Genomic DNA, 57,671 nt, shown 5'->3' on the forward strand with positions numbered 1-57,671 from the left:
TTTTCAAGATTATCGCTCCATACGAGTTTTTTTCCTTCTGATAAAGGAATGGTCGGTTGCCCGTCACGGACTATCTGGGCTAATTCAACAAACGTTTTAGGTTTTTTCTTACCGCTTATTTTTACTTGGGTTCCCTTGGGTAACATAGACAGTATGTTTTTTTTACTTTCATCCCTGACTCTCAGTCCTTTTGATTTGGCAAAATTTTTATTTTTATCTTTATCTTTATTTTTTATATCAAATTCGGATTCCGTGAGCTGCTTTTGAGTTCCATTGAAAACCCAACCGATAATCTGCTTTCCTTCATGCTCATAAGGCGTTAATACCGGAATTGAACAATAACCTTCCTTTAATGAGGTCACCGCATACCATTTATAATCTTCGGTATGTAACTCAAGATTCAATTCCACTTTGGTGCCCGCTTGTAAGACTGCAAGAATCTCACCTTTTTTTAAGTCAGGCTTCTTTCGAATATTTAATCCTTCAACAAAATCTAAACCTTTTTCAGTGACCCGATAAATATCTTGCTCCCAAAATGCCGGCGCAGGCTCTTTGGGGTTATCCTCATAGTACTTTGTATCTGCCAAATGCATATATAAACTATAAAAATACAGCTGATGACCGGGCTGTTTAGGTTTAGCCGTTTCAGCAGCAGGCGGTGTACTTGCTGTTGATGCGTCACCGGTTGTCGTTGGGGGAGTTGGCGTATTAGTATTCGTGCCCGTTGGTGATGTTTTTACCGGCGTTGTAGTCGTAGGCTGTGTATTTGACGACGGTAATGCATTGGCTGCTGGCGCTGTTGAATTTTCAGTTGAGCTGGTGGTAGCTGCCTCAGGGGATGACTGACTTTCGGTTGTTGGAGTTGGTGTCGCTGGCGGGGTCGCTTCTTCAATTCGTTCCATTTCAAGCAGATGACGAACTAAAACAAAACCCGTTGAGAAAAAACCAACCTTATCACCATAATCAACTTTTTGATAATTGTCGTTTACCCGATAAGCAATGACTTCACCATCAGCTATACAGCACACTTTGCTAGGTTTATCATATACAATGCCTAAATTCTTAAGCGCTTTTTCATCAAAATGAATGCCGCCATGTACCTGTTTATTAACGCTCACAGGATAGAAACCTTCTTCCACTAACATTAAGGCTTGATGATAATGGGCAGCGCTTGATTTTTTTGGGTCATTGGTAACGACCGGATATTTCCATTTTTTTAGGGGGGTTAATGCCATGGTTGATTCCTTTATCCTGAAAAATTGATAACATCACTATTGATTAAACGCATAAGTGCTACATCAATATCACTGGATGTAAATTTTAATTTGTCACTATCAATACTTGCCGGTCCCATTTTTTGCATCACATTACATTTCATGTACACATTATCCGGTGTGCCAAGCTCTATACTTTCACTGCTGATTTTGATATAAGAGCCACCACACATTAATGTTAGCTCATCGCTTGCTGTAATGGTCAGTTCGCCGTCCACACTGTCGATTTTGATATCTTGTTTAGCCGCCATATTGAGGTTGGCATTTTGGGCTTGTATGTCAATATCCCCTTGGTTGGCAAAGACCTTCATCCCCGATTTATGAGCAAATAACCCTATCGCATCGCCCGATGCCAGTGTGATGTTTTTTAATGCCGTGATGTCAGTCTGGTTTTCAGCGGTGACACTCACGCTGTTACCGGTTGATAGCTGGATGTTTTCAGGACTGGTTAACGCAATACCTTGCTGAGCGTAAGCTAATATGCCACTTTGCGCCAGCTCAGTTAAGTTTGCCTTCAGCTGGTCTTGGCTGTCGGTGTCAGCCCCGTGGGCTTCGGCTTGGTTGGCGGCATTTTGTAGTGATTTGGCAATCGATAAGGCGTTTTCTATCTGGCTAATTGCGCCTTGCATATCCAGTTGTTTGCCCTGCGCTTTCGGCTCGGTCTGGCTGGTCAGGTATAAGCCTTTTTCAGCCGCTATCGCCCCCCATTCATCAGTGCGCAGTTCAAACCCTTCACCCCGTAATTCTTTTTTTTGGTTGACTAAGTGACCCAGATTAAGTTGCGTTTTACCGTATTCAGTCGCCAGCTTGATATGCTCTTGTCCCCGTTTGTCATCCATGCGCAATTTGTTATTGGTGGGGGTGCGAATCACATTACGGTGTTTGTTTATTGTGGTGACATGGTCAGGGTGGGCACTGTCGTGCAGGGCATGGGCAATATACGGGCGGTCAGGATTGCCGTCCATAAATGCCATGGCGACTTCCGTGCCGTCTATTAGCGGAAAATGAAAGCCATAAGTGCCTCCGGCATACGGTTTTGCCAGTCTTACCCATAAACTTTCATTGCCTGCTTTCCACGCTTTCAGGTCATAGTTAAATTTCACCCGATACCGACCTTGAGTATCAATATAGCCGTAGGTGTCATTGTCCGGACTGGTCACCCGTGCCGGTAAGGTTCCCCCGATTTGCGGCCAGGCTATCGGTTTGGGGCGGTATGGTTTTAATACCTGATACGGAATAGCGGTAAAATGTAGCTCGTAAGCATCCGTGCGGTTACCTTGCCCTTCCACACTTAATATTATCACCCCGTCAGCAATATCAACTAACGGACTGCCTTTAATCTGTATCCGTTGCCCCGGTGTCAGGTGATAACGGTTGCTTTTGCCACTAATCACGATTTTTTCACTGATTGCCTGTTCATGCCGTATTCGGGCATACCATTGTCCGCTTTCCGTGACATTATTCGGGTCGCTCGGGTTAGAATGATTATCGTCGTTATCGTTATCTATATCATCTACATCACCGTTCAGCTTATCTTCTTGTCCGTTACTTCTCAGCCCTTTGTAGTGCTCGCCATAACGGTAATCCGTGCCATAGGTGGTGCTGTCTTTGGGCTGGCTGTTCACGTCACCGTGTAAATTCGCTTTCGCATCCCGATAGTTATAATCCTGCACTTTAACCGATGACTCCACCACCCGACTGCGTAACCGAATATCCCAGATACTTTCTGCGCCACCATCCAGCGTTCCGCTGGGTAACCGGTAATCAATATCGCTGACCTGCTCATAACCTTGTTCATAATCGCTTATCACCATCACATCGCAATTGTGCTCAGCATGCGTTTCAAATCGAAACCAGACACCGATATCTGCCAACAGACGCTGAATAAAGCTTAAGTCACTTTCCTGCCATTGAGTGATAAACTCACGTTCCGGGTAGCTGCTGTTTAATTCCAGACGGTAATCGATGCCGGTAAAACCATGACTGCGTAGCACTTCTTCAACCACACTAATCACACTTTGGTTTTGGTATATCGCATTATTGCGATTTAAAGCTAATCTGGCTAAACGGGGCGATAACACTATCTGATAATGTGCCTGCTCTTTACTGACCGATAACAAACTAAAACGGGTAATAACGCCATATATTTTTCGTAAGTCACTCTCGACAGGCAGGTCACTTAGGGAACGAATCGCCGTTGCCAGCACATTTTTAACCGCAGGATTAAAGGAAAATGATGCTTTTTGGTTGAGTATATCATCGGGCGATAAGCCTTTATCAGGGCTGGTAAAGTCAATGGTGTAATGCCATGGCTGGTTGAGCTGTTCATCACCTTGTACGTGTAAAACAGAAATTGGCGAAATCAGATTATCAACCGTTAAGGTGTAGCGGTTGTGGCTGACCTCGCCCGTTAGTTCATTCAGTAAACTTTCACCGACTTGATTGATAAGGGTAGTTATTTTGTTCGCCATGGGTTACTCCTTTGCTGATGTGTCGGACTGGTTAGTCAGCTTTCCAACGTTATTTAGGTGATAATGATTTTGGTTGCTTAAGTTGGAATAATTGAGGGCATCGATAATCAGAAAAGAATCAAGAAATTGATGAGATAATGATTGTGAATTGAAATACCAATCATCATGATAATGCCAAAAATGACTGTAAATAGGTAATCGGTTTTCTGATAGCACTAAACAACGAACCACAACTACTCCTTAATATCCATACTTATCCCTATTAATTAACTTTTATTTATTTTGTATTATCAATTACGATAATCTTATTTATAAAAAATTATATTACTTTGCAAAAATTTGCAATATAATTTTTGATAAGTTATGTAAAATTAACAATAAATTACAAAACGTGTAAATTCAAATATCGAAGTAAGCTTTTTATTAACGTTGTATTTTAATTATTTCAAAAATATTGAATAAAGATAATTTTTCAAAAGTGATAGTTGATTATAAAACGGTGTTGACTGTATGGAGGTTATGATGAAGATCGAGGAATTAATTATCTTACTTATACCCTAATATCAACCCAATAATCCTACGGTGATCTTCATTATAATAAAATTTTGACTTGCTTAAATACATCATTTAAATTGAACTAAATCATCATGTTGATGATTGACCTTTGCCAAAATTGACTGGATTTTTTTGTCATCATCAATAATTAAATAAAATGGGCGTAATTTTGGATAGTGATTTTTTAGTAAGTCACCTTTTGGAGTACCTTTAGGATAAAATTGAAAAGTAATAACGTTAGAACTGGCTATGATGTTTTTAAAGTCATTCCAATAAAATATTCCTTCTATATCATAAGATTTGACTAAAATTCCTTCTTCAAAAAAGGCATAATAACTGGTGACAGGCCATTTTAAGCTGTTGTAAAGTTTTTTTAGTCGCCTGATTTCAAATGAAACTGCAATATAATGTTGAAGGATCGAAAATACTATCATGATAGCACCTAGCAACATGACTAATAGAAGATTAAAAAATAGTTTATCTGTCGGATTATAATTTAGGTATAGCACAGTAAGCAGTACCCAAGACGCAATTAATGCGATAAAGGTTAGTATTCTTTTTTTAGGAATGTGAAATCGAAGAACTATATTGTGGATATTGGAAAGAATAATTTTTTTAGACTCTAATTTGACATCGTAATCACACAAAAATTCTGCCTCTTCAGGATCAAAGGCGATATAAGGTTGGTTAACGGCTCCATTCATTCTGCTATTCCTATTCATTTTAGTGATAATCACTTTGCCATTATAAAAGAGCCTAACACACATTGCAAAATAATTATTTGTTTATCATAGAGTTAATTTATAACCGTGGTGATAATGATTGTCCTTCAAGCATGATTGCAACTACGTTTATTGACTATTTTTCGTCCTGTATTTATTGATAATGGTTAACTCGGTTTCGGTAATTAATTGGTTGTCTGATTTAAATAATCTCATTACAATACCTTCCCTTATCCATTGACAGACTCTATTTTATGATCACGTATCGTCATGCCACACTCAGTGATTTGCCTTTTATTGTTGAGGTTTATAATTCGACCATTGCCAGCCGTATGGTCACAGCTGATACATCACCTGTTTCAATCGACAGTAAGCGTGATTGGTTTGAACAACATAATGAGAATAACCGCCCTCTTTGGTTAATTCAGCATCAAAATCAACCTTGTGGTTGGATTAGTTTATCTTCGTTTTATGGGCGACCTGCTTATTCTAAAACGGTCGAAGTGAGTTTATATCTTCATGAACAGTTTCGAGGTAAAAAAATTGGGCAATATATGCTTGCTCAAATTGAAGAATATGCCCGTAAAGTCGGTATCGATAGCATATTAAGTTATGTATTTGGTCATAATATTCCCAGTATGAGTCTTTTTAGTAAAATGCAGTATCAGCAATGGGGATTATGTCCAAAGATTGCCGAACTGGACGGTGTAAAGCGTGATTTAATTATTTTTGGAAAATCACTTATTTAAACGTTGTCAATATCAAATAACTTATGCACTTTATTTATAAGGATACAAGTTTACATGACTATTTTACAAAATTTAATTTATTTAGGACGCCAAGCCAAAATAACCAGTTCACTGATTGTGATTAATATTGCTTGGTTTGTAATATCCCGTCTTTGTGATAGCCGTAGTTTTGTTGATTCTTTAAAAAACTTGTTTTTGGTCGATTGGGGCGCCGATGTATCGCAATTGACTTTTTCGGGGCAATATTGGCGCATGTTCACTAGCTTATTTATGCATGTCAGCCTGTCACACTTGTTAATGAATATGATCGCCTTATGGAGTGTGGGCATCATTTTAGAAAAACGCCTTCCAAAATTTGCCTTTATTGGTATTTATTTTCTTTCTGGATTAATCAGTAATTTAGTCAGTGATATTGCTAATCTTGATCGTACCGTGATTAGTTGTGGGGCATCCGGTGCAATTTTAGGGATTATTACCGCATTATTGGCTTATAGTTTGGTTAATCGGGCCAATCTTAAAGAAATGCCCATCAATGCTATTATCATTAGCTTAGTGCTTACCGCTGGCTTAGGCTTGCTTCCTGGTATTAATAATATGGCGCATTTGGGGGGGGCTGTTGCCGGTTTTGGTTTGGGGTTGGTCGTGTCGCTATTGATAAAATGGTTTGGTTATTCAAGTAAATTTACAGTACTGTTTATTTGTTTATTATTTATCGTGACTATCTGGTGTATTTATATGGGGTATGTGCATTATGAATTACCGGATAATTTAAAATATCATTACTAATCACATTATGTTGCGCTGATAACTAGTGCTATCAGCGCCTGATTTATCATTTTAAAAACTGTTTAATATTTTTGCCGGATCAATTTTACATGCCCGTTTAGCCGGATAATAACTGGCAATTAAACTTAATAGCATGGCAGTAATAAACACAATTAGCACATCAGTTGCATGAATTTTTGAAGGTAAAAAGTCAATAAAATAGACATTTCCATTTAATACTTTATGCCCGATCAGCGATTCAATTACTTTCATGATATTTGACAGCTGCCAAGCGGATAGAACGCCTAAAACAACGCCGAGTAAACTGCCTATTAAGCCTGAAATAACCCCATACCAAATAAAGATATGTTTAATTAGGCGATTATTTGCGCCCAGTGTTTTAAGAATTGCAATATCTCGTTGTTTATCTTTTACAGCGATCACTAATGTCGAAACAATATTGAAACAGGCAACACCAATCACCACAATCATTGCTAAATACATGATTTGTCGTATCATTTGAATGTCTCGATACATAAAACCGTACGAGTTTTCCCAACTGGTGTATGTGACGTTTTCGTCAAGATTTAATATCGCCCTGCCTAATAGGCTTTTAGCTAAATAAACTTGGTTAACGTTGACCATTATTCCTGTGACACTGTCACCAATATTTAAAAGTTTTTGAGCGTCTGATAAGGGGATTAACGCAACATTGTTACTTAAGCTACCACTTAAATCTAAAATTCCCACCACTTGTAAACGCACACGTTTAGGTGGTTTGAGTTGGTTATTATCACTTGATACTGGAATTAACAATGTTATCCATGCACCCTGTTTTACCGACAGTTTTTTTGCCAGTCCCGATCCGATAATAATTTGCTGACTATCGTTTTTAAAATATTGCCAACGATCATCCAATACATATTTTGGCAACGCACTTATGGCTTTTTCGCGCTGTGGATCAACCCCTTGTACCTCAACGGCTCCAAGTTTGCTTCCATTTTCGATAAGCCCTGTAAAGCTGATAAATGGTGCCGCTGAAACGATATTTTTATCTTCTTCTAACTCTTGTTGGATATGCTGCCAGTCATTTAAATTGCCATATTGAGAATATATCTGTCCATGCGGAACAACCGATAACACTCGGTTTTTTAATTCATATTCAAAGCCATTCATGGCACTTAAGCCAATAATGAGTGCGGCAATTCCAATTGCAATGCTTAAAGTTGAGATAATCGAGATAAGTGATACCATGCCACTTTTACGGCGACCTTGACGAAATTTTATTGCCGTCATTAAGGATAGATTCATTTTGTTTTCCACTAAATCGTTTTTTTAATGTCCGCTTTCAGAAAGCTGCCCGTCACTCATAACCAATTGTTTATCCAATTTTTTAGCCAATTCTAGATCATGAGTGACAACTAAAAAGGCCGTTCCTTGTTCTTTATTGAGTTTGATAAGCAAATCAAAAATAGCGTCCGCTGTTGCTTTATCCAAGTTTCCGGTGGGTTCATCCGCCATGACTAAAGACGGGTTATTAATTAATGCCCGTCCTATTGCCACACGTTGACGTTCACCGCCCGATAGTTCGGATGGACGATGTTCGGCTCGGTTTGTTAAATTAACTGATGCTAACATGTCTTTCGCCCGTTTTTTGGCCTCATTGGGCGATACACCACCAATTAAGAGTGGCATAGCGATATTTTCAAGTGCAGTAAAATCGGGTAAAAGGTGATGAAACTGGTAGACAAAACCGATGTCTTGATTGCGTAATTTTGCTTTTGCTTGTTCTGATAATTGATTAAGCTGTTGTGATTTGAATATGATTTCACCTGATGTCGGTTTGTCCAATCCACCCAGTAGATGTAATAGTGTACTTTTACCCGAACCTGAACTTCCTATAATAGCGAGTAATGATTGAGGATGAAGATCAAATGAAACATTTTTTAAGACTTCAGTCACCATTTTCCCTTCTTTATAGGTTTTATAGAGATTTTTAGCAGTCAGTAATGGCTGAGTATTATTCATAACGTAGCGCCTCGGCAGGTTGAATGGTTGCAGCACGATAAGCAGGATATAAGGTTGATATTAGCGATAACATGAGTAATCCGATAATAATAAAAACAATTTGTGAAGGTTCGATTAATGTCGGTAATTCTATACCTGCAAGCGATAAATCTAAGGTTTCCATGATGTTATTTAAGTTACAAGCAAGTACAAGTCCTAATGTGCTTCCTAGTAGTGTACCTATTACCCCTGAACTTGCGCCTTGTATGATAAAAATTAGCATTATTTTAAAACGTGATAATCCTTGAGTTTTTAAAATGGCAACCTCACCTTGTTTTTCCATCACCAATAAACTTAAAGACGTAATAATATTAAATGCTGCAACAATCACGATAAGGCTAATCAGTAAACCCATGACGTTTTTTTCCATTTTTATTGCTTGAAATAATTCGCCCCGTTTTGCTCGCCAATCTTTAAATTCAAGTCCTTCCGGTAGCGGAGTATTCGTAATTTCAGCAATTTGTAAAGGGTGTTTCAAAAATAATCGCCAACCGGTAATTGTATTAGCTGGGTAACGGAGTAATTTTTGGGCATCGGTTTGGTTGACGTAAATTAAGGTTTGGTTAATGTCATGGTTAACCGAAAATAGTCCAACAACAGTAAATAAACGTTGTGATGGTATACGCCCCACAGGTGTGACCTGACTAGCATCGGTAACCATTAAACGTATTGTATTACCTACTGTCACGCCGAGTTGATTGGCTAATGTTTGTCCTAAGATTACATTATATTGCCCAGCCTGTAGATCGGATATCGATCCGGTATAAATATAATCTTGAATGGGATCATCATTTTCTGGATTGATGCCCATCAAGGTACTTACATTGATACTTTGTTCACTTTGCAATACCACGTCGCTAGTGACTAACGGCGTAATGCGACTTACGCCATTAATCTGTCCAAATTGTTCATATGCCGTGTTATCTATGACGATTTTGCCTTGTGGTGTGGTGATTTGTGCTTGCGGTAAGAACTTTAACACACTATTTTGCATCTGATCTTCTAGTCCATTCATGACCGATAACACCAGAATTAATCCCAATGATCCAAGCATGATCCCTATCATCGATAACCATGAAACAAAGCGACCAAAGCCATCAGTCTTTTGACCGTATACATAACGTAACCCAATATAAAGCACTAATGGACGAAATATTTTTGACATAAATGTTTATCATTTCCGAAACTTTTTGACAAAGTTTTGCAAGTTAAATAGAAGACGTTTATCATACAGGATTAAACAGTTATAGAAAACATCCAAGTAATTACGTTATAATGTATTAATACTTTTTGCACCAATATCAATTAAATTTATCATGTCTAAAAAACTCAATATTTCAACACTTATTCCACAAAAACCTGGTGAAGTAAAACAGTTTGGACAACTGGTGGGATCCTCATTATCGAAACTGTGTGCCGATGCAATTGCTGCGCATAACGGTTTAGTGGTGATTGTCACCGATGATATGCAGCAAACAACCCGCATTTATGAAGAGCTGAAGCAATTTAGCCATTTTCCGGCTATTTCGTTTCCTGATTGGGAAACCTTGCCTTATGATAGTTTTTCACCTCATCAAGATATTGTATCTGAACGCTTATCTTGCCTTTATCATCTTGCACATTTAACCAAAGGCGCGTTAATTTTACCGATCAATACGTTAATGCAAAAAGTTTGCCCAAAAAGTTATTTAGGTGGGCATGTGTTCATTATGAAGAAAGGCTTACAAATTAGCCGTGAACATTTGCGAATGCAATTAGAAAATGCCGGTTATCGCGCTGTTAGCCAAGTCATGGAACATGGCGAGTATGCCACACGAGGCGCACTTTTTGATATTTTTCCTATGGGTAGCGATAAACCTTATCGTATTGATTTTTTTGATGATGAAATTGATAGTATCCGAACGTTTGATGCTGAAACACAACGAACGCTTGAAGAAATTGTAGAAATTGAGTTATTACCAGCTCATGAGTTTCCTTTTGATAAAGCGGCTATTGAATTGTTTCGTAGCCAATGGCGTGCAAAATTTGAAGTCAGATTAGAGCCTGAAAGTATTTATCAGCAAGTCAGTAAAAATATCTTACCAACAGGGATTGAATACTGGCAAGCCTTGTTTTTTAGTGAGCCGCTAACGACACTTTTTTCTTATTTTTTAGATAATACGCTAATTATTAATACGGTCAATATCGAGCAGTTTGCCAATAAATATTGGCAAGATATTAATCAACGTTATGAAAGTCGTAAAGTTGATCCTATGCGTCCTTTACTTGAACCCGCAGTTATTTGGTCTAAAACGGATGAAATCTTTGCTAATTTTAAACATTATCCAAGGATGATTGTATCGAATAACACGGTGGATGAGTCATCGAAAAATATCAATTTACCTTTTATGAGTTTGCCTGATATTGGTTTTCAGATTCAATTGAAAGACCCTTATCATCAATTTAATCAATTCACTGAAAACTTTAATGGTAAGATTATTTTTTCGGTTGAATCAGAAGGTCGTAAAGAAGCATTACAAGAGATTTTAGGTCGAATTCGTATTTATCCAACCAGCATTAATCAGCTTGATCAGCAAGCAACGGTTGATAACCGCTTTTGTGTCATGGTCGGTGCGGGTGAACAAGGTTTCATTGATGAGCAACAGCACTTTGCTTTTATTACTGAAAATGAACTGTTAGGACGACGTGTTATCCGTCGTAAAAATGAGAACAGACAAGCTATTAATACCGATAGTTTAGTTCGTAGTTTAGCCGAATTAACCCCTGGTAAACCTGTCGTGCATTTAGAGCACGGTGTAGGACGTTATGCTGGGTTAACGACGTTAGAAACAGGCGGTATTACGGCTGAATATCTTATTTTGCTTTATGCAAATGATACCAAACTTTATGTACCTGTTTCATCGCTTAACTTGATCAGCCGTTATTCTGGCGGTGATGAAGAAAATGCGCCTTTAAATAAATTAGGGACAGATGCTTGGAGCAAAGCCAGACAAAAAGCAGCAGAAAAAGTCCGTGATGTTGCCGCCGAATTGTTAGATATTTATGCGGAGCGTGAAAGTAAACCAGGATTTGAATTTAAGCAAGATCGTGAACAATACGAACTATTTTGCCAAGCCTTTCCTTATCAAGAAACGGAAGATCAACAAAATGCCATTGGCGCCGTTATCGGGGATATGTGTTCTCCTTATGCTATGGATCGATTGGTTTGTGGGGATGTCGGCTTTGGCAAAACCGAAGTTGCAATTCGCGCTGCTTTTTTAGCTGTCGTCAATCAAAAGCAAGCCGCAGTTTTGGTGCCAACCACCTTACTTGCTCAACAACATTATGAAAGTTTTTGTAATCGTTTTGCTAATTGGCCAATACGTATTGAAAGTTTGTCTCGTTTTAAAACCGCAAAACAGCAACGAGCCGTCATTGATGCACTTGCAGAAGGTAAAGTCGATATTGTCATTGGCACGCATAAATTATTGCAGGAAGATGTAAAATGGAAGGATCTTGGTCTATTGATTGTTGATGAAGAGCATCGCTTTGGTGTTCGTCAAAAAGAACGTATCAAAGCTATGCGAGCCAATATCGATATATTGACCCTAACTGCTACCCCTATTCCTCGAACATTGAATATGGCGATGAGTGGTATGCGTGATCTTTCTATCATTGCCACGCCACCTGCTCGCCGATTAGCTGTGAAAACGTTTGTCAGAGAATACGATGATTTAGTGATTCGAGAAGCTATCCTGCGTGAAATTTTGCGTGGTGGTCAAATTTATTATTTACATAATGATGTCTCGGATATCAATAACGTGAGTGAAAAGCTAGCCGAATTAGTGCCAGAAGCACGTATTGGCGTTGGTCATGGTCAGATGCATGAACGCGATTTAGAGCGAGTGATGAATGATTTTCATCATCAACGTTTTAATATTTTGGTTTGTACTACCATCGTTGAAACCGGTATCGATATTCCTAACGCTAATACGATTATTATTGAGCGTGCCGATAAATTTGGTTTAGCGCAATTGCATCAGTTGCGTGGTCGGGTTGGTCGTTCGTATCATCAAGCTTATGCTTATTTATTAACACCACATCCTAAATTATTGAGTAAAGATGCCAAAAAACGTCTTGATGCTATCGCAACCCTAGAAGATTTGGGTGCAGGTTTTGCTTTAGCAACGCATGATCTGGAAATTCGAGGTGCAGGCGAGTTGTTAGGAAGCGATCAAAGTGGTCAAATTGAAACTATTGGGTTTAATTTATATATTGAACTACTAGAAGATGCCGTAAAATCCTTAAAAGAAGGAAAAGAACCTACGCTTGAATCACTGTTGACCAGTCAACAAACGGAAATTGAGTTACGTTTACCTACATTGATTCCAGACGATTTTATTCCGGATGTTAATACTCGTTTATCTTTGTATAAACGTATTGCGAGTATCAATAATTTAGATGAATTGACCGATATACAAGTTGAAATGCGTGATCGTTTTGGGCAATTACCTGATGCAGTTCTCTTTTTGTTAGAAACAACTAAAATTCGTTTTCATGCTAATCAATTAGGCATTACTAAAATTGAATTTGGTGAAAAAGGTGGGTTTATCGAATTTGGTAGTAATAATAAAATTTCAGTTGATTATTTAATTGAAATCATTCAAAAAGAACCTAAAAATTATCGTTTAGAAGGCAATAATAGATTAAGATTACAAAAAACTGATTTACAACGTATAGAGCGTATTGAGTATATCAGAAACTTGTTAACTGAATTTTCCACACATCAAGCATAACACACAACATTTTGAAAATTGTTTAATAAATAGCTCATTGCTCTGTATGGATGTCACCCACATAGCAATGAGCAGAGCTAAATTAATATTGCCGGTCAATTTGGAGTTAATATAAAACGTTATTTGTTAGATGAATAACTATCATGTTTTGATTCCTATCTACCAAACATTTTCTTTATCCTTCTTAATGAGTAAGGTCATACTCATTTTGACCATTAACTATGCTTTTTTATCTGTATCGCTAAGTATGCGATGAAATTAGAATCAATATTTTCTCTAATAAATTGTGATTTTATAAAATCACTTAAAAACTCGCTTATCGTTCTGAAATCCATTAGAATTGAAAGGTCAGAATCGCATAAAACTATTTATTCATAATAAGATAGTTTATTGATAATAATTTAGTTTTACTCGTCTCTGAATTATGAGCACATAATTTATGTAATAACAATGAATTAAAAGAGAAAACCAATGAAAAAAAGTAAATTAGCTATCGGCTTTGTAGCGCTATTAGCAATCGGATATGTAGGTAGTTCATGGTATGTTGGCAATAAAATTGAGAAAGAATTGGATAGTCAATTAATCAACATTAATGAAACGATTAATGGCTACCAAAATCAATATGATATATCAATCAAAACAAGCAATTATCAAAAAAATATTTTTACATCCAAATTTCACCTTACTATAACCGAAAAACCCCGTATTGAATATGTTGTCAATGAACCAAAAACCGTTTTTGATGACGATATAACTATCCATCATGGTCCATTCCCTATGGCCGCATTAATTAAAGGTAACTTTGTCCCCCAATTGGCATGGATTGAATATGAAATGACTGAAAAAGACAATCCAACTCTTTGGAAACTTGCAGGAGATAAACCTTTTATTACCGCCACTATGGGGATTAAATTTAGTGATTATGTCGTCACAAAAATTACCACAAAAGCCTTGAATACTATTGACATGCCTCAGTTTAAAGAAGGAATAGATATTTCAGAAGGCAACATCACCATCACCAGTGATTTAAATGAATTGACCTCATCGATGTCTATAAAGCTTGATAAATTAAGATATAAAATTGATCAGGTTAGTTCAATCTCATTGAGCAATCTTAAGGTTAACTTAGAAAATAAAGGAGATGATATCGTTGATCTAAACTCAAACGTTGATACTTTAACGATAAACGCTCGATCAAGTCTTCCAGTCCAAATAGATATTGATAATATAAGTAGTTCAGCTCAGTACACAATAACATTTGATCCGATCAATGGAGCTAATATACCTAATTATCAATCCAAGATGAACATAGAAAAATTGAAAACAACTGTCTTAAGTTTCAATCCACAAGCGCCATTTGTTTTTAATAATATATTCTTTAAGCAAGATGTTCGATCTAATCCAAATAATAGCACAGAGGGCAGTTATGAGGCTAATATTGAATCGTTCAATTTTGGCAAACAAAATTTAGGTCATGGTGAGTTTAAGTTTAATTTTGAAGGGGTTAACACACAGAATCCGTTTGAAAGTTTATTTATTGAACAAAATTCATCTGACTTTTCAAAAATTCAATGGGATGGTTTGTTAAATTGGCATAATGCTGCAGGCGATATTATTGCCAACACATCAGCGATAGTCGATAACAACTTATCAACGGATGACAATAATAATGATATTACCCCCGATCGCATGTTAAGTTATAACATTCAGATTCCATTTAAAGTATTAGCACGTATGTGGGCACAAACGGAAAATTACAATGAAACGGATGTGACTGATGATATGATTGCTGGAAAATTATATATGATTAATTTAATCGCGAAATCTAAGATTAAAGATCATCCTCTTATTTCTATTGATGAAGATAAGCAAGGTATCTATCTGGATTTGAAAACAAAACAGAGTGATTCTGACGTGATAATCAATGGACAAAAAATGAATAAAAATGATTTTAATCGTCTAATTCTTTCTCTTTAAGACTCTTTTTAGTTACGCCTAATTAGCTTGATAGGCTAACTAGGCGTTGCTTTAGGTTTATCAAAATCAAATTAATAATTATAAAAAATAACGGGAAAACAATGAAAAAAATTAAATTTACAATAGGAATAGTTGCAGTCTTAAGCATAGGATATTTAGGTTCAACTTGGTACATTGGCAATAAAATTGAAAATGAAATTGATAATACCCTGTCATTAATCAGTGAAAAAATTAATGGCAGCAAGGATATGAGTAAGATCAATATAACCAAAAGCCATTATGATAAAGGTCTATTCTCAACGAAATTACACCTGACTATCACCGAATCAGTAGATAATCAAACGGATCTTGAGAATGATAAAAATATCCTCTTTAGTGATGATATTACAATTTATCACGGCCCTTTTCCTATCGTCAATATCGCTAAAGGTGATTTTACACCTCAAGTCGCAATGATAGATTATCAAATGACTGAAAAAGCATTTCCAGAGCTTTGGAAATGGTCAAATAACCAATCATTCATCACTGGTCATGCCAATTTAAGTTTTCAAAAAGAGTTCAGTATTTATTTGAAAAATAACCCTATTAAGATAAATCTAGTCAATCATGTGTTTGGCGAAAACAATTTGTACTTAACTGAAGGTGAGTGCTTTTTCAATGTTTCTAAAGATTTTTCAACTGTCAGCGTAAATTCACACTGGGACAAATTAGAATTAACATCGGAATTCAGAAACCTATCCTTGAAACTTGATCAAGTTTCTATCAAAACCGAGCCCGAAAGCAGTCATAGCTCTTTAAATTATGTATTGGAGTTGAAAAATCTTTATTATTCAGAAGAAAATTATGATCTTATTGACAGAAATTATCAATATGTTACGACATTTAAAAAAGAGCTAAATTTTCAGGATGTAAAAGCTGTCAGAAATGGTGATGTCAAAAATGGAATATTACATAACAATTTAACCATTTATAAAGTTATATCCCAGAATTTTTTCAATGACAACGCATCCGCTATGTTAAACCAAATATTAATAAATCAATCAATAAATCAAACTGATGAGGATTATTATGATTCAATAGACATTAAGATAGGTTCATTAACGTATGGAAACCAAAACCTTGGTTCAATCTCATCGAATAATGAATTTATAAATATGGATGGAATCAGTATGCTGTCGTTTGTATTAGGCGAATTTGGATATGGATTCGAATCGAGCGATCCTCATTATGTTAATCCTGATAAACTTAATAGGAGCATGTCCTATAAATTTAATTGGCATACTAATGTCGGCGATATTAATGCTGATTTATTAATTGATTATGATAGTAATGAGAGTTTTCGTGGATTATCTAGTGACGATAATATTCATCTTTTCAAACTTAAACTTGATATGCCATTTGACGTTATAAATTATATTGCAGCTCAATTTGAAAATTATCAACAAAACATTGTTACACAAGAACAAATTGATAAAATAGTATTAGGAAATGATATAAAATCGTGGTTAGATGAATCAATTCTTTTCACTTTTGAAAAAAATGGAATGGAAGGGATATATTCAGATGCCAACTATTCAAGTGATACACATCAAGCAGAAGTGAATGGTAAATTTTATAGTGAAGACGATTTTTTCACTCATTTTTGATGTGAATTGAGACAATAAATAATTTTTTAATACGCTAGCGGACATACCATGTTATGAACAATCATCTATCTAAATCACCTGAGAATCAATTTAAACGTACTATGCAAACTCGGCATTTAATTATGTTATCGTTAGGTGGCGTGATTGGCACAGGATTATTTTTTAATACCGGTTATATTATTGCAACCGCAGGAGCCGTGGGAGCGATTATTGCCTATTTAATTGGTGCTTTGGTCGTTTTTTTAGTTATGTTGTGCCTTGGCGAACTTGCGGTTGCTATGCCCGAAACCGGTGCTTTTCATACGTATGCTTCACGTTTCATTAGCCCCGCTACTGGCTATACCGTTGCTTGGTTATATTGGCTAACCTGGACAGTTGCATTGGGTTCAAGTCTAACCGCTGCGGGTATGTGTATGCAGTATTGGTTTCCGGATATTTCTGTTTGGGTTTGGTGTTTAATTTTTTGTGCAGTTATATTTGTTTTGAATATTGTGACTGCACAATTTTTTGCGGAAAGTGAATTTTGGTTTTCAATAATTAAAGTCATTACGATTATAGTTTTTATTATTGCGGGCAGCGCAGCTATTTTTGGTTTTATACCGATGAAAAACGATATGCCAGCCCCATTTCTACACAATATTACAGATAATGGTTGGTTTCCACATGGATTGACACCTATCATCATGACAATGGTATCGGTTAATTTTGCCTTTTCTGGTACAGAACTAATTGGTATTGCTGCGGGTGAAACTAAGCAGCCTGAAAAAAGTATTCCTTTAGCCATAAAAACAACCATTTTACGGTTAATCATTTTTTTTGTTGGCACTATTTTTGTACTGGCGGCTTTATTGCCCATGGAACAAGCAGGCGTCATTAAAAGTCCTTTTGTGATGGTTTTTGAAAATATTGGTATCCCTTATGCTGCCGATATCTTTAATTTTGTAATTTTAACTGCCATTTTATCGGCGGCTAATTCAGGACTTTATGCATCAGGTCGAATGTTATGGTCGTTATCAAATCAAGGTACTTTGCCTAAATGCTTTTCAAGATTAACCACTAAAGGGATTCCAACCACCGCTATAACGGTGAGTATGTTAGGGGGATTACTGGCGTTGTTTTCTAGTGTGATTGCACCCGATACAGTCTTTGTTGCGTTAACAGCTATTTCAGGTTTTGCCGTGGTTGCTGTTTGGTTAAGTATTTGTGTATCACATTACTTTTTTAGGCAAAAGCTTTCTCAAGAACAAATTATTAATTTAAAATATAAAGCGCCCTACTACCCTTTAGTCCCGATTCTAGGCACAATTTTGTGCGTGATTGCCTGTATTGGACTGGCTTTTGATCCAGAACAACGAATAGCGCTATATTGTGGCATCCCTTTTGTCATTGTTTGTTTTATGGTTTACCATTTGACGCATAAGTACAAAACTCGAGTTACTCAAAATGATTAATAATAATCCGATTAAGAATTTATTAAACCAAAAAAACTTTATCATTGTTGACGGTGCACTTGCCAGCGAGTTACAACGTCGTGGAAGCGATTTAAATGATAGTTTATGGTCAGCAAAAGTATTATTTGAGCAACCTGAATTAATTCGGCAAGTTCATTATGACTATTTTAAAGCTGGCGCAGACTGTGCCATTACAGCAAGTTATCAAGCAACACCTTTAGGATTTGCTAAAAAAGGCATTAATCTCAACGATTCTATTGCGTTAATACAAAAAAGTGTTGAACTTGCACAACAAGCTAAACAACAGTATTTAAGCGAATTAGACCAACCTAAACCTTTACTTATTGCCGGGTCTGTTGGGCCTTATGGCGCCTATTTAGCTGACGGTTCCGAATATACAGGAGCCTATCAACTGACTGAAGAAGCCTTTATGGACTTTCATTATGTCCGCATAAAAGCACTTATCGATGCCAATGTGGATTTACTCGCTTGTGAAACCTTGCCTTCTTTTACAGAAATAAAAGCATTAACAAAGGTGATTAAACAATTTCCTAAAATAAGTTGCTGGTTTTCATTTACACTGAAAGATGATCAGCATCTGAGTGATGGAACACCGTTATCTTTAGTTGTCGAATATTTAAATAATATTGAGCAAATTGCCAGTGTAGGCATCAATTGCATTGCATTAGAAAAAGTGACAAGGTCACTAAATGTGTTAAACAAACTCACATCAAAACCATTAATCGTTTACCCAAATTCTGGCGAAGTATATGATCCTTTAATCAAACAATGGCACCCTAACCCGCAACATAATTGTACCTTTGCTAATCAGTTAACAAACTGGATAGAATCTGGTGCTAAATTAATTGGCGGTTGTTGTCAAACCACGCCTAACGATATTGCTAATATCGCTAAATTCCTGCAAGATAAATAAAACTTTTCGTTGAGTAAGTATACAAAATCAAATAATGTTGATTTTGTATACTTTTGGTTTGATTAGTTGATTTCGATATTATCAAACTTTTATATTCAATCACTAATAAAAGACTTCATATTGAAGAGTAACTTTCTCATCAACGACCGTAATTGAAGGTAATGGATGCTTTAGCGATTTGATGCGAATTGATGATAAAACCAACTAAAGCTGGCGTTGTTTTATCATCAACATTGATATTGTCTATATCAAGTGCATAGAGTGTAAATTGATAACGGTGATTAGAGTTTTCTGGTGGGCAAGGTCCGCCATAATTAGCCGTACCAAAATCATTACGAACTTGCTGACTTCCCTTAGGCAATAAATCAATATTATTACCAGCTGATTGCTTTAACGCTGTCGCATCGACCGGAATATTGATAACCGTCCAATGCCACCATCCTGATCCGGTTGGCGCATCTGGATCATACATGGTTAATGCCAAACTTTTTGCTTCTTTAGGTACATTATTCCATTCAATGCTAGGCGATAGGTTTTTACCCTGACAACCAAATTGATTATAAATAAATTGATCTGTAAAACCATTTTTATTTAAATCAGGACTGGATAGCTGCATTTCAGATGCATAACTGTAACTAGTGAATAACAATAATACTCCGTAAAACAAGGGTTTCAATTTGGTAGAATGACGCATGTTTACTCCTTATATTTTAAATGAATAAAATAAATAACTAACTTATTGACTAATCGGCAGTTTACATCACAATGTTCTATTTCAACCTCATTTAAACTTAGTTGCTAATACTCGCTCAACCGTATCAACTATCGCTTGAGTTTGTGAATCAATTTCTATATTGACTTTATCACCAACTTTTTTATTTTTAAACGTTGTTATCGCTAATGTTTCGGGAATAAGGTGAATTTTAAAACGATTTTCATCTACTTCGCCCACCGTTAAACTAGCCCCATCAATGCCGATAAAACCTTTATATAAAACATACTTTATAAACTGTTTGGGTAGTGTAAGTTGCATCTGGCAATTGGTTGCCGTTTTTTGAATATCAACAATCGTTGCTGTACAAGAGATGTGTCCAGACATGATATGTCCACCGACTTCATCGCCATATTTTGCACTGCGTTCAATATTAACGTAATCATTCAGTTTTTTATCGCCTAATGTGGTTAAAGCTAGCGTTTCTTGCATGATATCAAATGAGACCCAATCATCTGCAAAACCTGTTACCGTTAAACAACATCCATCATTCGCAATCGAAGCACCAATTTCAATATTTTGCGTTAGCTGACTTGGAAGTTTAACTTTATAAGTTCGTAATTTATCTTGATCGTTAATATCAATTATTTGACCAACACCCTGTACAATACCCGTAAACATATTATTTCCGTTTGAATCTTTTGAGATCTCCATTTTATCGTAATCTAATAATAAATTTCTATGTTTATCATTCATTCCTTAACAAATCAATTTAATCGGTTAAGATTGATTTGAATAACTTATGTTAAGTACTATTAGAGATACCCTAAGAACTCTATTTTTTTGATACCCTATTGAAACTCAGTGTTTAAGCAGCGTTATTAGAATTTGTTATACAAAAACTAGTCAATATTCATTAAGTCATTTTATAATGACATTCTCATTCACTGAGTAAAGATCATTTCTCAAATTTTATTAAGGATTGTTGATGCTAAAACTTATTTTAGCCATTTCATTCGGTTCTGTAGCGGGTGGTTTACTTCGCTGGTTTTTATCACTTAAATTCAATGTGGTTGCCTTTACTATTCCAATCGGAACACTATTATCTAATTTAATTGCTGGCTATATTATTGGTTTTGCCATCGCTTTTTTTAATCATTCTAATCTTTCCCCTGAATGGCGTTTATTAATCGTCACGGGTTTTTGTGGTGGTTTATCAACTTTTTCTACTTTTTCGGCTGAAATTGTTAATTTATTGCAGGAAGGCAGAGTAACATGGGCATTAGCGACAATAGGTATCCATGTTGTTGGCTCGGTATTGATGACTTTTTTAGGCATTTGGACTTATCAATATTTTCGTTCTTGATCGCTTTGTTAGCCTAATAATTGATTAGCCTAACATAACATAAAAAATATTTACAACCTTAAAATACTGTATTAATATACACTGTATATTAATACAGTTAGAGGTCATTATGCTTATTGAACAATCATCACAACAAATTATGGCGTTTGAGTTTGAATCTCCTTTTCAGCAAGTATTACAACAACAGCGACCGTTATTACGTTCATTTAATAAAGCAAAAAAATGGCAGCTTTGGTTATCCGATAGACCGATGTTAAAGCGATCTTGGGTTAACTTTGCCGGTTTAGATAAGCAAAAAGTAATCCATATCACCAATATAAAAAATGAAAATCTGGTATCAACGATTGAAAAAGCCTTACAAAATAAAACGTGTAGTTATGTCGTTGCTTGTATTAAGCAGCTTAATGAACAAGATAAAATACGTTTGCATAACGCGGTGTTAGCCAGTGATACAACGTTATTTTTGGTCAATGATGAATCCAAAGAGCAATATACTCAATACCATTAAACTGAAAAGATGATTATTTTTGGATAAGTTAAGTTAAAAGGAAAGTGATAACACCAATTAATTCGATGAAGAATCAATCATCATCAATGTACGTGTTCTTTTTTCGAGAATTTTATTGAAATTGATACTTTTTTAGACGAATTTCTAACTGATAATCATCAAGTAATAATTTGTGAAGTTAACAACTCATTTTTCATCGCTATCGTCATGTCAATACTGTTATGTTAACCGTTCTGAATCCGACTGATGCCATTAAATTACAGTTTTAATCGCTTTAAGCTTTTTGGTTCTTCACCTTTTAATAAACGCATAATATTACTACTATGGCGAACAATAATGAGGCAAGAAAGCATAGTTACCGGTAAGGTCAACTCAGGTTTAAACAACCAAACATAAAATGGCGCCATAAGAAACCCGATAATAGCTGCAACTGATGAGTAGCCCGTTATCAATAAGGTTATTAGCCAAGTCAGTATAAAACATCCTGTAAAATCAAGTCCAATCGGTGCCATCATCCCTAATGCTGTCGCAACCCCTTTACCGCCTTTAAAATGAAAAAAACAGGGGAAAATATGCCCAAGACAAGCAGAAATGCCAATAATACCTAAAAAGAAGGGCGATATTCCTATTCGATACGCCAGATACACAGGTAGCGTACCTTTGAACATATCAAAAATTAAGACAACAATAGCAGGTAGTTTACCATTAATTCGTAGGATATTGGTTGCCCCAGGATTGTGAGAGCCATGCGTTAAGGGGTTGGGCAATTTCATAGCATGACTAACTATCATAGCACCTGACAATGAACCACAAAGATAGGCGATGATGATCATCGCTAAGATTTCTAATGACAAAAGCCCCTCCCTAGATGTACCTATTTTCTGATTATTATATCGATAAAAAGTTAAACTAATTCAATTAATGAACTTTTTATCGATGTTTATTAATAGAGAAATAAATAAAAGTGGGGAGTTGCCTCCCGTCCTTTTTAATCCTTTAATCAAAATTGACTCTATTTTACTTTCTTTTTTGTTTATCTAATAGTGGTTTTAAATATTGACCCGTGTAAGATATTTTCGATTTTGCAACCTCTTCTGGTGTACCTTCGGCAATAATTTCACCGCCACCATTCCCCCCTTCTGGCCCAAGATCCACGATCCAATCAGCGGTTTTGACGACATCTAAATTATGTTCAATGACGACAATAGTATTACCTTTATCACGTAAAGTATGCAATTGCGCAAGTAATTGTTTAACATCGGCAAAATGCAAACCAGTCGTTGGCTCATCTAAAATATAGAGCGTACTACCTGTGTCACGTTTTGATAGTTCTTTGGCTAATTTAACTCGCTGAGCTTCCCCACCCGATAATGTCGTTGCCGATTGACCAATAGTAATGTAAGCCAAACCAACATCAATCAAGGTTTGTAATTTTCGAGAGATCATTGGAACCGCATCAAAAAATTCACGCCCTTCTTCAACGGTCATATTTAAAATTTCGTTAATAGATTTACCTTTGTATTTGATCTCAAGCGTTTCACGATTATAGCGTGCACCATGACATTGATCACATGGCACATAAATATCAGGTAAAAAGTGCATTTCAACTTTAATTAAGCCATCGCCTTGACAAGCCTCACAACGTCCACCTTTTACATTAAAGCTAAATCGCCCCGGATTGTACCCTCTGGCTCGTGCTTCAGGTACTCCTGCATAAAGCTCACGAATCGATGTAAAAAATCCGGTATAAGTAGCAGGATTTGAACGTGGTGTTCGTCCAATCGGACTTTGATCTATCGCGATAACTTTATCAAAAAAGTTAAGACCTTTAATGGATTTATAAGGTGCAATATCACTTTTTTCAGCACCATTGAGTTCATTTTGAGCGAGTGGGTATAAAGTATCATTAATTAAAGTGGATTTGCCCGATCCCGATACCCCAGTGATACAGGTAAACAGTCCGACCGGAATATTTAACGTGACATCTTTAAGATTATTACCCGTTGCCCCGATTAGCGATAACATCCGTTTTTTATCAACTTTGGTACGCGTTGCGGGGATTTCGATTTTTTCTTTACCGGATAAATATTTTCCTGTTAGCGATGCATTATTTTCCATGATTTGTTTAGGTGTTCCTTGAGCCACAACTTCGCCCCCGTGAACCCCTGCCCCCGGACCAATATCAATCACGTAATCGGCAGCCATAATCGCTTCTTCATCGTGTTCAACCACAATGACGGTATTACCTAAATCACGTAAATGAGTCAATGTATCAATTAAGCGAGTATTATCACGCTGATGTAGACCGATAGAAGGCTCATCAAGTACATACATTACGCCAACTAAACCGGCACCGATTTGACTGGCTAAGCGAATACGTTGCGCTTCACCGCCGGATAAGGTTTCTGCCGAACGTGATAACGTTAAATAATTAAGTCCAACATTGATTAAAAACTGTAATCGGTCATTAATTTCTTTCAGAATTTTTTCTGCAATTTGGGCACGTTGGCCGGTTAATACTAAGTTGTCAAAAAATTCTTTTGCTTGTTGAGTACTTAAATCACTAATCGTTGGTAAATTTGTATCGTTAATAAATACATGTCTTGCTGTTGTACATAACCTTGATCCATGACAACATGGACATGGGCGGTTACTGATGTATTTAGCTAATTCTTCACGAATCGTTTGTGATTCGGTTTCTTTATAGCGACGCGTTAAGTTATTTATGATACCTTCAAAAGTATGTTTTCGTTTAACCACATCACCACGATCATTAGTATAAACAAAGGTAATTTCGGTACTACCCGAACCATTTAATAAAATATCTTTTATTTTTTCAGGTAATTTTTCGTAAGGCTTATCAATATCAAATTTATAGTGATCCGCCAAAGATTTTAACATCTGAAAATAGTAAAAATTACGACGATCCCAGCCTTTTATTGCGCCCGCAGCTAACGAAACTTCAGGCATTTGTACAATGCGTTTAGGATCAAAGTACTGTTGAACACCTAAACCATCACATTCGGGACAAGCACCCGCTGGATTATTAAATGAAAATAAACGAGGTTCCAACTCAGAAATGCTGTAACCACAAATTGGGCAGGCAAAATTAGCCGAAAATATTTTTTCTTCAGCTTTTGGATCATCCAAATTAGCTACTTTAACTATACCATTGGTAATGGATAGTGCTGTTTCAATCGATTCTGCCAGACGTAGTTTTAAATCATCACGAATACGAAAACGATCGACAACAACTTCAATAGTATGTTTTTTTTGTAATTCAAGTTGTGGAGGATCAGATAAATCATAGACATCACCGTCTACCCTTACCCGTATATAACCGCTTGCAGAAAGCTGTTCAAAAAGCTTAACAAATTCCCCTTTACGTTCGGTCACCACTGGTGCAAGTAGCATATATCGATTTTCAGCCGGTAATGCCATAATGCTATCGACCATTTGCGATACGGTTTGCGCTGCTAACGGTAAATTATGATTTGGACAACGAGGCTCTCCTATTCGGGCAAAAAGTAACCTGAGATAATCATAAATTTCAGTAATCGTACCGACCGTTGAACGTGGATTATGCGATGTAGATTTTTGTTCAATTGAAATCGCTGGTGATAATCCTTCAATGTGATCAACATCGGGTTTTTCCATTAATGATAAAAACTGTCGTGCATAGGCGGATAATGACTCGACATAACGCCGTTGCCCTTCTGCATAAAGCGTATCAAATGCTAATGAAGATTTACCAGAACCTGAAAGCCCGGTAATAACGACAAGTTTATCGCGTGGAATAATGACATTAATATTTTTTAAGTTGTGCGTTCTCGCACCTCGAATATCGATATCTTTAATTGACATAGATCTCTTCTTAAGTATGTTTTTTGTACAATTCAAATGAAAATTTAACTGTATATTATACCAGTGATGAGTGATGAAATATAGTACTAATTCACCGTTGATGAGTTTATGGGTTTTACGGTTCTTTTATTAACGCTAACAAATTTATCAATAAAATTCAATGAGCAAAATATCATAATGAGTTTTATCGTACTCCGTTAATGCCAGAACATTTAAGCATAATGTGCCAGTTAACCGACTTTTCGAAGTAAGCATTGAAAATAGATGTTCACTATTTATTAAACTCATTTGCTTGGATGCAATTTTGGCAACTATGTCATAGTATATGCGCTAAATTCATCTCAATTTAGCGCAATGATTCCTAAATTAAAGATGATCTAAGGCTATTTTGATGACCACTTTACGAACAGTATTAATGTTATTGTTTATTGCACACAAAGGTTTATGGACTTCATTAGGAAAAAAAACAATGAAATCGTTTGAATGCAAAACCAGTAATGTTTCTTCCTTCGGGGTTTCAACAAATGCAATATCGTTAGTAGTAAGTTGATCATCGAGCCTGTTAGTGTAAGGTGGTAAAGTATTAATCGCCATTCCCTCTTGACCGTTTAATACAATTTGCACATCAATATATTTTTGATGATATTCAGGGTTAGCCTTGTCAATGTGACGAGTTGAACTATCAGATAGCATAAAAAATATCTTATCACCGTCAATGTCATAACGCCCTATAGGCGTATTTTGATTGACATTATCTTTGATATATTCAATCGATTGCTTTATTTTGGCAGGCAAATAAGGGACTAAATTTAAATGGTTAATATTACCTAAAATCATATTTGATAATCCTTCATAAATGAAACATTACTGATATCACAAATACACAGCATTTGTTTAAGTATATACTTATCCAATACATTTTAATAGATAGACTATGATAGCCTTTAGACTTTTTTGATGCCTATGACGAATGCTTTATATTGATAAAATAATTAGTTATTGTGTTAAGTTATCGCAGTAAGATTAAAATGACCTAATATGGTCGACTTTAGACTAATCGAGTTTAAACAGAAATCGTGACATTTGATTAAGGAGGTGGTATAACACTAACAGCCATTTATTATTTACAGTCTTTATCATTATCATATCCATTTTTTAATACACAATAGCTATTCAGATCTTCTTCTTTTCTTAATAAATCATTAATTTCAATAGAATGTATGTCTTTCTAACAAAAGGTAACTATGATGAAAAATAAAGAATTGATCGAAAATTATTACAAAGATGTTTTTATTAACGGTAATGTGGATAAAATTCCTCATTATGTATCAGAAAACTATATTCAACATAATCCTCAGGTTGAAGATGGTCAAGCAGGATTTATTAAATTTTTCAAAGAGTTTATTAAAACTAAACCCAAACTCGATATTGTCAACATCAGTTGTGAAGCGAATATGGTTTACGTATTTTATAAATGTTCCCTACCAGACGGTACTGTAAATAAAGTATGTGATATTTATCGTGTCGAAGGCAATAAGATCGTTGAACATTGGGATGTCATTGAGTCCCATGTAGAAAAAGTAAAATCGGTTAATAAAAATAGTTTATTTTAGTTCATTTTATGGGATAAACATGACAACCTTATCTTGGTTGGGTTTAAAGGATAAGGTTGTAATTAGACATTAAGCACGCATTTTTAATCATCAACGATAATAAGACAATTTCTCTACCCAAATGACTGTTATACTGTTTGTAATCAGCAGATTGGAAAATACTACAGCAAAAAACAGCGCTTTATCAGCGCTGATATTTCGATTATGCTGGATTATTAAGTTATTTTTTATTCCCACTCAATCGTCGCTGGCGGTTTACCGCTGATGTCATAAACAACGCGAGATATTCCGTTTACTTCATTAATGATCCGATTTGATACTCGTCCTAAGAAGTCATATGGCAGATGTGCCCAGTGAGCGGTCATAAAGTCGATAGTCTCAACTGCACGTAACGAGACAACCCAGTCGTATTTACGCCCATCCCCCATTACGCCGACTGAACGTACCGGTAAAAATACGGTGAAAGCTTGGCTGACTTTGTGGTATAGGTCGGCTTTATACAGTTCTTCGATAAAGATCGCATCAGCTTGACGGAGTAAGTCACAATACTCTTTTTTCACTTCGCCAAGTACTCGAACGCCTAAACCCGGTCCAGGGAATGGATGACGATATAACATGTCATATGGTAAACCTAACTCTAACCCAACTTTACGTACTTCATCTTTAAAAAGTTCTCGTAGTGGTTCCACTAACCCCATTTTCATCTCTTCTGGCAAACCACCGACATTATGATGCGATTTAATCACATGTGCTTTACCGGTATCAGCTGCCGCAGATTCGATCACATCAGGATAAATAGTACCTTGTGCTAACCATTTCACATCTTTGAGTTTTGCCGCTTCTTCATCAAACACAGCGACAAATTCACGCCCTATAATCTTGCGTTTAGCTTCGGGATCGGCCTCCCCTTTTAGGGCTGCTAAAAAGCGGTCTTCGGCATTCACGGCTATAATATTTAACCCAAATTTATTGCCGAACATGTCCATAACTTGTTGCGCTTCGTTCAAACGTAATAAACCATGATCGACAAAAACACAGGTCAGCTGATCACCAATGGCTTGATGGAGTAATAATGCCGTAACAGAAGAGTCAACGCCACCCGATAACCCTAGTAATACTTTATCTTTGCCGACTTTTTCTTTTATTCGGGTAATTGCATCGGTAATAATAGAAGATGGTGTCCATAGTTTTTCACAATGACAAATATCGATTACAAACCGTTGGAGCAATTCAAACCCTTTTATTGTATGAGTGACTTCGGGATGAAACTGAACGCCATAAAATTGCTTTTCATCATTAGCCATGATGGCAAATGGGCAGGTTTCTGTTCGACCAATGACCGTAAAACTATCCGGTAAAGTTGTGACTTTATCACCATGACTCATCCAGACATCAAGTTGATCTATACCATCGTTGTTAGTACTATCTAAAATGCCGTCAGTTAATTTTGAGCGTCCGATAATGTCGACTTTAGCATAACCAAACTCACGTTGATTTGAACCGGTGACTTGTCCACCTTGACCAACTTGAATTGCCATAGTTTGCATACCATAACAGATACCTAAAACAGGCACACCTGCGTTAAAAACATATTCGGGGGCTCTTGGGCTATTTTGTGCTGTCGTACTTTCTGGACCACCCGATAAAATAATCCCTTTAGGATTGAATTGTTTAATTTTTTCTTCCGATACATCCCACGGCCAAAGCTCACAATAAACACCAATTTCACGAATCCGACGTGCAATTAATTGGGTAACTTGTGAACCAAAATCAAGAATTAAAATACGTTGCTGGTGGATGTCATTTTTCATCAAATTTGTTCCTAAACTATGGTCTATTACAAAATCAAGGTGGTATTGTATCATTTACCGACTAAATTGAACGGATTAAATAAAAAAACAATTGTAAATATTTTACCTTTGCAAGTTTCAATATATCCTGATACGGCATTTTATTTTGTTAATAAAACGACAATCCTTATATGAATTAGTCAGATCTTAATTATTTTCTTTTTGAATTAACCAACTGATTTTAATAATGAATATAATTTTTTTTAATACAATAAAATTTCTTTACTTATTTAATAAGTATACTTATAATATGCAGACTTATTAAAACGAGGAAAAAACGATGAATACTATTTCAATTTCTTTTGTACTACCAACAAAGGCTACACCATCTAAAATATGGCCATACTATACTGATCTTAATTTCAGAAAATTATGGGAAACCGATCTTGAAGATTTTCGTATCACGGGCGAGTTAAAAACCGGTTCTAAAGGTATTTTTAAATTACAAAATATGCCAGAAATGGACGTGACGTTATCTAAAATAATTAATGAACAAGAATTTACCGAACAATTTGATATGCCTGACATAGGTTTACTCTATTTTTCACATCAAATTACTGAATTATCGCATAATCAATATGCATTAAAATCTGAAATTTCATTAAAACCGGATCCGAAAATGGATACTCATGCATCTTATAATTTTATTAAACAGATTTCGGATGATATTATTGATAAAACATACAAATTAAATAGGTTAGTTGAAGGGTAAGTTATGGCAAAGGACAATAAGTTTTTGACGCAATTCCAATCTGATTCAGACTCTGTTGGTTTTCTTTTTATGAAAACTTATTCGTCCTGGCATACAAATATAAAAAATTGTTTAAAAAAACAGTCTATCACACATCCCCAATTTATTGTGCTAGCGACCCTAGCTTATTTATCTCAATATCCTGATGAGATAACACAAGTTATTCTATCCCATAAAACGAATATTGATGTCATGACTATTTCTCAAATATTAGAGAATTTAGAGAAAAAAGATTACATTAAACGCACTTGTTCAATCAAAGATAGTCGTGCAAAATCAATTGTATTAACACAAAAAGGGCTTGATAAGGCAAATGAAACCGTTCCTTTAGTTGAACAAATGGATCAAGAATTTTTTTCAATATTAAAAGAGGATAAAAAGCACTTTATGACGATGCTTTTAACGCTCTTAAAAAACCGAACTGATTGAAGAATAGCTTGAGTTAAAAATTTAAGTATTTGCTGTTATTAGCTATTCATTATGATTATTGAGTTATCTTGCTGCAAACTTAGTTGATTAATAAGTCTAAAAAAATCAATATTTTCATTATTTAACCACAATGTTTAGATAAAAAATATACGTAATGCTAAACAAGCCATTACGTATAAGATGAGTGTAACATAGATAACACTTTGAAGCTAAATCATAATTTACATTATTAATTGACACTTACCATTTATGTTCAATACCGATATTTCCTCGATAACCTTGCCGTTTGGTATTTCCAAAATCGTGTTCGTAGCGAGCATCGCCATAAAGATAAGTCTTTTCAAATAAAGGCGTTTTTAACCCAACGCCCAATTCTCCCCATGTACGAGCATAATTTTCACGCAGTTTATCTCTACCTATGGTAACTTGGCTTGGCTTGATAAAGTCATGCAGAATATTACCAATTGCATAGAATGTGGTATGCTGCTCAACTGTTGCTTGGTTATTATTACCCAAACGAATACCGATTCTACCCCGTAATAGATCCTGATTATTTTGATCAACACGACGATATTTATCTTTAAAACTATCTAAATCAACATATTGGTACACTAATTGAACTTGAGGCTCAACTATCCAATAGTCTTTATCAAGATCATTCTGATTTATTTTAAAGGTGTGCCCAGCTTCAGCCGAAATGGCAAATGCCCACCCATTTTGAGTATGTGGATTATTACCATTACGAGCTTCATATTTATTACGTAAATAGGAAAACTGTCCAACTAAATCTAAATAGTTATTCTCTACTGAAAAATAAGTATTGGTTAATCCCAAGCTCAATGATTCTGATTTGCCTTTTCCTGTTCGTTTATGATGATCAATTATTCCATGTACAGCTCGATATTTATCGGAAAAGTCGGTATGCGCTTTGCTATAGGTTAAATAGATACCTGTATAATTATGACTTCCATCATCACTTACATTATTCAGCAAATCATGACCAAATTGGAATCCATATATATCGCTCTCTAAATTTAATCGATCTTTACCATCTTGTTTTATGTGTTTGCCTAAAATCCTACCCCAAGTTTCACTTAAAAACTCTTCACAAGTATTACAATTGGCTAAATCAAAATTGGTGTATTCTCCCCGACGTTCATGTAAAGAACCAATACTTAAAAATCCTTGTTCCTGATTGACTCTCGCCATAGCAACATATCCTGCTACCGGACTGGCAAAAATGGGTTTAGGTTTAATTGTCGGCGTCGGCGTCGGCGTCGGCGTCGGTGGCGTCGGTGGCGTCGGTGGCTCTGGCGTCGGTGGCTCTGGCGTCGGCGGTTCTGGCGTCGGCGGTGGTGGCGGCGGCGGCGGTGGCGGCGGCGGTGGTGGCGGCGGCGGCGGTGGTGGTGGTGTCGTACCTGCTTGCATAGTCCAGAAATATTCGTCACCATCAGCTGTTTGACGTTTTGCTAGTTGAATTTCAGTCGCGCCGTTTGTGTGCGCTTCACCATGAAAATTAAGTTCATTTTTACTTTGTCCTACATAAATCACGGGAACAGTATTTATCACTGCGTCAATTTGGCTTATATTACCATCAATCACGTTTTCTGTGCCATTCGCATCTATCGGTATCACTTTAGTCCAACCAGATGCAGTACCTGTGATTTTTAACACATCAGATTGTGAATTCATCGCATAAGTATCGCTGGCATTATTCCACGATGTGTTCAATCTTATTTGAGCATCATTAGATCCGGTATAGTTACCATCGATAGTTAATATATCATTATATTTTTGATGAGAGGAATTATCTAAATTAATAATGCCTGAATTGCTATAAACATCAGCTTGTACGATAAAATCATTACCACCATCATCATTATAAGCTGCATTGATTGTTCCACCAGATTCAATTAGAATCGTATTTAATTTTGATATATTATCATTACCTTTTTTTTGCAAATTCCAACGAAAGTCATTAGCTAAATCTAACCAAACTCCTGGTTCTTTATTTATATCAAGAATTTGACCCTCCTTCTCTTTTACTTGCCCTTTGGAAATTAACCCAGTCATACTTCCTTTACCATAAGCATAAAAGCTGACAGAGGAAACTTCATAGTCATCATGTCCTTGTTCAACACCGTTAGCATCATACGTATTAGAAAAAAATTGATAATTAGGTGCTGTGTAATTACCGCTGACGTTGAGAATATAGCCGTCTTGATTAGCATGGAGATCGGTTTCATCACCCATAATTGTAAAATTAACATTTTGTTGACCTTGATCAACAAAAATTAAATCTTTGCGTGCAACAGAACCTTCAATTACGGGATCAGCACTTGTTCCTGTTGTGGTAAATATTGCATTATTTAAACTGATACTCATATTGTGTGATGCAGCTTGTTCAAATTGTCCACTTGAAGTCGCATCATCATGGGTACCAATTTCCAATGCATAACCATTGGTTTTAATGATCGTTTTACTATTATCAAAATTTGCTGTTAATGAAGAATTCCTAACCATTTTGATACCACTACCATTTAAAGCGTTAGTGGTATCAATAGTCAACTCCCCATGTGATTCTAAAATACCTGGCCCCTCACCTGTATTACGGGTTTTACCCAGTTTAATCCCCACACTATCCCAGTTTAACCTTGAGCTATCATTACCTTTATTAATGATGATAGTGTTTTTCTCTCCTTTCAAAATTACTTTTGGGGTTAACTGACCGTTTCGGCCTTTATTTTCTGCAACCCCATGATTGGTTGGATTGCCCGAAACATAAATACCGATTGAGCGATTTCCCGTTAATGTCATATCTAAATTATCATTGATAATAACTTGTCCTGCAGAACCATCGCCTGAATTATCATAGGCTCCTTGAATTGCTCGAATACCGTTATTTAAAATTGGCTGGGTTTTGCCCCCCTTTGCTGTTTGATTAATTTTCAAACTATCCACTGTGATGGTACTGTATTTACCATTATACGTATCTCTCTCACCGGCATTAACTGACGAACCAGCTAATAAACCATAAGAAGCAACCGTACCACTTGAATTGCCACCACGCGTATAGTTATCATTGATATTTAATTCCACATTTTTTGCAGTCAGATTAACATTGTGATAAGTGGCAAGACCTAGCATGTTACCGTTGTTATTCAATGTAAAATTTAAATTACCTGCATTAATTGATCCGCCCGACACGCCATAGGTATATTGATTAGCCAGACCGGTGTAATCACCGTTTACATTGGCGGTAAGCGTTGTATCACCGACATTGAGTTGTTCATGTAATCGGCTTCGAGTGAGAATATAAAAACTGGCATTACCCGATTGGTTAACGGTCGCTGGGTTAATATTATTACAGCTTGGGCTATTTTGACCGACCAAATAAGAGCCATCGGCACTGGCGGTACAGTCTAAAGCAAACGAAGAAGCAGAGGTAACTAAAACACTTAATGTTATCATTGCTTTACTTGCTCGTCGTACTAATTCAGAACACACTATAGTAGTACCCGTGATAACATTAAATTTCGTTTGATAAATTTGGTTCATATTAATTTCCTTCAAATTAACGATAAAAAATAAGTACGACAACAAATTACTATCGAGAATGACAACGATTTAATTAAGAACCATCTGAAACTATAGAGAAAAAACAGATTTAAACTGCATATTAATGATTAGCACTGAACTTTTTTAACGACTGTTTCTGTTTTTGACTTGTGATAGCCAAAAAAGCAAAGATTATTTTTTAGGACTTTTTTTCCTAACGATTTGGTTAGTAACACTTCATGCAGTCCAAATGGGCAAAAAAAAGATAATATCCACAAGCGTGTAGATTCCATTGGCTGATTGCATTGAACAAAATTGATATAAGGTTTTTTTTTGTTTAAATAGAGTTGCTCTTGTTCTCGGTTGAGATAAGCCCAATTTAAATAACCTAGCGGTTGGTTGTTGTGAATAAATAGAGCAAAATTTTTAGACTGAATGATAGGTAACAAAACGGTTAAAGCGGAGTTTAATTCCGCTTTTTTGTATTCAGGGTTTCGATTCCATAACCAGATCATAGCCCCTAATACCTCAGCTTCATTCCATGAGGTGTCATGATATAAACTCGGTGCAATAATTCTAATCAAGTCTTGCTCAAGACTTTTCATGTAGCTTTACCTTTGTTAACATTTATATACAATTGTATTACATAAAAGATAAAAATTCATCAATTTATTTTTTATAAAAAAATAATTAAGATTGATAATCAATTCAAGGCATTAATTAATTTTTAATCAGTTATGAGATGAAGAGTGAATTGAAATTTTTTTGTTAAAACAGTATGAATTATCTTAGAATTGTTTTTATATTTTATTCTTGTGTCTCTACTCCCCTTTATATTGTAAAATTTAATTTAAAAAAACTGAGTATTGACTCTTATTATAGTCAATTAAAACACTTTTTTTGACCAATCAAATAACATTAATGAAATAGCGTTAATGGAGTCGATAAAAAAGCGTGTGATAAAATCAATGCATATAAAAAAAGGTGATGTTACTCACCTCTTTTTTATATTAAAATAACCGATATAAATTAGTTATTTGCATTTTGTTCTTGCGCTGATTGGATCGCCGTTAATGCAATGGTATAAACAATATCATCCACTAATGCACCACGAGACAAGTCATTAACTGGTTTACGCATACCTTGAAGCATAGGACCAATTGAAACAAGATCAGCAGAACGTTGTACGGCTTTATAAGTCGTGTTACCCGTATTAAGATCTGGGAAGATAAATACGGTTGCTTTACCTGCAACTTGAGAATTAGGTGCTTTCGATTTAGCCACATCAGGCATGACAGCAGCATCATACTGTAAAGGCCCGTCGATCATGAGATCTGGACGTTTTTCTTGAGCAATTCGGGTTGCTTCTTTCACTTTTTCAACATCAGCACCTTGACCTGAACTACCGGTTGAATAAGAGATCATTGCAACTCTTGGTTCAATACCAAAGGCAATAGCAGTATCAGCAGATTGAATCGCAATTTCAGCCAGTTCTTGCGCATTCGGATCTGGATTAATTGCACAGTCACCGTAAATATATACTTGGTCAGGCATTAACATAAAGAATACTGAGGAAACTAAAGAACTACCCGGTGCCGTTTTAATTAATTGCAATGGTGGGCGAATTGTATTTGCCGTGGTATGCACTGCACCAGACACTAAACCGTCAACTTCGTTTGCTTCAAGCATCATGGTTCCAAGCACAACGTTATCAGCCAATTGTTCTCGCGCAATCACTTCGGTCATGCCTTTGTTTTTACGTAACTCAACTAAACGCGGTACATATTTTTCACGAATATTTTCAGGATCGACGATTTCAACGCCTTCACCCAATGTCACTCCCTGTGAAGCAGCAACTTTACGCACATCATCTGGATTACCAATTAACACACATTTTGCAATTCCACGCTCTGCACAAATAGCGGCTGCTTTAACTGTTCTTGGTTCATCACCTTCAGGTAATACCACCACTTTTTTCGCATTCCGTGCAAGTTCAGTTAATTGATAACGGAATGCAGGAGGAGATAAGCGACGAACAGAATTCACTACTTGGTTTAGCGATTTGATCCAATTGCTATCAATGTGGTCAGCAACAAAGTTTTGCGTGTTTTCCATGCGCTCTTTATCATCAACAGGAATTTCTAAATTAAACTGTTGTAAACAGATTGAAGTTTGGAATGTATTGGTTTTTACCGTAAATACCGGTAAACCTGTATCAAATGCAGGTTGGCATAATTTATAGATTTTTTCATCTATATCATAACCACCTGTTAATAATACCCCTCCAATTGCCACACCATTCATTGCGGCTAAACTGATTGCAACTAAAACATCAACACGGTCAGCTGATGTGACAAGTAATGCATTTGGTTGTAAATGATTAACAATATTTGGCACACTGCGAGAACAAAATGAGATGTGTTTTATACGACGGTTTTTGATCTCACCTTCATTAATGATTTTTGCATCAAAATGTTTGGCAATATCAATTGCACGACATGCACTTAAATCCATATTCCAAGGAATGCAGCCAAGTACCGGTAAAGGACTGTGCGCATTTAAATCGTCGATTGTGATTTTTTTATCATCAAATTTTGGTGTATGATAAATTTCTGCCACATCTGGACGTGCAAGGCTTTGTTCTTCAACGGGAGCATTCACTTTATTGACAATAACACCTACGATTTTTTCATTTTTAATACCGCCAAAATTAGAACGTGCAATTTCGATTCGTTCTTTTAATTGTTCTGGAGTATCTTTACCCATATTAACAACAAAAATAATCTCAGCACCTAATGTTTTAGCAATATTATTATTTAGTTCGTTAGCAAAAGGATAATCACTGGTAGGCACAATCCCTTCAACTAAAACAACATCTGCACCTTTGGTATTTTCAGCATAAAGCGCGACAATTTCTTCCATTAACACATCTTGTTGATTTAAACCTAATAGATTTTCAACATGGCTCATTTTTAGTGGTTTTAAAGCTGGTATAGATGTGTTGCTGCTTACTAAAGTGGTGGTGTTATCGGGCGCATCCCCACCTGCTCTTGGTTGAGCAACAGGTTTGAATACATTTAAGTTAATTCCTTGACGCTCCATTGCTCGAATAACACCAAGACTCACACCTGTTAACCCGACGTTTGTTCCGGTTGGGATTAGCATAATAGTACGAGACATAATCAATTTCCTCTTAATTCTTTATTAAATATAAAAACAAACCGCCATAAAGGCGGTTTTATTTGTCTTTTAAGCAGTTAGACGCGCAGCATCTTGAGCAATGACGAGTTCTTCATTTGTAGGAATAACCATTGCAATTGCTGAACCATCTTTAGTGATTGTGCCGCCTTTACCAAAACGAGCAGCTAAATTGCGTTCTTGGTCAAGTTCAAATCCTAAAATTGATAATTTTTGAAGCGCCATGCGACGAACTTCTTCTGCATTTTCACCGATACCACCTGTAAAGATAATCGCATCTAAACGACCATCTAATAACATTGCATATCCACCAATGTATTTGACTAAACGATGTACAAATACATCTAGGGCATTTTTCGCATTTTCATCAGTGTCATAGTGATCTGTCACATAACGGCAATCGCTACTTACACCAGTTAAACCTAATAAACCTGATTTTTTATTTAACAAGTTATTGATATCAGCAACAGACATTTTTAAGTTGTCGTGTAAGAAGAACATAATTGCAGGGTCGATATCGCCACTGCGAGTTCCCATGACTAAACCTTCTAATGGAGTTAGCCCCATTGAGGTTTCAACACATTTACCATTTTTAACTGCTGTGATTGACGCACCGTTACCTAAGTGACAAGTGATCACATTGGTTTGATCAACTGGTTTATTTAATAATTTTGCCGCTTTACGGCTAACATAGTAATGACTTGTACCATGAGCACCGTAACGGCGAACACCATGTTTGGTGTATAATTCGTTAGGAATTGCATATAAATAAGCTTCTTTTGGCATGGTTGTATGGAATGCCGTATCAAACACAGCCACATTTTTATTTTTCAAATGAGGAAATGCTGCAAATGCTTCACGAATACCGATTAAATGCGCTGGATTATGTAATGGTGCAAATGCCGCTGCTTCTTCAATTCCTTTTAGAACAGAATCATCAATTACAACTGATTGCGTGTATTTTTCGCCACCGTGAACGATTCGATGCCCAATAGATTTAATACTATCTAATAATTCTGGTTTTTGTGGGAAGATGCTATTAACAATAAATTTAATTGCTTCGCTATGTGCAGCTCCTGCGCCTAAAGATGCTTCGTTTTTACTTCCATCAAGTTTCCACTTAATGCGTGCATCAGGAAGATTAAAACATTCAGCTAACCCAGATAAAAATTCATCGCCATTTTCAGGATTGATAATAGCAAATTTTAAAGATGAGCTTCCGCAATTTAGAACAAGAACATTGTTACTTGACGACATAGTAATTCCTATAAATTGAATAAAAAGATATATACCAATCAAAATTGGTAACTCTACACATGATTTAATAATCGATGTGAATATACAAGGTGACTTCTGATATTCTGCATTTTAAGATAAAATAAAGAAAGCCCCTAATTGGATGGCACTATTTTAAGACAATAATAGGTGAATGTCGAGGAATCACAAATTTATGAATTTAGTTAAGGCATTTAAGACTGGTCAACGATATATGGAACTTTGTCCAAAAGATAAAGCACTTTCGTATTCATTTCCCGAATTAAAAATCATAAACCACATAAAAACCGCGAAGAAGTATTTACCCCCAATAATTATTGCGTTAGCTGTTTGGCAATATTATATGCCAGCACAATTAGCGGTGACGATTATCGCAATCTTGTTTGCGTTAAGTTTACCTGTTCAGGGTATCTATTGGTTAGGCAAGCGTTCACAATCTCCGTTACCACTCAATTTAGTCGATTGCTATAATCATATTCAATCAAAACTAATTGAAAAAAAAATTTTGGTAGAAAATAAAGAAACGAACGAAAAATTAACCTTCGAATCATTTATGAAGCTGATAACTTTATCAAAAAAGCATTTTGGCAATTACTTTGCTCAAGATGATAGTTCAGAAACTCATTTTTAAGATCAAAATAAATGCAGAAACGGCTGGCATCACTAAAAAAACAAATTGATATACTTGAACAACAAGTCAATATATCTGAACAACAAAATTATCAAGAACACTATTTTGATGAACACTTATTTAATACTACCAAAATCAATACGGATAACACTTTTTATTTAGAAAAAATCAAACAAACTTTTCAAGCTTTAGTCAATAATGTGATGAATCAAAAAGATGAACAAATTGTCTATTTGTCTGAAATGTTAGTTAATCAAATCACCGCCCTCACCCGTGAATTAGCGACGCATCAACTTCGTAAAAAAGAAGAATCTAAACTTTCAATTCAAGAAACACTCTCTGAAAAACATTGTCGCCATTTAGATTATTTGCGTCGATTGCAAGAAATGAAATATGAGTTATTACTTTCTGCTGAGTCAATCGATCCAATCAAGATTGCAACACTGGATAATCGTATTTATCGGTGTGAACAAGCGATCAAAAACATTGAACAGGAATTAGATACGGAAAGCGGTATTTATTAAAAAAATGCCAATGCACAAGAAATGAACATTGTTGACTTCGATGAACTTTTTAAATAATCGCTAAATCAACGTCTTGATTTATTGCATTAGTCCTTTGATCAAACATATAGCTAAAATGCATAATGTTATAATGAATAATTAGTATCATCTTTTTGAGTTCTATTTATAATATTAGCTATGATTAGCGATAATGTTCCAATGCTATCCCTTTCTAATATTTTAATAAGGATTTATTCATGGGTAAGATATTTGATGATAATTCTCAAACTATTGGTTATACACCTCTTGTTCGTTTAAAGCATTTTGGTCATGGTAATATTTTAGCTAAAGTGGAGTCACGCAATCCCAGTTTTAGTGTTAAATGTCGTATAGCTTCAAATATGATTTGGGATGCGGAGAAGCGTGGTTTATTAACGCCGGATGTTGAATTGATTGAACCCACCAGCGGTAACACAGGTATCGCATTAGCAGCCGTTGCCGCAGCGCGTGGTTATAAATTAACGTTAACCATGCCTGAAAGCATGAGCATTGAGCGACGAAAATTGTTGAAAGCATTAGGTGCAAATTTAGTTCTAACAGAAACGTCAAAAGGAATGAAAGGCGCCATTGAAAAGGCTGAGGAAATGGTAGCAAGTAATCCCAAACGTAATATTATGCTACAACAATTTAGCAATCCAGCCAATCCCGAAATTCATGAAAAAACAACCGGGCCTGAAATTTGGCTTGATACTGATGGAAAGATAGATATTTTTGTCGCAGGGGTAGGAACAGGCGGAACATTTACAGGCGTAACACGTTACATTAAAAATACCCAAGGTCGAAATATTACGGCGGTTGCGGTCGAACCAAGCCAGTCACCTGTAATCACTCAAGCACTTGCTGGCGAACCGCTTAAACCAGGGCCACATAAAATTCAAGGTATTGGAGCGGGTTTTATTCCGGCTAATTTGGATTTGAGTTTAATTGATTTAGTGGAAAAAGTATCGAATGAAGAAGCGATCGAAACTGCGCGCATTTTAATGGAAAAGGAAGGAATTTTGGCGGGAATCTCTTCAGGAGCAGCAGTTTTTGCCGCTGATAGATTGGCTAACTTACCGGAGAATAGCAATAAAACCATTGTGGTAATATTACCTTCATCAGGTGAACGTTATTTAAGTACTGACTTATTTAGCGGGATTTTTACCGAAAAAGAATTAGGATGACTTAAAATAAAAGATACCGTCAATTGACGGTATTTAATCCATTTAATTTAGAGATCTATTAATAATTTAAACTGATTAAAATCGTTATTCGTAAATAATGCCAAAATGCCGATAAGCATGCGGTGTTGCAATTCTGCCCCTTGGTGTTCTTTGAATATAACCTTGTTGAATTAAAAAAGGCTCAAGCACATCTTCAATCGTTTCTCGCTCTTCGCCAATTGCAGCAGCAATATTATCTAAACCAACCGGACCACCCATAAATTTTTCAATAATAGCTAGCAATAATTTGCGATCCATATAATCAAAACCTTCATTATCGACATCGAGCATATCGAGTGCTTGGGTCGCTATTTTTTCATCGATAATACCTTTTGATTTTACATCAGCATAATCTCTGACTCGACGTAACAAACGGTTAGCTATTCGAGGGGTACCTCGTGAACGTTTAGCAATTAAATGAGCCCCTTCACAGGATAAATCCATACCCAAAAATTTGGCACTTCGACTAACGATATATTCCAGATCTTCGACACGATAAAATTCAAGGCGTTGTACGATTCCAAAGCGATCACGTAATGGCGATGTTAACGAACCAGCTCTTGTTGTCGCACCAATAAGGGTAAAAGGAGGAAGATCAATTTTTATTGAACGTGCAGCAGGGCCTTCACCAATCATAATGTCTAGTTGATAATCTTCCATTGCCGGATATAAGATTTCTTCAACGACTGGCGATAATCGATGAATTTCATCGATAAAAAGGACATCATTAGGCTCTAAATTAGTTAACATGGCAGCAAGATCACCCGCTTTTTCTAAAACTGGACCAGAGGTAGTGCGCAAATTAACACTCATCTCATTAGCAACAATATTTGCTAAGGTTGTTTTACCCAGCCCAGGAGGGCCAAAGATAAGAACATGATCGAGTGCATCACTACGCTGTTTTGCGGCTTGAATAAAAATTTTCATTTGCTCACGCACATGAGGTTGCCCGATATATTCATCCAGATACTTGGGACGAATTGCACGATCTAGAGACTCTTCTTCTTTTTGAGCTTGTGGAGCTATTAAACGATCCGCTTCAATCATAATGCTTACCTTTTTATAACGCTGATTTTAATGCTTCACGTATAAGCGTTTCACAATCCATTTCAGGCTTGATAACTTTACTGATTATACGGCTGGCCTCTTGTGGCTTATAGCCTAAAGCAATAAGGGCGGAAACAGCTTCACTTTCAATTTGATTTGAGGATTTTTTGATATTGCCAGTTTCAACAATGGTCATTGAGTCAGATAATTCTTCACCAAAGCGTTTAACACGATCTTTCATTTCCACAATTAATCGTTCTGCCGTTTTAGTCCCCACGCCCGGTAATTTAACCAGCGTTTTGATTTCACCTTGTTCAACCGCCACGATAAATTGTTGAGCCGACATTCCTGATAATATTGCCAATGCTAATTTTGGTCCAACGCCATTCACTTTGATCAATTCACGAAACAATTCGCGTTCTTGTTCATGATTAAATCCATATAATAATTGGGCATCTTCACGAACAATCAGATGTGTTAAAACGATAACTTCTTGACCATTGTTGGGTAATTCATAAAAACAGGTCATGGGCATAAAAACATTGTAACCGACACCGCCCACATCAATAAGCACTTTGGGTGGCTGTTTTTCTATAATGATTCCGCGTAAACGACCTATCACAATTAATCCTTAATATTGAGTGTTATCAGATTTATCAATGACATGTAACAATGAAAAAAGAATAATTACTCAATCAAATACAGTATTAATGAGTAAAGTGTATGTTGTCATTGATATCGAGTGTATAAACTATTGTTGTTTAGTTTACCTGATGAAATTGAAATAATAAAGAAAAACTGTATAAATAGACAGGCAATAAAAGGAAAAATTTTGCCGACCAATTCGGCAAAATAGTGAGTAAAAACAGCTGATAATTTGCTTAAATTAAAAAGGCATTTTGAAACCTGGTGGTAATTGCATTCCACCTGTAACTTGAGCCATACGCTCTTTTTGAGCTTCATCTAATCGGCGAGTTGCATCATTAAAAGCTGCTGCAATAAGATCTTCTAACATCTCTTTGTCATCTTCATTCAATAATGACGGATCTAACTCAACTCGTTTACAGTTATGAGCGCCATTAATGCTGACTTTAACAATACCTGCACCCGACTCTCCTGTTACTTCTAATTTGGCGATTTCTTCTTGCGCTTGCTGCATTTTTGCTTGCATTTGCTGGGCTTGTTTCATTAAATTACCCAAACCGCCTTTTCCACCTGAAAACATAATTATTCCTCGTTAAATATATTTAGTCCATAATTATACAGGACGAATACTTGTTTCATCAATCTTGGCTTCAAAATATTGGCAGATCATTGCCACTTTTGGATCTTGATTAATTGTCACTTTAGCTTGCGCAAGTTTTTGTTGATAAAGATCTTCACGCATTTCCAAAGGTGTTTTTATCGTTTGATTATCATCAATAATAACGTTAATTTTTAACGGTTTTTGTCGATAATTCGACATTGCTTTTTCTAATTTTGAAATATTTGCTGATGCATTAATGAGATGTTTTACCGCTGATCGCAAATGTAAAACGATATTTTCATCATCTATTTGTTCAATAGAGCAATTTATCGCAATTTGCTTAATTAAAGGCGCAATATCGAGTTGCTCAATTTCGGCACACCATGCGTCTTTTTGCGCCATTTCATCAATTAATTTTTTCATCATTTCGGGCGTTTTATCACCATTTAATGATTCGCGAAAACTTTTCGTATCAATGATTAATTCATCTTTGGTTTCAATCAGCCCACACGCCTGCCATTGATAATTTTCTGCGGTAATTTGCTCTTCATCCTTATCGGGCTTATTTAAGTTATTTTCATTTGATTCTACGTGTGAACATTTGTCTGTGCCATGCGCTAATGATGCATTGATACTCGCCTGAATTGGTTGATTTTTTTCAACCAGTTCAGACTTTTTTTTATTTTGTTCCTCTTGTATTAATTGCATCCGCATTTCTAAAATACTTTTCGTCATTGAAGAGACATCATCTGGGATCGGCATATCGTGTTTAGCCGGTTGTTGATGATTATTTTGAGAGTGTTTTATATCAGATTGTGCGTTACTCTCAATACGTGATGTCTTTTCTAACTCAACTTGTTGAAAATTGTGCACTGATTGTGGTGAGCCAGATGCTGATTTTTGATGAATATCAGTCACGGGCGGTACATTACTCATCGAGTCAGATGTGGCGTTTGATATGTCACTCTTACTAGCTGATGCTTGAATATGTATAGGCTTTGATGGCTGCGGTGCCTGAACCGTTGGCTTTGTATTTGACACTAACGTATTGTTATCATTAGTTTTGGGTTGAAATGCTAATGCTCTTAGAAAGCTCATTTCAACACCTATTTTTTTATCGGGTGAATAGGCTAATTCTTTTCGCCCCATTAATAATATTTGATAAAATAACTGAATATCATTTGGCGCAATGTATTGTGCTAAAAAGCGTATTCGTTCTTCATTATCGGTATAATCACCCAATGCTGTTGGTACAATTTGTAATAAAGCGATTTGATGCAAAAGCGTAATGGTTTCAGCCAATAAGTTATCCCAATCCACGCCTTGTGTTGCAGCTGCTTCAATCTGTTGCATCAAAGCATTGCCATCATTTTGATAAAGTGCCTCAACCAATAAAAAAGGAATTGTTTTATCCAGTGTCCCTAACATAACACTGACTGATTGCGCATCAACAACGCCATTACCTAAGGCAATAGCCTGATCGGTTAAACTTAAGGCATCTCGCATACTACCATTAGCCGCTTTGGCTAATAACTGAATCGCCTTCGGTTCAGATTCAATTTTTTCAAGTTGTAAAATGTGAGAAAGCTGTTCCGATATAAGCGAAGTATCAAGCACATTTAAATGTAAATGTAGACAGCGTGATAATATGGTAATCGGTAACTTTTGTGGATCGGTTGTTGCCAACAGAAATTTAACATGTTCTGGTGGTTCTTCTAATGTTTTTAGCAAGGCATTAAAACTGCTGCGAGATAACATGTGCACTTCGTCAATTAAATAGACTTTAAAGCGCCCTTTAGTTGGCAAGTATTGAATGTTATCTAATATTTCACGTGTATCTTCAACTTTAGTTCGTGAAGCGGCATCAATTTCTAAAAGATCGACAAATCTGCCTTGCTCAATATCACGACAATTATCACATACCCCACAAGGCGTAGCAGTAATCCCAGTTTCGCAGTTTAAGCCTTTAGCAAGTAAGCGAGCAATGGAGGTTTTTCCAACACCACGCGTGCCTGAAAATAGATAAGCATGATGAACCCGACCTAGCGAAAGTGCATTTGATAGAATCTTGAGGACATGCTGTTGCCCTACGACTTCAGTAAATGATTTTGGTCGCCATTTGCGTGCCAGAACTTGATAACTCATATTCACCATTGCGTATAACTAATCAATTTGGCATCAATAATATCATAAAGCGTAAAATTAGTCTTTAAGATGACAGTAAACAATTTACAATACTTTATTGAATGAGAATCCAGTCAATTTTTATTATTGACGTTTACTTTAATGAATGCTTTTAATAAATAGATTATTAATAAAAAATGAATGATAAGAATAAATTAAGTTTGTTGGAGTTAGTTATTCAGAAATATGGGCGTGTTTACTAATACAGATTCATTGTAGTTGAAAATTTGAATCCTGAGTAGATAAATCTCAACCATTATTTCGATTCCATAATGGTTGGATTATTCATATTTATTATTGATTCAAATATGACCAAGCATATTGTGCGTAAAATTCTGCGCCCATAATCATGCCGTCTTCATCAACATTAAAACAACCATGGTGATGTGGCCACTGTGTATCTTTTTCAGGATTACCCGAACCCACTAATGCAAATGCACCAGGAATGTTTTCAGTATAAAAACTAAAGTCTTCACCGCCAGTTGTTGGTGGCTCGAAATAAAGGGCTTGTTCACCAAACGATTCAACAATGACTTTCTGTGCTAATAGCGCAGATTGTTCATCATTAATGACGGGTAAGGTGCCATAAATGTATTCTACTTCAGCCGTTGCACGATACATTGCAGCAACTTGATTGGCATAACGGCGAATAGCATCTTCAATTTTATTTCGTACTTCAACACTAAAACAGCGAACTGTACCTTCTAAAACCGCATTTTCCGCAATAACATTGAAACGAGTGCCGACATCCATTTTTCCTATGGTGACCACCGCAGGGGTAAGCGGAGACACTTCACGTGAGACAATCGATTGTATGTTCATCACAAATGAAGATGCCACCATGACAGCATCAACCGTGTCGTGAGGCATCGAGCCATGCCCGCCCTTTCCTTTGAATCGGACAGTGAGCAAATCGGCAGAAGCAAAACTTGAACCTACCACACAGGATACTTTTCCGACAGGTGTTTGTGACCAGATATGCATACCAAAAGCGGTATCCACATCATCTAATACACCTTGTTTTATCATGCCTTTTGCACCTTGTGCGATCTCTTCAGCAGGCTGAAAAACCAATCTCACATTACCTTTTAGTTGATCACGTATTGCATAAAGCGCTTTTGCCGCAGTCAGTAGCATGGCTGCATGCGTATCATGTCCGCAAGCATGCATTTTACCGTCTATGGTTGATTTGTAATCAATATTGTCGTTTAACTCTTGCACCGGTAACGCATCGATATCAGCTCTCAATAAAATTCTTTTACCTGGTTTTCCGCCTTGGATATCGGCAATAATACCGGTTGGCTCAGTACGACGATAAGGGATGCCAATTTTATCAAGCTGCTCTGCAATTTTATCTGTCGTTCTGAACTCTTCCCACGGTAATTCTGGGTGACGATGCAAATCACGGCGAAAAGCGACCATTTCTTTTATATTTTGTTGTACTATCTTTTTAATATCTTGATTTATCATTTTACTACCTTTGTTCTTGTTATTTAGTCCATCAAAATTAATGCGTTTGATATTGAAAACATATTAAGAAGATAGTTAGAAAAACTGTTCTTAAATCTTGTTATCCGATTAGTTGTCATCAAACTTGTAGACATTTATCATTTACTGTATTGCAGGTGCGACTATCATATTGACCATAAAGCCTGCTAAAACAACCGACACTATAGTGACTGAAATAAATCCACCAATCAACATAGGCGGTAACATATGACGAGTAAGTACCTCTTTTTCTTTTTCATTTTTGGTCAAATTATTAATCACTTCATTGGTAATAATATAATCAGCAGGAAACCCATAGAGTGCTGTTAGTGCTATCGAAAACGCCATTTCTCGACTAACGTTTAGCATTTTTCCGGCAATAAGCGAAAAGATAAACATACCAAGTACCGCCGCTAATATAAAGACAACCAAAGGCGTAATTAATCTTACTAGCATGTCAGGTGTAGCTTGACTTAATGTGTCAAAAATAAACAGCATAAGTCCCATGACCGCTAAACCAAAACCACCCGCCTTTTTTAAAGGATGACGTTCAAGAAAACCACACGATGCGGCAATTACACCGAATAATAGACAAAGTACAAATGGACTTATACTGATAATAGGATCCAATACTTTCGCCACGTAATAAGCAAAAAAGCCAATAATCGCAATTCGTAAAAAAATAAAATAGGTTGTGTTATACCGTGCTGAAAACATCGCAAACATTTTTGGCATTGGATGTTCATCATTAGATTCGGTTTCTTCCTTATTCGATGTAGGCTTAGGATCATTTAAAGCATTCCATGTACCGTCATGATACTGTTTAAGCACTCTTCGTCCTTCACGTTTAAGCATGATTGAAGTGAGAGGATAACCAATAAAACCTTGCATGACATAAATAATAATGGCAAATACAGCAAGATCTTGTAAACCGGCTTTTGTTGCTCCGCCTGCCATTATAATCGCGGAAACGATCCCACCCACTAAAGGTGGAATCGCAACAATAACTGTATTGTAGTCAAAAAATAAGTATCCAACGATCACAACCACAATGATGATTCCAACAATGCCTGACAGTGAAATAACGATAGTTTTCCATTGGCGCAGTAACTCTTTAACTGAAAGTAAAGTTCCCATGTTAACGACTAACAGATACATAAACATGACAGCAACAACTTTGGGTATTCCTGCTCGAGCGACAATATCTTTTGGGAAAAAAGTGAAGTAACCTGCTAAGAAAAGCACGGCACAAACAAAAACTGACGGCACCCATGCTTTGGTTCGTGTAGATACGATATCGCCTAAAAAAAGAATTAGTAGCAATAATACTAATGCAAGCATTTGAGACATATCATTCATTGTTGACATAAAAAGCTCCATTTTATTGGTTGTTAATTATTTAACTTTTCCTGTTGGATCATACAAATAATTATTATGCTAAGTTTATTTTTAAATAGTTTTAATATTATATATTGTTAATCATGTATTCTTTAATTTTATCAAGAAAAAGATTGCCATATTTTTCTAATTTAATTTTACCAACACCAGTAATATTGAGTAATTGTTGTTTGCTTTCAGGCATCGTTTGTACCATTTCGAGTAAGGTTGCATCACTAAAAATAATATAAGGTGGAACATCTTCACTATCGGCAATGTCTTTACGTAATTTTTTAAGATAACCAAATAAAATACGCTCTTCATAAGATAAGATAGTGGTTAAATTTATTGCTCTTGCATAACGATTTAAACGGCTTTTCTTCACAATTTCAAGTCGTGGTTTAGCCAAGGATAATGCAATTTCACCTTTCAATATTTGGCGTGCACGCTCTGTTAATTGTAGGGTATTATACGCAGCAATATTTTGTATTAGATAGCCATGATAAATTAATTGCCTTATCACATGAAGCCAATAATCAATGGAGTGTTCTTTTCCAATACCATAAACAGATAAACGATCATGTCCGTTTTCTTTTATCTTCGATCGGTTTGATCCTCGTAAAACCTCTGCAATATATTGCGCACCATAGCGCTGCTCAACACGATATATACAAGATAATACTTTTTGCGCATCAACTAAACCATCATAATGTTCAGGAGGATAAAGGCATATATCGCAGTTATTACAAGGTTCGTGTCGTTGTTCACCAAAATAGTTGAGTAAAACGATACGACGGCAAGTTAAACTTTGGGCAAATGATTGCATTGCATCGATTTTATGGAATTCAACATCTTTGTGTTGTCCTTCCATTTTTTCACTAATCTGTTGTCGGTACCAGCTCAGATCATTGGCATTAAACAGTAGCATAACTTCAGCCGGCACACCGTCACGCCCTGCTCGCCCGGTCTCTTGATAGTAAGCCTCGATACTGCGTGGACAATCGGCATGAACAACAAAACGGACATTCGGTTTATTGATCCCCATACCAAAAGCAACGGTTGCAACAATAATTTGAATATCATCTTTTAAAAAAGCTTCTTGTGCTTGTTGGCGTTGTTGATTAGTCAGTCCTGCATGATAAGCTGCAACGGAAAATCCCCGTCCAGCAAGTCTGGTAGTCATATCTTCTACTTTTGAACGACTAGCGCAATAAATAATGCCGCTATTCCCTTTTTGGGTTTCAATAAATGAGACAATTTGGTCGGTTAAATTATATTTTTCGACAACAGTATAACGGATATTTGGACGATCAAAGCTACGAACGACAACTAAGGGATCCACTAAATTTAACTGGGTAATAATATCTGCTTGAGTCATTTTATCGGCAGTTGCCGTTAAAGCAACAATCGGCACACCAGGAAAACGTGCTGAAAGTTGTCCCAATTGCCGATAATCAGGTCTAAAATCATGCCCCCATTGTGAAATACAATGTGCTTCATCAATTGCGATTAAAGACGGTGGATTTTGTTCGATTAAACTTTGAAAATACGCTAATGCCAATCTTTCTGGTGAGATATATAAAAGCTTAATAGAATGATTAAGGTATTGTTCAATGACATTTTGCTGTTCGGATGACGATTGAGAACCATTTAGATAAGCAGCAGGAATACCATTTGCGGCTAATTGATCTACTTGATCTTTCATTAGCGAAATTAAGGGTGAAATCACGATTGCCGTTTTGGGTAGGATTACAGCGGGGATTTGGTAACATAACGACTTTCCGCCACCAGTAGGAATAATAATTAAAGTGTCACGCCCATCGATAATCGATTCGATAATTTCTTTTTGTTGATTTCGGAAAGATTTATAACCAAAAACATTATGCAAAACTGTATCAATCTGATCTTTTATCGACATGCTAACCTAAAAATAAATCACTGCTGTTAATTTATCGAGTATAGCTAAATTTAAAGCAACAAACCACCTTGAACTGATATTTGTTTTCAATTTAGATTTGTTATAGTTTTAAAACTAACAAATTTTGTGTTTTTTATAGTCAAAAATGTTCAACAGCTGAAAAAACAACCAAAAAATAATTTTTTTACTTGCTTGTAATCAATTTGAAAGCTAATATTTGCGTGTTTCAAATTTACGCCCGTAGCTCAGTTGGTTAGAGCATCACCTTGACATGGTGGGGGTCAGTGGTTCGAGTCCACCCGGGCGTACCATCATTATGTTAATGAATGCGTATCAAAACAATAAGTTCCAATATCCTTAACTAATCGTTTTTTCGAATTTTCACATCATAAAGTTTTTATTTAACTAAAATTATTCAAAATAAAATATAGATATAAAGTTTTAAATTCAAAAAATTAAAAAATATCAACTGTTAAATATTGTAGTATAAATTAATTATTGAATTCACATTGAGTATCTAAATTTAATATCTCAATTTGCTAGCTAATCAATGTATTTAGCGCAGAATATTCCATTTAAAGAATGGTATGCTATGTTTTTTCTATCTAAATTATTTCAATCTTCAAATTCAAAATTAGTTAATAAGTGGCTTGATAACTATCTAGATATTCTATTAAAACGTAATTTAAAACCTAAAACTATCGAAATAAAAAAATATTTAATCAAAGTTATCAGACAAAACATTGGAAAAAGACCTTTAACAAAAATCACACCTCAAGATATTGCTCAACTCATTAAGATTTATACTGATCAAGATAAAGCACCATCAGCGAAATGTATGTATCATTTACTCAAAGATATATTTAGAGAAGCTTATGCTCAAGGCTGGAATGATAAAAATCCAACTGATCCAATAAAATGCCCAAAAGTTACAGTAAAACGATCTCGAATGACATTAAATGAGTTTAAAAAAATATTAAATGAAGCTGACAAAACGGGAAATAAAACGTTACATGATGCGATGATGTTAGCCATAGTAACGGGTCAACGTCGTTCCGATATCGCAACTATGAAAAAATCTAACATTAAACGTAATTACTTATTAATTGAACAATATAAAACTGGAGCGAAAATAGCATTACCAGTTAAATTGAAATGTAAAAAACTGAATATTAGTTTACAAGATATCATTGATTCAACCAAAAATAATTATTTGCTAAGCAATAATAATAAACAAATAAAGTTAGAAGCAATAACAAGACAATTTGCACGCTTACGTGATAAAGTTTTTAAAAAAAATTATTGGACAGGTACACCTACCACATTTCATGAAATAAGATCATTAGCAGAACGTTTATATCGAGAACAACGACTCGATACAATGACTTTATTAGGACATAAATCCCAACAAATGACAGATAGATATAATGACAATAGAGGTAGGGAATATAAAAAACTAAGGATTAATAAAGCATCCTATTTATGAGGTAGGTGAACATGTTGATTTTAAAAAAATAGCAATAAACGGCCAGCAGATTAGCCGTTTTATAATTGCTAAAGGTTCAAACATAAACGGCTGGTATGAAATATACAGTGATGGCTTTAAACGAGTTGGCAATAAATGGCCTGTCTCCAACCCGCTTCATTCACCAAACCCGTTAGGTTGTGTAAAAGTTCCATTCCCAATACCGTTTACCCAGACAGTTATATCTGTCAATGTCTCAATTGAAACATCTACACCTGCAGTTGAAATCATAAATTATGAAATCAATAGTTTGCATGAAATAGGGCTAACAGCGGGAATGTTCGGTGCATCGGGAATGGTTGCGATGAGTGAATTTGCATGTTCATACTCAGCCGAGGGATATTAATATGAGATATTTCAATAAAATAACAACGGCAGAGGTAATGCCCAGTATATATGATATCAATTATGATGTAATAGAATTAGACAATAATCATTGGTTTTTTATGTCGGACATACCCGACAATAAAAAAATAGTTGCTGATGCAAACGGACAATCAAAACTAAAGAATATTAGTGATAGTCTCAGCAATATAGATAAAATAAAAACCAACAAATAAAAACAACAACAATTAATTAATAATGTGGACACAAATAACAATCCTGCAAGACATTATCGATTAAGATATGCTAGAATCAAACGAGGCAGAAATGTAAAAACATACATGATTTTATTGACCCGTATTGATATTAATCAATCAGATATTAACTGGTCCCAAGAAACCGAGTAATCACTCGGGTATTTCAGGAAACACAGCGTTAACATGTGCCGTGTCAATACGAGGAACGTCAATGGAAAATAACTCTAAACGCTCTAATAGTCGTTTTTCATTATCTGTTGCTACGTTGTGTTTTATAGCGCATTGTAATAATGTTTTTTTCGTACTGGCGTCAGTTATTAATTTATCTCTGAGAGCTATGTTTTTCCTGATTTTAAAATCAGTTTCCGCAGCCATATCCAGTACCTATTGTCCACCGTTCCATTTGTGAAAACCTGACAGTGGGGACTCTGAATACGTTAAATCATTAAATATAACACACCCCGCATTGATTGCGTTAAATAAATCAATGTGTTGATCTTTTGTGATTTCAATTGAATCTGGTGGTATATCAATATTGATTTCATCTATATAAAATGATTGTGTTTTAAAATTATAAAAATGTTTCATACTCAAAATCCTAATGCTATGTAAAATAAATCGGTGTCAGCATATTCGCCAGGCCCACATCTTCCCCAACATCTAAATTGTGATGCTGAAATTGGGTGTGCCGATGTTGAATTTGCGCCGTAATACCTATCGCTTGTCATAACCAGAAAACACGTATGCGGAAACGCTGTATGAAACGATTGTATATAGCCATTCACCCCAGCAGTTTGAGAATATCTTGATTCCCCCCATTGAATCACTAATCCGCTGGGTAGTTTTATATAACCATTTTTATTGAATGATCCGGTGTAATCGTTGCTACAAATTAAATCGCGGTTATTAACAGTTGGCCGTTCTTTAAAATCAACATGTTCACCTACCTCATAAATAGGATCACTACCATTCATTATTTTTTGTGCGGGTAAAGCATTAAAATAATCTGCCTGTAATCTTTGCCACTTAGAGGTGTCGCTCGACGGTTGTGCATTGTCATTTTTAACTATGGCTATGTATAAAGCACCATTATATTTTATAATAGCATTTTCTGGATAAGTAACTAACTCACTCCATTCTGGCACACCTTGTTGTAACAGATATAGTATATTTTTATCAATTCGATTAAATGCGCCATTCATCCATTCCATTGGTGGTTTCGAAGCAGTTTGATCGATGGTGATTCCCCAGCCTCGACTTACATCAGGAAAATCCGTAACTTCCCCTTTTTTTGCTGAATCTGCAAAGATTAAATAATCTGGTTTTTTTTGTATAATCATTGAATAGTTCCTATTTCTTGAAGTCGAACAAATTTGCCTAAATTAAAACTGAATGATGCATTGTCATGCGAAAATCCAAACGGTTCATTATTAATTAGAACAATATATTGATACATAACACCAACAGGTCGGGCTAAAATATCCATTTTACTAATTGCATACAAAGTAAGTGAATTGAGTTGATCACTGTTAACTAATACGTTCATTGTCATATTTTGGGAATCAATAATATTTCCATGTTTGCCAATCACGAATTTAATTGATTTTACAATGTTTGATATTTCACCACTTTGATAATTTTTAGTAATTTTTGCCTTAATAAAGAAACGATAATCGCTATCATTTAATACAACAGATGCCGTTAAAGCATCGCCATGTCGATAAAATTCACCAATATCAAATGATAATGCTGTGTTATCTTCTAACCATCCAAAATATTCTTTGGTGATAGCAGAAGGTAATACGCGCGAGACGCCAACATGACGACCAATCAAATCAAGTGCATAACCTGTCGCGTCGTTGATGCTGAGAACATCCGCAATTTGAATGACATTGTTAAATGTGTTACCAGTCTCTTTATTGATAGCTCTGATAGTGCCTAATGCCTTGGGTTTTGTACGATATTGCCAAATGAGGAATTTTTCTCTATTCATCTATTAGCACCTCAACATGCGTTATCTGTGCATACTCTCGATAATCGATATTGACAATGTTGACACTGTTTACAGCGAGTTCTTTAATATAAAATCCGTCAACTAAGTTAATGCTTGAAATAATGCGAGATGCATACACATTTTCACCAATTTCAAAATCAAGACTTTTTAAATTAGCTTTAATCTGTTCTGAATTGATATCATTAAAAGATTTGTAACGACCAATTGTCATTGAGACATTGATATCGACTTTTCTTGGTCTATCAAAGTGAACTTTTCGAGGTATTTCATCTAATAAATACATCGTCTCAATTTTTCCAAATAGTCCACAACCGCCAATTTTCTTTTTAGTGATCACCTCTGCTATTTGTTCATCATCGCCACCAAGGATCACGGCATTAAATGAATGAGCAGGCACACCCTTTTCATCCGTTTTATTCGTATAGTTTTCATATACTACGCATTTAGTCACACCGGTTATATTCATTAATGCAGACTGTATGCCTTGGCGATCATCATGATTATTGATTGAGTGTGATAACATAAAGCGTTTTAATAGTTGCGCATCAGTTTCTTCGTCAACTCCGCCATAGCTTTGGGTGTTGGCAGTAATTTTATCTACGCCGATGATAATAGTGCTCGGTGTAAATTCATCCATTGCGTTAACGGTATAATGACCTAACTCTAGCGACCTAAATTTTGAACGAGCACTACCTAAATCATTTAATTTTATTGGCTCTGTTGTTACCCATTTATTTTTGTTTTTATCAACATAAATAGCGTTTTGAGGAATCAATGTGTTTGGCATTCCATTAAAAATGACTTCATCGATGTATGAATATGATGCGGTTATTCTGGTTAATCCTGCATACATTGCCCGTTGTTCCAACCACTGCCCAGTCGCTTGATAAGGGTCTAACATCTGAATAATAAATGATACTGCTTGATGTATGTTCGATAATTCCTGAGAAAATAAACCGAGCAATTGCCCATCTGGCGTATCACTATCTAAATTGACATTTTCACCATAAATCGATTTAAAACTTGTTATTAAACGATTTTTAATTGTGTCAAAATCATCAATAACAATTCCTTTATCTGTTATCTGTAACATTAAATGAAGCCTCATTAGAATTGTTGAATTTATCTGTGTAGGTAATTTGAATGAGAAACTCACGCGTCTCGCTATCCAATAAAATATCGAACTCATCAATACTAATCACACCTTCAATGTTGAAAATTTGTTTTTTTATATCAATTTCCAACTGTTTAGTATTTGGGTTTTTAGCAAGATAATCAAACCAGGCAATACCGTCATTGCGATCCAAAAACCAATCTTTTTTTAAGGATAATAATTTAGTTTTTACACACTGGGCTATTGCATCTGACTGATGTAAATAATTAGCCAAACCTTGCCCAAATGTCCAATCATGATTATTGTCTAGCTCTCTTACTTTCATGTTGGCTCTCCTGTCGTGTCATCGCCGCTTTTCACACCTGTATGTCTATGAGTATTCAAACTAATTCCTTTGTTTGTTATGACATCTTGTGCAGTGATTATGCCGGAACTAATTGTATTGCCATTAGATTGATTGAAACTACCAATTTGGTCATAGTTTCCAAACTGTTGCTTATTTCCTTCATGTACAATATTGCCTTTGATATAGATTGTTCCTTGCGTTAATCGAATATGAGTTTGACCGTCATCTGTTTGCATCGATACGCCATCATGATAAAAATCTGGAATTTTGTTAGGCACACTGTTACAACCTACGATAAAAAAACCATCGCTTAAGTCATTCATGCGATTATCAAGCGGTTTTGATGCTTCGCCCGATGCAAACCAGCCATCAATACAACGGCTGGAAAAGACCACCAGACCTTCATCACCTGCTTTGATAGGTACCGTCATACAAAAACCGCCGGCGTGAGGAAATTGTGCAGGAACATCAACCAATGGCGGAATCGATATCTCTTCCCCATTTGCTAATACTCTATTAATCATCGGTTTACATTGCACTGTATGACCATCAAAACTGATCACCTTTGCAGGCAATGCCGTATAAATATTTGATTGGGCACGTTTAATTTGATTTTCAATTGCTTGGTATAGTGTATCAACCATAATTTACCTACGAATTTAAGCCAATAAAAAACCACCTTTAGCAGGTGGTTAATTTATTGTTGGTTACAGAGTAATTGTCTTGTATTGACTGATAGAATGATTATTTTAATTAAAATAACTTATTGTTTTATAAAAGATATCAGAAATTTAATTTTGATTTGATAGATTAGAAAATATTTGAAACGAATGGAAATAAAAAAATTACGTTGAGATTGCAATCTTTAGCTTCGGGAACGTTAGTGTATATCTGCTAACTTTAATATTACAGTAAAATGTTTGATTCGATTAAGCGTTTAACTTTGTTTTAATAAAGCTTTACTTAAGACATCTAAACAATGGTACAATAACCATAAAACTGACCTGATTCCAAAAATTGCAATCTTTTTTAGATATTAATCATGAATATTCATTTGATTGCATTAATAGAGTTAATTAATTTGCTCAGCAAGTTTAATCACTTCGGAAACAGTTTTACCATCAAGTTTTTGCTTCATGATTTCTTCCATTTTCTTATTATCGTAATTTGCTTCAGTAGCCGCTTGCATATTAATTTTACTCAAAGCTGCTGTAAAAGATTGCGCTTCACTGAAGTTAAGGTCTTTTACAACTTCAGCTAATGATTCTTGATATTTTTCAGGTGTTGAAGCATCAATCTTTTTATCGCCACAAGCAGTTAATAAAGTTATAGACATTAAAAGTACAAGTAATTTTTTCATTTTTCCATCCTTTTATAAATTATATTGGGATGCTCATCCTATATCTAAATTGATAACAAATCAAATTTTTTCGAAATTACCAAAAATACACTGTAATTTGCTTTGCCAGTTATTCCCATATAGATCCCCACTATGTTGTAGCGCTTTAATTTTATAGTCTCCATTGAGTTCTGTGAGTTTAGATTCAACTCGAATTAATGCACCTATCTTATAATGCGGATTACATAATGTTGTTATTTCTAACCCTTTATCTGTCTTTTTAGGCGTTCCTATCATGCCCGTCGTTCTTGAAATAACAAATCCTTCATGATTTGAAATAGCCTTATTTTTGGGGATAACAATCAGTTCGTCATCTTGGATAGACCAATCGGCATCATTATTATTTGCTATTTGGTGCATAAGTTCGCGAGTATCACACATGAAAACTTTTCCGCGAGGAAGTGCTTTATTATTAGGAAGATTAACATTGCCTTTTTTTAAACCAAAACTTTTTAACGCTTCATTAAAAAAATCATTGTCAGTTTGTCCTTTTTCTAATGTTTTGATAATAACTTTTTCTGTAAAA

General features: G+C 35.7%; 50 protein-coding genes and 1 tRNA gene (1 of these 51 running past the window's edge). 18 read left to right on the forward strand and 33 right to left on the reverse strand.

All coding sequences use genetic code 11. The annotated features are described in order from the left end of the window. The 4 genes from ACGH4F_RS07770 to ACGH4F_RS07785 form a co-directional block, all read right to left on the reverse strand. Positions 1-1,235 (reverse strand): SH3 domain-containing protein (locus ACGH4F_RS07770; protein ID WP_411590727.1); only part of this gene is annotated, 1,235 nt, incomplete at its 3' end. Positions 1,236-1,246: 11 nt separating this feature from the next. After that, entirely contained in the window at positions 1,247-3,745 is a 2,499-nt protein-coding gene (locus tag ACGH4F_RS07775; RefSeq protein WP_411590728.1) for a type VI secretion system Vgr family protein, read from the reverse strand. Positions 3,746-3,748: 3 nt separating this feature from the next. Beyond that, the gene (locus ACGH4F_RS07780; protein ID WP_411590729.1) at positions 3,749-3,976 is read right to left on the reverse strand and encodes a hypothetical protein; all 228 of its coding nucleotides are present in this window, start codon (positions 3,974-3,976) and stop codon (positions 3,749-3,751) included. 392 nt (positions 3,977-4,368) lie between these two features. Beyond that, on the reverse strand, positions 4,369-5,004 hold the full coding sequence (locus tag ACGH4F_RS07785) for a hypothetical protein (protein ID WP_411590731.1): 636 nt from the start codon (positions 5,002-5,004) through the stop codon (positions 4,369-4,371). Between the two features lie 272 nt (positions 5,005-5,276). Here ACGH4F_RS07785 and ACGH4F_RS07790 point away from each other — a divergent pair, with 272 nt between their 5' ends. Next, entirely contained in the window at positions 5,277-5,771 is a 495-nt protein-coding gene (locus ACGH4F_RS07790; RefSeq protein WP_411590733.1) for an N-acetyltransferase family protein, read from the forward strand. 54 nt (positions 5,772-5,825) lie between these two features. Next, on the forward strand, positions 5,826-6,557 hold the full coding sequence (locus ACGH4F_RS07795) for a rhomboid family intramembrane serine protease (protein ID WP_267351916.1): 732 nt from the start codon (positions 5,826-5,828) through the stop codon (positions 6,555-6,557). A 51-nt stretch (positions 6,558-6,608) separates the two neighbouring features. Here the strand turns inward: ACGH4F_RS07795 and lolE are convergent, their stop codons facing one another. From lolE to lolC, 3 genes are read right to left on the reverse strand one after another with little or no spacing between them, the layout of a single operon-like run. Next, positions 6,609-7,847 (reverse strand): lipoprotein-releasing ABC transporter permease subunit LolE, encoded by a 1,239-nt coding sequence (gene lolE / locus ACGH4F_RS07800; protein ID WP_411590735.1) that lies wholly within the window; start codon positions 7,845-7,847, stop codon positions 6,609-6,611. A 24-nt stretch (positions 7,848-7,871) separates the two neighbouring features. Then, positions 7,872-8,564, reverse strand: coding sequence for a lipoprotein-releasing ABC transporter ATP-binding protein LolD (gene lolD / locus ACGH4F_RS07805; protein ID WP_411590737.1), 693 nt, complete (start codon positions 8,562-8,564; stop codon positions 7,872-7,874). Next, positions 8,557-9,759 carry a lipoprotein-releasing ABC transporter permease subunit LolC gene (gene lolC, locus ACGH4F_RS07810; RefSeq protein ID WP_411590788.1) on the reverse strand — a complete coding sequence of 401 codons (1,203 nt, stop codon included), beginning with the start codon at positions 9,757-9,759 and terminating at the stop codon, positions 8,557-8,559. Before lolC ends, lolD begins: the two co-directional genes overlap by 8 nt. A 160-nt stretch (positions 9,760-9,919) precedes the next feature. On the opposite strand from lolC, the gene mfd reads away from it, so the two are divergent. From mfd to mmuM, 5 genes are all read left to right on the forward strand, one after another. Beyond that, positions 9,920-13,378, forward strand: a complete 3,459-nt coding sequence (mfd, locus tag ACGH4F_RS07815; protein WP_411590739.1) for a transcription-repair coupling factor — start codon at positions 9,920-9,922, stop codon at positions 13,376-13,378. Between the two features lie 471 nt (positions 13,379-13,849). Continuing rightward, positions 13,850-15,355 carry a DUF945 family protein gene (locus tag ACGH4F_RS07820; protein WP_411590740.1) on the forward strand — a complete coding sequence of 502 codons (1,506 nt, stop codon included), beginning with the start codon at positions 13,850-13,852 and terminating at the stop codon, positions 15,353-15,355. Positions 15,356-15,456: 101 nt separating this feature from the next. Beyond that, positions 15,457-17,001, forward strand: coding sequence for a DUF945 family protein (locus ACGH4F_RS07825; protein WP_411590741.1), 1,545 nt, complete (start codon positions 15,457-15,459; stop codon positions 16,999-17,001). A gap of 53 nt (positions 17,002-17,054) precedes the next feature. Then, positions 17,055-18,452 (forward strand): S-methylmethionine permease, encoded by a 1,398-nt coding sequence (mmuP, locus tag ACGH4F_RS07830; RefSeq protein ID WP_411590743.1) that lies wholly within the window; start codon positions 17,055-17,057, stop codon positions 18,450-18,452. Further along, entirely contained in the window at positions 18,445-19,386 is a 942-nt protein-coding gene (gene mmuM / locus ACGH4F_RS07835; RefSeq protein WP_267360037.1) for a homocysteine S-methyltransferase, read from the forward strand. The genes mmuP and mmuM overlap by 8 nt, the downstream gene beginning before the upstream one ends. Before the next feature lie 139 nt (positions 19,387-19,525). Here the strand turns inward: mmuM and ACGH4F_RS07840 are convergent, their stop codons facing one another. Both ACGH4F_RS07840 and ACGH4F_RS07845 read right to left on the reverse strand, forming a co-directional pair. After that, the gene (locus ACGH4F_RS07840) at positions 19,526-20,080 is read right to left on the reverse strand and encodes a YbhB/YbcL family Raf kinase inhibitor-like protein (protein WP_411590744.1); all 555 of its coding nucleotides are present in this window, start codon (positions 20,078-20,080) and stop codon (positions 19,526-19,528) included. Between the two features lie 87 nt (positions 20,081-20,167). Then, positions 20,168-20,779: a riboflavin synthase subunit alpha gene (locus ACGH4F_RS07845; protein WP_267351897.1), complete on the reverse strand. Its 612-nt coding sequence runs from the start codon at positions 20,777-20,779 to the stop codon at positions 20,168-20,170. Between the two features lie 307 nt (positions 20,780-21,086). Here ACGH4F_RS07845 and crcB point away from each other — a divergent pair, with 307 nt between their 5' ends. Together crcB and ACGH4F_RS07855 are read left to right on the forward strand one after the other, a co-directional pair. Further along, on the forward strand, positions 21,087-21,464 hold the full coding sequence (crcB, locus tag ACGH4F_RS07850; protein WP_267351896.1) for a fluoride efflux transporter CrcB: 378 nt from the start codon (positions 21,087-21,089) through the stop codon (positions 21,462-21,464). Positions 21,465-21,573: 109 nt separating this feature from the next. Next, complete coding sequence (locus ACGH4F_RS07855; protein WP_267351895.1) at positions 21,574-21,972, forward strand: cell division inhibitor SulA; 399 nt, start codon at positions 21,574-21,576, stop codon at positions 21,970-21,972. A 257-nt stretch (positions 21,973-22,229) separates the two neighbouring features. Here ACGH4F_RS07855 and plsY read toward each other — a convergent pair whose 3' ends face one another. From plsY to ACGH4F_RS07870, 3 genes are all read right to left on the reverse strand, one after another. Continuing rightward, the gene (plsY, locus tag ACGH4F_RS07860; RefSeq protein WP_267351893.1) at positions 22,230-22,826 is read right to left on the reverse strand and encodes a glycerol-3-phosphate 1-O-acyltransferase PlsY; all 597 of its coding nucleotides are present in this window, start codon (positions 22,824-22,826) and stop codon (positions 22,230-22,232) included. 163 nt (positions 22,827-22,989) lie between these two features. Next, a complete protein-coding gene (gene uvrA, locus ACGH4F_RS07865; protein ID WP_411590790.1) occupies positions 22,990-25,830 on the reverse strand; it encodes an excinuclease ABC subunit UvrA in 2,841 nt (946 codons plus the stop codon). 372 nt (positions 25,831-26,202) lie between these two features. Further along, entirely contained in the window at positions 26,203-26,673 is a 471-nt protein-coding gene (locus ACGH4F_RS07870; RefSeq protein WP_411590747.1) for a YhcH/YjgK/YiaL family protein, read from the reverse strand. A 410-nt stretch (positions 26,674-27,083) separates the two neighbouring features. Here ACGH4F_RS07870 and ACGH4F_RS07875 point away from each other — a divergent pair, with 410 nt between their 5' ends. Further along, positions 27,084-27,449 carry a nuclear transport factor 2 family protein gene (locus tag ACGH4F_RS07875; protein ID WP_267360047.1) on the forward strand — a complete coding sequence of 122 codons (366 nt, stop codon included), beginning with the start codon at positions 27,084-27,086 and terminating at the stop codon, positions 27,447-27,449. A 227-nt stretch (positions 27,450-27,676) separates the two neighbouring features. Here ACGH4F_RS07875 and guaA read toward each other — a convergent pair whose 3' ends face one another. Continuing rightward, entirely contained in the window at positions 27,677-29,260 is a 1,584-nt protein-coding gene (gene guaA / locus ACGH4F_RS07880) for a glutamine-hydrolyzing GMP synthase (RefSeq protein WP_267351889.1), read from the reverse strand. Positions 29,261-29,579: 319 nt separating this feature from the next. Between guaA and ACGH4F_RS07885 the strand changes: the two genes are divergently transcribed. Both ACGH4F_RS07885 and ACGH4F_RS07890 read left to right on the forward strand, forming a co-directional pair. Next, positions 29,580-30,011 (forward strand): hypothetical protein, encoded by a 432-nt coding sequence (locus ACGH4F_RS07885; RefSeq protein WP_411590749.1) that lies wholly within the window; start codon positions 29,580-29,582, stop codon positions 30,009-30,011. 3 nt (positions 30,012-30,014) lie between these two features. After that, positions 30,015-30,479, forward strand: a complete 465-nt coding sequence (locus tag ACGH4F_RS07890; RefSeq protein ID WP_411590750.1) for a MarR family winged helix-turn-helix transcriptional regulator — start codon at positions 30,015-30,017, stop codon at positions 30,477-30,479. A 240-nt stretch (positions 30,480-30,719) separates the two neighbouring features. Here ACGH4F_RS07890 and ACGH4F_RS07895 read toward each other — a convergent pair whose 3' ends face one another. From ACGH4F_RS07895 to ACGH4F_RS07910, 4 genes are all read right to left on the reverse strand, one after another. Then, entirely contained in the window at positions 30,720-34,037 is a 3,318-nt protein-coding gene (locus tag ACGH4F_RS07895; protein WP_411590752.1) for an autotransporter outer membrane beta-barrel domain-containing protein, read from the reverse strand. Positions 34,038-34,165: 128 nt separating this feature from the next. Next, positions 34,166-34,642, reverse strand: coding sequence for a toxin-activating lysine-acyltransferase (locus ACGH4F_RS07900; RefSeq protein ID WP_267360053.1), 477 nt, complete (start codon positions 34,640-34,642; stop codon positions 34,166-34,168). 424 nt (positions 34,643-35,066) lie between these two features. Continuing rightward, complete coding sequence (gene pta / locus ACGH4F_RS07905; protein ID WP_267351884.1) at positions 35,067-37,217, reverse strand: phosphate acetyltransferase; 2,151 nt, start codon at positions 37,215-37,217, stop codon at positions 35,067-35,069. Between the two features lie 69 nt (positions 37,218-37,286). Continuing rightward, the gene (locus tag ACGH4F_RS07910; protein ID WP_411590754.1) at positions 37,287-38,492 is read right to left on the reverse strand and encodes an acetate kinase; all 1,206 of its coding nucleotides are present in this window, start codon (positions 38,490-38,492) and stop codon (positions 37,287-37,289) included. A gap of 193 nt (positions 38,493-38,685) precedes the next feature. Here ACGH4F_RS07910 and yfbV point away from each other — a divergent pair, with 193 nt between their 5' ends. The 3 genes from yfbV to cysK all read left to right on the forward strand — a co-directional run bounded on the left by yfbV (position 38,686) and on the right by cysK (position 40,867). After that, positions 38,686-39,141, forward strand: a complete 456-nt coding sequence (gene yfbV / locus ACGH4F_RS07915) for a terminus macrodomain insulation protein YfbV (protein WP_411590756.1) — start codon at positions 38,686-38,688, stop codon at positions 39,139-39,141. Between the two features lie 11 nt (positions 39,142-39,152). Beyond that, complete coding sequence (gene priC / locus ACGH4F_RS07920; protein ID WP_411590758.1) at positions 39,153-39,665, forward strand: primosomal replication protein PriC; 513 nt, start codon at positions 39,153-39,155, stop codon at positions 39,663-39,665. A gap of 236 nt (positions 39,666-39,901) precedes the next feature. Then, positions 39,902-40,867 carry a cysteine synthase A gene (cysK, locus tag ACGH4F_RS07925; protein WP_411590760.1) on the forward strand — a complete coding sequence of 322 codons (966 nt, stop codon included), beginning with the start codon at positions 39,902-39,904 and terminating at the stop codon, positions 40,865-40,867. Between the two features lie 84 nt (positions 40,868-40,951). Here the strand turns inward: cysK and ruvB are convergent, their stop codons facing one another. The 7 genes from ruvB to recQ form a co-directional block, all read right to left on the reverse strand. After that, complete coding sequence (gene ruvB, locus ACGH4F_RS07930; RefSeq protein WP_411590762.1) at positions 40,952-41,953, reverse strand: Holliday junction branch migration DNA helicase RuvB; 1,002 nt, start codon at positions 41,951-41,953, stop codon at positions 40,952-40,954. A 13-nt stretch (positions 41,954-41,966) separates the two neighbouring features. After that, on the reverse strand, positions 41,967-42,575 hold the full coding sequence (ruvA, locus tag ACGH4F_RS07935; RefSeq protein WP_065558172.1) for a Holliday junction branch migration protein RuvA: 609 nt from the start codon (positions 42,573-42,575) through the stop codon (positions 41,967-41,969). Between the two features lie 264 nt (positions 42,576-42,839). After that, positions 42,840-43,178 carry a YbaB/EbfC family nucleoid-associated protein gene (locus ACGH4F_RS07940; protein WP_267351877.1) on the reverse strand — a complete coding sequence of 113 codons (339 nt, stop codon included), beginning with the start codon at positions 43,176-43,178 and terminating at the stop codon, positions 42,840-42,842. A gap of 33 nt (positions 43,179-43,211) precedes the next feature. Further along, a complete protein-coding gene (gene dnaX, locus ACGH4F_RS07945) occupies positions 43,212-45,344 on the reverse strand; it encodes a DNA polymerase III subunit gamma/tau (RefSeq protein WP_411590763.1) in 2,133 nt (710 codons plus the stop codon). A gap of 333 nt (positions 45,345-45,677) precedes the next feature. Then, positions 45,678-46,853: a M20 family metallopeptidase gene (locus tag ACGH4F_RS07950; RefSeq protein WP_411590764.1), complete on the reverse strand. Its 1,176-nt coding sequence runs from the start codon at positions 46,851-46,853 to the stop codon at positions 45,678-45,680. A 141-nt stretch (positions 46,854-46,994) separates the two neighbouring features. Then, positions 46,995-48,221, reverse strand: coding sequence for a hypothetical protein (locus ACGH4F_RS07955; RefSeq protein ID WP_411590792.1), 1,227 nt, complete (start codon positions 48,219-48,221; stop codon positions 46,995-46,997). A gap of 115 nt (positions 48,222-48,336) precedes the next feature. Continuing rightward, the gene (gene recQ, locus ACGH4F_RS07960) at positions 48,337-50,166 is read right to left on the reverse strand and encodes a DNA helicase RecQ (protein ID WP_411590765.1); all 1,830 of its coding nucleotides are present in this window, start codon (positions 50,164-50,166) and stop codon (positions 48,337-48,339) included. Positions 50,167-50,400: 234 nt separating this feature from the next. Here recQ and ACGH4F_RS07965 point away from each other — a divergent pair. The 3 genes from ACGH4F_RS07965 (at position 50,401) to ACGH4F_RS07975 (ending at position 52,251) form a co-directional block, all read left to right on the forward strand. Beyond that, a tRNA-Val gene (locus tag ACGH4F_RS07965) sits at positions 50,401-50,477 on the forward strand. Between the two features lie 239 nt (positions 50,478-50,716). Then, positions 50,717-51,652 (forward strand): tyrosine-type recombinase/integrase, encoded by a 936-nt coding sequence (locus tag ACGH4F_RS07970; RefSeq protein WP_411590766.1) that lies wholly within the window; start codon positions 50,717-50,719, stop codon positions 51,650-51,652. A gap of 386 nt (positions 51,653-52,038) precedes the next feature. Next, on the forward strand, positions 52,039-52,251 hold the full coding sequence (locus ACGH4F_RS07975; RefSeq protein WP_411590768.1) for a hypothetical protein: 213 nt from the start codon (positions 52,039-52,041) through the stop codon (positions 52,249-52,251). Between the two features lie 171 nt (positions 52,252-52,422). Here ACGH4F_RS07975 and ACGH4F_RS07980 read toward each other — a convergent pair whose 3' ends face one another. From ACGH4F_RS07980 to ACGH4F_RS08020, 9 genes are all read right to left on the reverse strand, one after another. Next, the gene (locus ACGH4F_RS07980) at positions 52,423-52,647 is read right to left on the reverse strand and encodes a tail fiber assembly protein (RefSeq protein WP_065557970.1); all 225 of its coding nucleotides are present in this window, start codon (positions 52,645-52,647) and stop codon (positions 52,423-52,425) included. Positions 52,648-52,656: 9 nt separating this feature from the next. Then, positions 52,657-52,860: a hypothetical protein gene (locus ACGH4F_RS07985; RefSeq protein WP_267360071.1), complete on the reverse strand. Its 204-nt coding sequence runs from the start codon at positions 52,858-52,860 to the stop codon at positions 52,657-52,659. 2 nt (positions 52,861-52,862) lie between these two features. Further along, positions 52,863-53,612 (reverse strand): hypothetical protein, encoded by a 750-nt coding sequence (locus tag ACGH4F_RS07990; protein WP_411590771.1) that lies wholly within the window; start codon positions 53,610-53,612, stop codon positions 52,863-52,865. Then, positions 53,609-54,265: a DUF2612 domain-containing protein gene (locus ACGH4F_RS07995; RefSeq protein ID WP_411590772.1), complete on the reverse strand. Its 657-nt coding sequence runs from the start codon at positions 54,263-54,265 to the stop codon at positions 53,609-53,611. The genes ACGH4F_RS07990 and ACGH4F_RS07995 overlap by 4 nt, the downstream gene beginning before the upstream one ends. Beyond that, entirely contained in the window at positions 54,258-55,379 is a 1,122-nt protein-coding gene (locus ACGH4F_RS08000; protein WP_411590774.1) for a baseplate J/gp47 family protein, read from the reverse strand. Before ACGH4F_RS08000 ends, ACGH4F_RS07995 begins: the two co-directional genes overlap by 8 nt. Beyond that, positions 55,360-55,725: a hypothetical protein gene (locus ACGH4F_RS08005; protein WP_267351853.1), complete on the reverse strand. Its 366-nt coding sequence runs from the start codon at positions 55,723-55,725 to the stop codon at positions 55,360-55,362. Before ACGH4F_RS08005 ends, ACGH4F_RS08000 begins: the two co-directional genes overlap by 20 nt. Then, positions 55,722-56,390, reverse strand: coding sequence for a Gp138 family membrane-puncturing spike protein (locus ACGH4F_RS08010; protein ID WP_267360080.1), 669 nt, complete (start codon positions 56,388-56,390; stop codon positions 55,722-55,724). The genes ACGH4F_RS08005 and ACGH4F_RS08010 overlap by 4 nt, the downstream gene beginning before the upstream one ends. A gap of 428 nt (positions 56,391-56,818) precedes the next feature. Next, positions 56,819-57,106, reverse strand: coding sequence for a DUF6694 family lipoprotein (locus tag ACGH4F_RS08015; RefSeq protein ID WP_267351849.1), 288 nt, complete (start codon positions 57,104-57,106; stop codon positions 56,819-56,821). Positions 57,107-57,166: 60 nt separating this feature from the next. Next, a protein-coding gene (locus ACGH4F_RS08020; protein WP_411590777.1) for a phage protein crosses the window boundary here: on the reverse strand, positions 57,167-57,671 show its 3' portion. It continues 329 nt past the right edge of the window; only the last 505 of its 834 coding nucleotides appear in the window; its start codon lies beyond the right edge, outside the window; it ends in the stop codon at positions 57,167-57,169.

The sequence above is a fragment of the Gilliamella sp. CG35 genome, assembly GCF_046635745.1.
Classification (GTDB): Bacteria; Pseudomonadota; Gammaproteobacteria; order Enterobacterales; family Orbaceae; genus Gilliamella; species Gilliamella apicola_I.

Coding starts and splice junctions, on each gene's coding strand:
- mfd (WP_411590739.1), top strand. CDS start 9,920: ATGTCTAAAAAACTCAATATTTCAACACTTATTCCACAAAAACCTGGT.
- ACGH4F_RS07795 (WP_267351916.1), top strand. CDS start 5,826: ATGACTATTTTACAAAATTTAATTTATTTAGGACGCCAAGCCAAAATA.
- ACGH4F_RS07990 (WP_411590771.1), bottom strand. CDS start 53,612: ATGATTATACAAAAAAAACCAGATTATTTAATCTTTGCAGATTCAGCA.
- yfbV (WP_411590756.1), top strand. CDS start 38,686: ATGAATTTAGTTAAGGCATTTAAGACTGGTCAACGATATATGGAACTT.
- ACGH4F_RS07845 (WP_267351897.1), bottom strand. CDS start 20,779: ATGTTTACGGGTATTGTACAGGGTGTTGGTCAAATAATTGATATTAAC.
- ACGH4F_RS07995 (WP_411590772.1), bottom strand. CDS start 54,265: ATGAATAGAGAAAAATTCCTCATTTGGCAATATCGTACAAAACCCAAG.
- dnaX (WP_411590763.1), bottom strand. CDS start 45,344: ATGAGTTATCAAGTTCTGGCACGCAAATGGCGACCAAAATCATTTACT.
- ACGH4F_RS07910 (WP_411590754.1), bottom strand. CDS start 38,492: ATGTCGTCAAGTAACAATGTTCTTGTTCTAAATTGCGGAAGCTCATCT.
- mmuP (WP_411590743.1), top strand. CDS start 17,055: ATGAACAATCATCTATCTAAATCACCTGAGAATCAATTTAAACGTACT.
- ACGH4F_RS07840 (WP_411590744.1), bottom strand. CDS start 20,080: ATGCGTCATTCTACCAAATTGAAACCCTTGTTTTACGGAGTATTATTG.
- ACGH4F_RS07970 (WP_411590766.1), top strand. CDS start 50,717: ATGTATTTAGCGCAGAATATTCCATTTAAAGAATGGTATGCTATGTTT.
- ACGH4F_RS08015 (WP_267351849.1), bottom strand. CDS start 57,106: ATGAAAAAATTACTTGTACTTTTAATGTCTATAACTTTATTAACTGCT.
- ACGH4F_RS07985 (WP_267360071.1), bottom strand. CDS start 52,860: ATGAAACATTTTTATAATTTTAAAACACAATCATTTTATATAGATGAA.
- mmuM (WP_267360037.1), top strand. CDS start 18,445: ATGATTAATAATAATCCGATTAAGAATTTATTAAACCAAAAAAACTTT.
- ACGH4F_RS07890 (WP_411590750.1), top strand. CDS start 30,015: ATGGCAAAGGACAATAAGTTTTTGACGCAATTCCAATCTGATTCAGAC.
- lolE (WP_411590735.1), bottom strand. CDS start 7,847: ATGAATCTATCCTTAATGACGGCAATAAAATTTCGTCAAGGTCGCCGT.
- ACGH4F_RS08000 (WP_411590774.1), bottom strand. CDS start 55,379: ATGTTACAGATAACAGATAAAGGAATTGTTATTGATGATTTTGACACA.
- ACGH4F_RS07950 (WP_411590764.1), bottom strand. CDS start 46,853: ATGATAAATCAAGATATTAAAAAGATAGTACAACAAAATATAAAAGAA.
- ACGH4F_RS07955 (WP_411590792.1), bottom strand. CDS start 48,221: ATGTCTCAAATGCTTGCATTAGTATTATTGCTACTAATTCTTTTTTTA.
- ACGH4F_RS07855 (WP_267351895.1), top strand. CDS start 21,574: ATGCTTATTGAACAATCATCACAACAAATTATGGCGTTTGAGTTTGAA.
- recQ (WP_411590765.1), bottom strand. CDS start 50,166: ATGTCGATAAAAGATCAGATTGATACAGTTTTGCATAATGTTTTTGGT.
- ACGH4F_RS07875 (WP_267360047.1), top strand. CDS start 27,084: ATGAAAAATAAAGAATTGATCGAAAATTATTACAAAGATGTTTTTATT.
- ACGH4F_RS07825 (WP_411590741.1), top strand. CDS start 15,457: ATGAAAAAAATTAAATTTACAATAGGAATAGTTGCAGTCTTAAGCATA.
- ACGH4F_RS07975 (WP_411590768.1), top strand. CDS start 52,039: ATGAGATATTTCAATAAAATAACAACGGCAGAGGTAATGCCCAGTATA.
- ACGH4F_RS07885 (WP_411590749.1), top strand. CDS start 29,580: ATGAATACTATTTCAATTTCTTTTGTACTACCAACAAAGGCTACACCA.
- ACGH4F_RS07870 (WP_411590747.1), bottom strand. CDS start 26,673: ATGATTTTAGGTAATATTAACCATTTAAATTTAGTCCCTTATTTGCCT.
- ACGH4F_RS07895 (WP_411590752.1), bottom strand. CDS start 34,037: ATGAACCAAATTTATCAAACGAAATTTAATGTTATCACGGGTACTACT.
- ACGH4F_RS07775 (WP_411590728.1), bottom strand. CDS start 3,745: ATGGCGAACAAAATAACTACCCTTATCAATCAAGTCGGTGAAAGTTTA.
- crcB (WP_267351896.1), top strand. CDS start 21,087: ATGCTAAAACTTATTTTAGCCATTTCATTCGGTTCTGTAGCGGGTGGT.
- ACGH4F_RS07900 (WP_267360053.1), bottom strand. CDS start 34,642: ATGAAAAGTCTTGAGCAAGACTTGATTAGAATTATTGCACCGAGTTTA.
- cysK (WP_411590760.1), top strand. CDS start 39,902: ATGGGTAAGATATTTGATGATAATTCTCAAACTATTGGTTATACACCT.
- ACGH4F_RS07790 (WP_411590733.1), top strand. CDS start 5,277: ATGATCACGTATCGTCATGCCACACTCAGTGATTTGCCTTTTATTGTT.
- ruvB (WP_411590762.1), bottom strand. CDS start 41,953: ATGATTGAAGCGGATCGTTTAATAGCTCCACAAGCTCAAAAAGAAGAA.
- ACGH4F_RS07820 (WP_411590740.1), top strand. CDS start 13,850: ATGAAAAAAAGTAAATTAGCTATCGGCTTTGTAGCGCTATTAGCAATC.
- pta (WP_267351884.1), bottom strand. CDS start 37,217: ATGTCTCGTACTATTATGCTAATCCCAACCGGAACAAACGTCGGGTTA.
- ACGH4F_RS08005 (WP_267351853.1), bottom strand. CDS start 55,725: ATGAAAGTAAGAGAGCTAGACAATAATCATGATTGGACATTTGGGCAA.
- ACGH4F_RS07940 (WP_267351877.1), bottom strand. CDS start 43,178: ATGTTTTCAGGTGGAAAAGGCGGTTTGGGTAATTTAATGAAACAAGCC.
- guaA (WP_267351889.1), bottom strand. CDS start 29,260: ATGAAAAATGACATCCACCAGCAACGTATTTTAATTCTTGATTTTGGT.
- ACGH4F_RS08010 (WP_267360080.1), bottom strand. CDS start 56,390: ATGGTTGATACACTATACCAAGCAATTGAAAATCAAATTAAACGTGCC.
- lolD (WP_411590737.1), bottom strand. CDS start 8,564: ATGAATAATACTCAGCCATTACTGACTGCTAAAAATCTCTATAAAACC.
- ACGH4F_RS07785 (WP_411590731.1), bottom strand. CDS start 5,004: ATGAATGGAGCCGTTAACCAACCTTATATCGCCTTTGATCCTGAAGAG.
- priC (WP_411590758.1), top strand. CDS start 39,153: ATGCAGAAACGGCTGGCATCACTAAAAAAACAAATTGATATACTTGAA.
- ACGH4F_RS07980 (WP_065557970.1), bottom strand. CDS start 52,647: ATGGCTGCGGAAACTGATTTTAAAATCAGGAAAAACATAGCTCTCAGA.